Origin of the sequence: Streptomyces sp. NPDC048650, from assembly GCF_043199095.1 — a bacterium.
GTDB lineage: Bacteria > Actinomycetota > Actinomycetes > Streptomycetales > Streptomycetaceae > Streptomyces.
The window spans coordinates 739,959-782,319 of the sequence record NZ_JBICVM010000002.1 but is presented as its reverse complement, the minus strand read 5'-3'; the positions used below and the strand labels follow the sequence as shown (position 1 = coordinate 782,319).

Annotated in this window: 35 protein-coding genes and 1 rRNA gene (1 of these 36 running past the window's edge); 24 read left to right on the top strand and 12 right to left on the bottom strand. The window is 72.7% G+C overall.

Annotated features, from left to right (window positions below):
- From rrf to ACGFML_RS09320, 3 genes are all read left to right on the top strand, one after another.
- Positions 1-92: ribosomal RNA gene (gene rrf / locus ACGFML_RS09330) — 5S ribosomal RNA — on the top strand; the annotation flags it as partial.
- Positions 93-320: 228 nt separating this feature from the next.
- Complete coding sequence (locus ACGFML_RS09325) at positions 321-1,508, top strand: hypothetical protein (RefSeq protein ID WP_393541693.1); 1,188 nt, start codon at positions 321-323, stop codon at positions 1,506-1,508.
- Positions 1,445-2,218 carry a hypothetical protein gene (locus tag ACGFML_RS09320; protein ID WP_393541690.1) on the top strand — a complete coding sequence of 258 codons (774 nt, stop codon included), beginning with the start codon at positions 1,445-1,447 and terminating at the stop codon, positions 2,216-2,218. The genes ACGFML_RS09325 and ACGFML_RS09320 overlap by 64 nt, the downstream gene beginning before the upstream one ends.
- A gap of 66 nt (positions 2,219-2,284) precedes the next feature.
- Here ACGFML_RS09320 and ACGFML_RS09315 read toward each other — a convergent pair whose 3' ends face one another.
- The 5 genes from ACGFML_RS09315 to ACGFML_RS09295 form a co-directional block, all read right to left on the bottom strand.
- Entirely contained in the window at positions 2,285-4,096 is a 1,812-nt protein-coding gene (locus ACGFML_RS09315; protein WP_393541650.1) for an IucA/IucC family protein, read from the bottom strand.
- On the bottom strand, positions 4,096-4,662 hold the full coding sequence (locus ACGFML_RS09310; protein WP_393541648.1) for a GNAT family N-acetyltransferase: 567 nt from the start codon (positions 4,660-4,662) through the stop codon (positions 4,096-4,098). The genes ACGFML_RS09315 and ACGFML_RS09310 overlap by 1 nt, the downstream gene beginning before the upstream one ends.
- Complete coding sequence (locus tag ACGFML_RS09305) at positions 4,659-5,978, bottom strand: lysine N(6)-hydroxylase/L-ornithine N(5)-oxygenase family protein (RefSeq protein ID WP_393541646.1); 1,320 nt, start codon at positions 5,976-5,978, stop codon at positions 4,659-4,661. The genes ACGFML_RS09310 and ACGFML_RS09305 overlap by 4 nt, the downstream gene beginning before the upstream one ends.
- A 34-nt stretch (positions 5,979-6,012) precedes the next feature.
- The gene (locus ACGFML_RS09300) at positions 6,013-7,575 is read right to left on the bottom strand and encodes a pyridoxal phosphate-dependent decarboxylase family protein (RefSeq protein WP_393541645.1); all 1,563 of its coding nucleotides are present in this window, start codon (positions 7,573-7,575) and stop codon (positions 6,013-6,015) included.
- 139 nt (positions 7,576-7,714) lie between these two features.
- The gene (locus tag ACGFML_RS09295) at positions 7,715-8,980 is read right to left on the bottom strand and encodes a DUF1015 family protein (RefSeq protein WP_393541643.1); all 1,266 of its coding nucleotides are present in this window, start codon (positions 8,978-8,980) and stop codon (positions 7,715-7,717) included.
- A gap of 165 nt (positions 8,981-9,145) precedes the next feature.
- Between ACGFML_RS09295 and ACGFML_RS09290 the strand changes: the two genes are divergently transcribed.
- A complete protein-coding gene (locus ACGFML_RS09290) occupies positions 9,146-10,171 on the top strand; it encodes an HAD-IIA family hydrolase (protein WP_393541641.1) in 1,026 nt (341 codons plus the stop codon).
- An 85-nt stretch (positions 10,172-10,256) separates the two neighbouring features.
- Here ACGFML_RS09290 and ACGFML_RS09285 read toward each other — a convergent pair whose 3' ends face one another.
- Positions 10,257-11,150, bottom strand: coding sequence for a siderophore-interacting protein (locus tag ACGFML_RS09285; RefSeq protein ID WP_393541639.1), 894 nt, complete (start codon positions 11,148-11,150; stop codon positions 10,257-10,259).
- Positions 11,151-11,229: 79 nt separating this feature from the next.
- Entirely contained in the window at positions 11,230-12,258 is a 1,029-nt protein-coding gene (locus ACGFML_RS09280; protein ID WP_393541637.1) for an ABC transporter substrate-binding protein, read from the bottom strand.
- Positions 12,259-12,349: 91 nt separating this feature from the next.
- Here ACGFML_RS09280 and ACGFML_RS09275 point away from each other — a divergent pair, with 91 nt between their 5' ends.
- From ACGFML_RS09275 to ACGFML_RS09265, 3 genes are all read left to right on the top strand, one after another.
- The gene (locus ACGFML_RS09275; RefSeq protein ID WP_393541635.1) at positions 12,350-13,405 is read left to right on the top strand and encodes a FecCD family ABC transporter permease; all 1,056 of its coding nucleotides are present in this window, start codon (positions 12,350-12,352) and stop codon (positions 13,403-13,405) included.
- Positions 13,402-14,487, top strand: coding sequence for a FecCD family ABC transporter permease (locus tag ACGFML_RS09270; protein ID WP_393541634.1), 1,086 nt, complete (start codon positions 13,402-13,404; stop codon positions 14,485-14,487). The genes ACGFML_RS09275 and ACGFML_RS09270 overlap by 4 nt, the downstream gene beginning before the upstream one ends.
- Positions 14,488-14,623: 136 nt before the next feature.
- Positions 14,624-15,445, top strand: a complete 822-nt coding sequence (locus ACGFML_RS09265) for an ABC transporter ATP-binding protein (protein WP_393541632.1) — start codon at positions 14,624-14,626, stop codon at positions 15,443-15,445.
- On the opposite strand, the gene ACGFML_RS09260 is transcribed toward ACGFML_RS09265, so the two are convergent.
- On the bottom strand, positions 15,429-15,776 hold the full coding sequence (locus ACGFML_RS09260; RefSeq protein WP_393541630.1) for an SCP2 sterol-binding domain-containing protein: 348 nt from the start codon (positions 15,774-15,776) through the stop codon (positions 15,429-15,431). The two genes, ACGFML_RS09265 and ACGFML_RS09260, sit on opposite strands and share 17 nt — an antisense overlap.
- A 130-nt stretch (positions 15,777-15,906) precedes the next feature.
- On the opposite strand from ACGFML_RS09260, the gene ACGFML_RS09255 reads away from it, so the two are divergent.
- Genes ACGFML_RS09255 through ACGFML_RS09245 form a run of 3 tightly spaced genes read left to right on the top strand, consistent with a single transcriptional unit; the run spans position 15,907 to position 18,015 of the window.
- Positions 15,907-16,254: a hypothetical protein gene (locus ACGFML_RS09255; protein WP_393541628.1), complete on the top strand. Its 348-nt coding sequence runs from the start codon at positions 15,907-15,909 to the stop codon at positions 16,252-16,254.
- Positions 16,255-16,261: 7 nt separating this feature from the next.
- The gene (locus ACGFML_RS09250) at positions 16,262-17,077 is read left to right on the top strand and encodes a TlyA family RNA methyltransferase (RefSeq protein WP_393541627.1); all 816 of its coding nucleotides are present in this window, start codon (positions 16,262-16,264) and stop codon (positions 17,075-17,077) included.
- Entirely contained in the window at positions 17,074-18,015 is a 942-nt protein-coding gene (locus ACGFML_RS09245) for an NAD kinase (protein ID WP_393541625.1), read from the top strand. Before ACGFML_RS09250 ends, ACGFML_RS09245 begins: the two co-directional genes overlap by 4 nt.
- 30 nt (positions 18,016-18,045) lie before the next feature.
- Here the strand turns inward: ACGFML_RS09245 and ACGFML_RS09240 are convergent, their stop codons facing one another.
- Positions 18,046-19,563 (bottom strand): S41 family peptidase, encoded by a 1,518-nt coding sequence (locus ACGFML_RS09240; protein WP_393541623.1) that lies wholly within the window; start codon positions 19,561-19,563, stop codon positions 18,046-18,048.
- 174 nt (positions 19,564-19,737) lie between these two features.
- Here ACGFML_RS09240 and recN point away from each other — a divergent pair, with 174 nt between their 5' ends.
- The 4 genes from recN (at position 19,738) to ACGFML_RS09220 (ending at position 24,771) form a co-directional block, all read left to right on the top strand.
- Positions 19,738-21,465, top strand: a complete 1,728-nt coding sequence (gene recN / locus ACGFML_RS09235; protein WP_393541688.1) for a DNA repair protein RecN — start codon at positions 19,738-19,740, stop codon at positions 21,463-21,465.
- Positions 21,466-21,747: 282 nt separating this feature from the next.
- Complete coding sequence (locus ACGFML_RS09230; protein ID WP_393541621.1) at positions 21,748-22,536, top strand: hypothetical protein; 789 nt, start codon at positions 21,748-21,750, stop codon at positions 22,534-22,536.
- Positions 22,537-22,880: 344 nt separating this feature from the next.
- Positions 22,881-24,041 (top strand): glycosyltransferase family 4 protein, encoded by a 1,161-nt coding sequence (locus tag ACGFML_RS09225; RefSeq protein WP_393541620.1) that lies wholly within the window; start codon positions 22,881-22,883, stop codon positions 24,039-24,041.
- A gap of 67 nt (positions 24,042-24,108) precedes the next feature.
- Positions 24,109-24,771, top strand: a complete 663-nt coding sequence (locus ACGFML_RS09220; RefSeq protein ID WP_393541618.1) for a LysE family translocator — start codon at positions 24,109-24,111, stop codon at positions 24,769-24,771.
- A gap of 88 nt (positions 24,772-24,859) precedes the next feature.
- Here the strand turns inward: ACGFML_RS09220 and ACGFML_RS09215 are convergent, their stop codons facing one another.
- Positions 24,860-26,494: a PucR family transcriptional regulator gene (locus tag ACGFML_RS09215; protein WP_393541616.1), complete on the bottom strand. Its 1,635-nt coding sequence runs from the start codon at positions 26,492-26,494 to the stop codon at positions 24,860-24,862.
- A 104-nt stretch (positions 26,495-26,598) separates the two neighbouring features.
- Positions 26,599-27,660 (bottom strand): LacI family DNA-binding transcriptional regulator, encoded by a 1,062-nt coding sequence (locus tag ACGFML_RS09210; protein WP_393541615.1) that lies wholly within the window; start codon positions 27,658-27,660, stop codon positions 26,599-26,601.
- 149 nt (positions 27,661-27,809) lie between these two features.
- Between ACGFML_RS09210 and ACGFML_RS09205 the strand changes: the two genes are divergently transcribed.
- Genes ACGFML_RS09205 through ACGFML_RS09195 form a run of 3 tightly spaced genes read left to right on the top strand, consistent with a single transcriptional unit; the run spans position 27,810 to position 31,357 of the window.
- On the top strand, positions 27,810-28,790 hold the full coding sequence (locus ACGFML_RS09205; RefSeq protein WP_393541613.1) for a glycoside hydrolase family 16 protein: 981 nt from the start codon (positions 27,810-27,812) through the stop codon (positions 28,788-28,790).
- A complete protein-coding gene (locus tag ACGFML_RS09200) occupies positions 28,787-29,956 on the top strand; it encodes a beta-1,3-glucanase family protein (protein ID WP_393541611.1) in 1,170 nt (389 codons plus the stop codon). The genes ACGFML_RS09205 and ACGFML_RS09200 overlap by 4 nt, the downstream gene beginning before the upstream one ends.
- Before the next feature lie 39 nt (positions 29,957-29,995).
- Positions 29,996-31,357 (top strand): MFS transporter, encoded by a 1,362-nt coding sequence (locus ACGFML_RS09195; protein WP_393541609.1) that lies wholly within the window; start codon positions 29,996-29,998, stop codon positions 31,355-31,357.
- Between the two features lie 56 nt (positions 31,358-31,413).
- On the opposite strand, the gene ACGFML_RS09190 is transcribed toward ACGFML_RS09195, so the two are convergent.
- Positions 31,414-33,234, bottom strand: coding sequence for a glycoside hydrolase family 15 protein (locus tag ACGFML_RS09190; RefSeq protein ID WP_393541607.1), 1,821 nt, complete (start codon positions 33,232-33,234; stop codon positions 31,414-31,416).
- Positions 33,235-33,623: 389 nt separating this feature from the next.
- On the opposite strand from ACGFML_RS09190, the gene ACGFML_RS09185 reads away from it, so the two are divergent.
- The 7 genes from ACGFML_RS09185 to ACGFML_RS09155 form a co-directional block, all read left to right on the top strand.
- Complete coding sequence (locus ACGFML_RS09185) at positions 33,624-35,279, top strand: CTP synthase (RefSeq protein ID WP_393541605.1); 1,656 nt, start codon at positions 33,624-33,626, stop codon at positions 35,277-35,279.
- Positions 35,280-35,383: 104 nt separating this feature from the next.
- Entirely contained in the window at positions 35,384-36,010 is a 627-nt protein-coding gene (locus tag ACGFML_RS09180) for an NUDIX domain-containing protein (RefSeq protein ID WP_393541603.1), read from the top strand.
- 168 nt (positions 36,011-36,178) lie between these two features.
- Entirely contained in the window at positions 36,179-38,314 is a 2,136-nt protein-coding gene (locus ACGFML_RS09175; protein ID WP_393541601.1) for a tetratricopeptide repeat protein, read from the top strand.
- A gap of 168 nt (positions 38,315-38,482) precedes the next feature.
- Positions 38,483-39,598 (top strand): alanine dehydrogenase, encoded by a 1,116-nt coding sequence (ald, locus tag ACGFML_RS09170; RefSeq protein WP_393541686.1) that lies wholly within the window; start codon positions 38,483-38,485, stop codon positions 39,596-39,598.
- Positions 39,599-40,087: 489 nt separating this feature from the next.
- Entirely contained in the window at positions 40,088-41,104 is a 1,017-nt protein-coding gene (locus ACGFML_RS09165; RefSeq protein WP_393494890.1) for a ParA family protein, read from the top strand.
- A complete protein-coding gene (locus tag ACGFML_RS09160; RefSeq protein WP_393541599.1) occupies positions 41,089-41,688 on the top strand; it encodes a hypothetical protein in 600 nt (199 codons plus the stop codon). The genes ACGFML_RS09165 and ACGFML_RS09160 overlap by 16 nt, the downstream gene beginning before the upstream one ends.
- 134 nt (positions 41,689-41,822) lie before the next feature.
- Positions 41,823-42,361: the 5' portion of a segregation and condensation protein A gene (locus ACGFML_RS09155; RefSeq protein WP_393541597.1), read on the top strand. The gene runs 646 nt beyond the window's last position; only the first 539 of its 1,185 coding nucleotides appear in the window; the start codon lies at positions 41,823-41,825; its stop codon lies beyond the right edge, outside the window.

The window sequence follows — 42,361 nt, the reverse complement described above, 5'->3', positions numbered from 1 at the left end:
CGCCCGGTTACATTTCGAACCCGGAAGCTAAGCCTTTCAGCGCCGATGGTACTGCAGGGGGGACCCTGTGGGAGAGTAGGACGCCGCCGAACAATCTTTCAAGGACCCTTGGTCCCAGCGTTCAGCTGGGACCAAGGGTCCTTTTTGTTTTGCCGAAGCGCGCCGAAGTCGTCGGTGCGTGAGAATGAATGCAGTACCGAAGACAGGAGTCACGTCGATGTCCACCAACTCTTCCGACGATCGTTCGGAGCGTCGGCCGCAGCAGCGGCGCGACGGCGGTGACCGCGGTGGTTTCCGGCGTGATGACCGGGCGCCGCGTCGTGACAACGACCGCGGTGGCCGTCCGTCCGGGGGCGGTGGCGGCTCTGCTGGTCGCGACGACCGCGGTGGTGACCGTGGTGGGTTCCGGCGTGATGATCGTCCGTCCGGTGGCGATCGTGGTGGGTTCCGTCGGGACGATCGTGGTGGTGACCGGCGGGACGATCGCGGTGGTGACCGTGGTGGTTTCCGTCGGGACGACCGTCCGTCCGGTGGGGACCGTGGTGGGTTCCGTGGTGGTGACCGGCGTGATGACCGGCCGCGTGGGCCTCGTCGTGATGATGAGCGTGGTGGCGGTTTCCGTCGGGACGATCGTGGTGGCGAGCGGCGGGATGACCGCGGTGGTGACCGTGGTGGGTTCCGGCGTGATGATCGTCCGTCCGGTGGTGACCGTGGTGGGTTCCGTCGGGACGATCGTGGTGGTGACCGGCGCGATGACCGCGGTGGTGACCGTGGTGGTTTCCGTCGGGACGACCGTCCGTCCGGTGGGGACCGTGGTGGGTTCCGTGGTGGTGACCGGCGTGATGACCGGCCGCGTGGGCCTCGTCGTGATGATGAGCGTGGTGGCGGTTTCCGTCGGGACGATCGTGGTGGCGAGCGGCGGGATGACCGCGGTGGTGACCGTGGTGGGTTCCGCAGGGACGACCGCCCGTCCGGTGGCGACCGGGGCGGATACCGCGGTGGTGACCGGCGCGATGACCGCGGTGGTGACCGTGGTGGGTTCCGCAGGGATGACCGTCCGTCCGGTGGGGACCGTGGTGGATTCCGCAGGGATGACAGGCCGTCCGGCGGCGACCGTGGCGGGTTCCGTCGGGACGACCGTGGTGGCGAGCGGCGGGATGACCGCGGCGGCGACCGTGGTGGTTTCCGACGTGATGACCGTCCGTCCGGTGGCGGCGACCGTGGTGGGTACCGCGGTGGTGACCGACGTGATGACCGCGGTGGTGATCGCGGTGGTGACCGGGGCGGGTTCCGTCGGGATGACCGGGGGCCGCGTCGGGACGACCGTGGTGGGGACCGTGGTGGGTTCCGGCGGGACGATGAGCGGGGGCGCCGGCCGTACGGTGCGGGGCGCGGGCGGGACGACCGGCGTGATGAGCGTCCGGACCGTGAGCCGATCAAGCGGATCCCGATTCCGGACGACGTCACCGGTGACGAGATCGACAAGGATGTGCGGCAGGAGCTGCTGAGCCTGCCCAAGACGCTGGCCGAGGACGTCGCCAAGAACCTGGTGATGGTCGCGAAGCTGCTGGATGAGGACCCGGAGAAGGCGTACGGGTACTCGCGAGTGGCGCTGCGGCTGGCGTCCCGTGTGGCGGCGGTGCGCGAGGCCGCGGGCTTCGCGGCGTACGCGGTCGGCAAGTACAGCGAGGCGCTGGCGGAGTTCCGGGCGGCGCGGCGGATGACCGGCAGCGTGGAGCTGTGGCCCGTCATGGCGGACTGCGAGCGCGGGCTCGGTCGTCCGGAGAAGGCCATGGCGATGGCCGGTGAGCCCGAGGTGCAGCGGCTGGACCGGGCGGGTCAGGTCGAGATGCGGCTGGTCGCGGCGGGTGCCCGGCGGGACATGGGGCAGGCGGACGCGGCGGTCGTGACGCTGCAGAGCTCCGAGCTGGCGTCGACCGCGGTGCACCCGTGGACGGCCCGGCTGCGGTACGCGTACGCGGACGCGCTGCTGGAGGTCGGGCGCGAGGGCGAGGCGCGCGACTGGTTCGCCAAGGCGCTGGAGGCCGACCAGGCGGGCACGACGGACGCCTCGGACCGGCTGGCGGAGCTGGACGGTGTGCAGTTCACCGACGTGATGGAGGACGGCGACGAGCTCGATGACGCAGTTGACGGGTCCGTCGGCGATGTCGACGGTGCCGAGGGCGCCGAAGGTGAGGGGCGGCCCGAGCAGGGCTGAGTGGTGAAGCGGTAAGGACGAAGGGCGGGACCCCACCGGGGTCCCGCCCTTCGTCGTTCGGGGGTGTCAGGGGGCGTAGCGGGCGAGGGGGTTGCGGAGGGTGCCGATGAGCTGGAGGGCGCCGGCCGGGTCCTGGAGGTCGACCATCTGCTGGTTGTTGCGCAGCTGGAGGCGGTTGAGGCAGGAGAGCGCGAACTCGTCGGCGAACAGGTCGTACTGGGCGAACTTGTCGGCGAGGTGGGGGTGGGCTGCCTGGTAGTCGGTGACGCAGTCGGCGACCGTGCGCCAGAAGGACTCCTCGGGGAGGACGTCGCGGTCGGCGAGGATGCCGCTCAGGAAGCGGAAGAAGCAGTCGAAGACGTCGGTGAAGACGGAGAGGAGTTTCTTGTCCTCGGGGACGTCGGCGCGGATGCGTTCGACGTCGGGCGGCAGGACCGCGTCGGGGTCCATGACGGCGATCTCCTCGGCGATGTCCTTGAAGATCGTGCGGGTGACCACTCCGTCCTCGATGACCAGGATCGCGTTCTCGCCGTGCGGCATGAAGACCAGGTCGTAGGCGTAGAACGCGTGCAGGACGGGGGTGAGGTAGGTGTCGAGGTAGCGGCGGAGCCAGGTGGCCGGTTCGAGGCCGGACTCCTCGATGAGGGCGGCGGCGAGGGCGGCACCGTCGTCGTCGGTGTGGAGGAGGGAGGCCATGGTGGCGAGGCGCTGACCCGGCACGAGGCCGGCGACCGGGCTTTCCCGCCAGAGGGCGGCGAGCATTTTGAGGTACGGGGAGCCCTTGGCGGTGGCGGCCTCGTACTGGCGGTGGTGGTAGCCGATGGCCGCGCGCTCGCGGATGATTGAGAAGCGGGCGGACCGGAACGTGTCATCGGCGTCGATCAGGCGGGCCAGCCAGTCGTTGATGGCCGGGGTGGCCTCCATGTAGGAGGCGGAGAGGCCGCGCATGAAGCCCATGTTGAGGACGGACAGCGCCGTCTTCACGTAGTGCTTGGTGGGGGCGGTGGTGTTGAAGAACGTCCGGATCGACTGCTGGGCGAGGTAGTCGTCGTCGCCGGGGCCGAGGCAGACCAGGCGCTGCTGGGCGACTTCGGCGGCGAAGGTGACGGAGAGCTTGTTCCACCACTGCCAGGGGTGGGTGGGGAAGAAGTAGTAGTCGTCGGGGTCGAGGCCGAGCGCGGTGAGGGCGGTGGTGAAGCGGTTGCGGGTCTCCGCGGTCAGTTCGTCGCGGATGAGGGTGTCGTAGTCGAGGCCGCTGCCCGCGGTGAAGGTGGCGTGGTCGCGGTGGGCGGCGAGCCACAGCAGCCGCACGGGGTTCGCGGTCTCCGGGGCGTAGGCGTGGTACTCGTGGATGCCGAAGCCGAGCCGGCCGTTGTTGGCGACGAAGCAGGGGTGGCCCTCGGTCATGCCCGTCTCGATGTCCTGGAAGGCGGACTTGGCGAGCTCGGGGGCGGCGGCCCGGGCGGCGGCGAGTTTGTAGGCGGTGCCGGAGAGGGTGGAGCTGATCTCTTCGAGGTAGACCGGCAGGATGTCCTCGCCGAGGCCGAGCGTGTTGCGGAGTTCGATGAAGAACTCCACTGCGTCCAGGGGGAGCTCGGCCCGGTCGCGGTGGCGGGTGATGCTGTCGGGATCGACCTGCCAGTGATCGAGGGCCAGTCTGCGGGCGGCGTAGCGGTATTCGGTGGCGCCGTCGTCGCTGCGTACGACGTAGTGGCCGTCGCCCGGCAGGCGCTGGGGGGCGAGCAGCCGTTCATGGGCGAATTCGGCGAGGCCCTTGCGGATCAGGAGGCGGTTGGCGCGGGCCCAGAGGTCCGGGGTGAGGTGGGCGACGGCGTCCTGGGCGGTGAGGTGCGGGGTGCCGGGGGAGGGGGCGGTCATCAGAGGTCTCCTCGGGTGGCCAGGAACTGGTCGCGGGTGCAGGTGCTGAGGCAGGCGTCTTTGGAGGGCAGGGAGACGGTGCGGACGATCTCGAAGCCGACGGCCTTGTTGAGGGCGTGGACGGCGGTGTTGCGGGTGTCCGGTTCGACGACGATGCGGTGGGTCGCCGGGTCGGCGAAGAGCATCTCCATGACGGTGGTGATCACGGCGTGGGTGAAGCCGTGCAGGGGGGCGGCGGCGGGGGCCGTCAGGAAGTGCATGCCGACGTCGCCGGGTTCGGCGCTGTGGATGCCGACCAGTTCCCGGTGGGCGGGGTCGTAGCGTTCCATCAGGAAGGCCGGGGTGCCGTTGTGCAGGCCGAGGTAGGCGTCGTGGAAGGGGTCGGCGGCTATGCGGGCGAACTCCTTCTCGACCTCGGTGCGGTCGCACTCCTGCATCAGCCAGAAGACGGCTTTGGGGTGGGTGACCCAGCCGTGCAGCAGCTCGGCGTCGGCAGCCGGGTCGACCGGGCGCAGCGAGAACTCCCCGAGTGCGGCGTCGGTGCGGGCGAAGAGGGTGGTGCTCATGCGGGGATCTCCAGGGGGCGGTGCGGGCCGGCCGGAGCGGCGAACTCCTGGAAGGCGATGGCCTTTTCGACCGGGTAGTGCTCGCGGCCGAGCAGCTCGCGGATGATGCAGGAGTTGCGGTAGGCGGCCATGCCGAGGTCGGGGGTGACGAAGCCGTGGGTGTGCAGCTCGGCGTTCTGCACGAAGATGTCGTGGCCGGTGGTGTCGATGCTGTAGTTGCGGGCCACGTCGTAGCGGCCGGCGTGGTCCCAGGCGATGCGGTCGCGGACCGGGGTGAGGAAGTCGGGTACGCGGTAGCGGTAGCCGGTGGCGAGGATCAGGCCCTGGGTGTCGAGGGTGAAGTCCTGCTCCTGTTCCTCCTGGCGCAGACCGAGCGTGTAGGTGCCGCTCGGCTCGTCGTAACTCGCCTGTTCCAGTGCGGTGTTGGTGAGCATGCTGGTGCGGACGGGGCCAGCGAGGTTCTTCTGGTAGAGCAGATCGAAGATGTCGTTGATCAGTTCCGAGTCGATGCCCTTGTAGAGGTGCTTCTGGGTGGCGTTGAGGCGGTCGCGGGTGGCCGGGGGGAGGGCGTGGAAGTAGTCCACGTACTCCGGTGAGGTCATCTCCAGCGTGAGCTTGGTGTATTCGAGGGGGAAGAAGCGGGGGGAGCGGGTGGCCCAGGTCAGGTGGTAGCCGTGGCTGTCGATGTCCTGGAGGAGGTCGTAGTAGATCTCGGCCGCGCTCTGGCCGCTGCCGATCAGGGTGATGGAGTCCTTGGCCTGGAGGGCGGCCTTGGCCTCCAGGTAGTGGGCGTTGTGCAGCAGGTCGCCGCCCAGGCCCTGGCAGGCGTCGGGGATGTGCGGTGGGGTGCCGGTGCCCAGGACGAGCTTGCGGGCGCGGAAGGTGAGGCGTTCGCCGGTGGGCAGGTGCTCGGCCCGGACGACGTACAGCTCGTCGCCCTCGTCGTACGCGACGCTGGTGACCTGGTGGCCGAAGCGGACGGAGTCGAGTTTGCCGGCCGCCCAGCGGCAGTAGTCGTTGAACTCGGCGCGCAGCGGATAGAAGCTCTCGCGGATGTAGAAGGAGTACATCCGCCCCGATTCCTTGAGGTAGTTGAGGAAGGAGAACGGGGAGGTGGGGTCGGCGAGGGTGACCAGGTCGGCCATGAAGGGGACCTGGAGGTGGGTGCTGTCCAGCATCATGCCGGGGTGCCAGTCGAAGGCCGGCTTGTTGTCGAGGAACAGGCCGTCGAGTCCGTCGACCGGCTCGGTCAGGCAGGCCAGTCCGAGGTTGAAGGGGCCCAGGCCGATGGCGATGAAGTCATAAGGGGCGGACACGGCGTCTCCGATGGGGGTGGTCGGCTCGGGCGGGTCAGTGGGCGCTGAGGGCCGGTTCGGGCCGCTCGGCGAGGCAGCTGCCGGCGTGCTCGGCGATCAGGTCGAGGACGGTGGCGATGTCCTCGAGCGTGGTCTCCGGGTTGAGCAGGGTGAACTTGAGGTAGTGGCGGCCGTCGACGACGGTGCCCGCGACGACGGCGTCGCCGGAGGCGAACAGGGCCTCCCGCGCATGCAGGTTGACCCGGTCGCTCAGCTGCGGGTCCAGGTCGGCGCCGGGTACGTAGCGGAAGACGAGGGTGCTCAGCCGGGGTTCGACGACGACCTCGAAGCGGGGGTCGTCGTGGAGGAGCTTCCAGGCGTCCGCGGCGCGGTCGATGACCTCGTCGAAGAGCTCGCCGATGCCCGCCGCGCCCATGATGCGCAGGGTGAGCCAGAGTTTGAGGGCGTCGAAGCGGCGGGTGGTCTGGATCGACTTGTCGACCTGGTTGGGGATGCGTCGCTCGGCCATCCGGCGCGGGTTGAGGTAGTCCGCGTGGTACGTGACATGCCGGAGGGTGGCGCGGTCGCGGACCAGGACGGCGCTCGAACTGACCGGCTGGAAGAAGGACTTGTGGTAGTCGACGGTCACCGAGTCGGCGCGTTCGATGCCGGACAGCAGCTCGCGGCGGCGGGAGACCAGCAGGCCGCAGCCGTATGCCGCGTCGACGTGCATCCAGGCGCCGTGCCGGGCGCACAGGTCGGCGATCTCGGGAAGCGGGTCGATGGAGCCGAAGTCGGTGGTCCCGGCCGTGGCGACGACGGCCATCGGGATGAGGCCCTCCTGGTGGCAGCGGGCCAGTTGCGCGGCCAGGTCGGCGGTGCGCATCCGCTTGTCCTCGTCGGTGGGGACGGCGATGACGGCTTCCGCGCCCATGCCGAGCATGGTGGCGGCTTTGCGGATGCTGAAGTGGCTGCACTCGGAGGTGAGGATGCGCAGCCGCGGCAGGACGTCGGTGAGCCGGGCCTCGGCGGGGGCGTCGTCGCGGGTGAGTTCGCGGCGGCATGCCTCGTCGCGGGCGAGGAGCATGGCCTGGAGATTGGACTGGCTGCCGCCGCTGGTGAAGATGCCGTCGGCCCGCTCGCCGAGGCCGATGCGATCCGTGGTCCAGTCGACGAGCCGCCGTTCGATGAGGGTGCCGCCGGCGCTCTGGTCCCAGGTGTCCAGCGAGGAGTTGACCGCGGTGAGGACGGCCTCGCCGATCAGCGCGGGGATCACCACGGGGCAGTTGAGGTGCGCGAGGTAGCGCGGGTGGTGGAAGTAGACGGCGTCGCGGAGGTAGACCTCTTCGAGTTCGTCGAGTGCGGCGGCCGGGTCGTGCAGCGGCGCCTCGAGGTCGACGGAGGCCACGGTGGGCGCGAGGCCGTCGACGGAGATGCCGGTGAACGGGCGCTCGGTGGCGGCGATTTTGGCGCTGACGCGGGCGACGGATGCGGTGACGGCGTCGCGGTAGCGGGCGGCCGTGGCGCCGTTGAGCAGCTGGCTTCTGCTGTCGGCCGGCGCGGCGGGGGATATGCCGGCGGGCGACGGGTCCTCGGCGAAGGGCGCCAGGAGACTCATGAAGGTGTCCTCCCTGATACGGACTTGACCACGTCCTGCGCAGGGGTGGAGGACCCACCCGGGCGACGTAGTGAGGTAAGCCTAACCTAACTAGTCATCCGGGTGGCACGGGGTGGCTCAGGGGGCGCCGGTGGTGGGTTCAGTTCATCTCGTCGTCCAGCGTGCGCAGCACGAGACCGGTGGCCGGCTTGGGGCCGAAGGAGGTGGACTTGCGCGGCATGGTCACGCCGCACCGGGCGAGCTGACGGACCGTGTCCTCGGAGGTGGCACGCATCAGGACGGCCGTGCCGCCGTGCCGGGCGGCCTGCTCGACCGCGGCCTCGGCGTGATGCAGATAGCCGATGTCCGACGGATGATCGGGAATGCGCCAGACCGCGTCCAGGAGGACGGAGTGCAGAACGGTGGCATCCAGCCGTCGCCACACCTCCGGCCGGTCGGTGCGGATCGTGCGGTCGAGCAGGCCGGGATCGGGGCGGTCCAGGAGGTGGAACGAGTCCGGGCCACCGGCCAGGACGAAGGCGTTTCCGGGTGTCTCCTGCAGTGACTTCAGGGCGGCGGACAGCTCGCCCGGCAGCCGCCGGACGCGGAAGGCGCCGGCCACCTCCGCCAGCGCCGTCTCCGGCGGCAGATGCGGCAGGACACGGTGGATCGCCCGGACCTGGAGCGGATGACGTGCGGTGTCGACCAGCAGCACCAGGCCGAAGGCCCAGGGCGAGTCCGAAGTCGCGCCCGGCAACTGCTCGTACAGGCGCTGATACGTCGCCCAGCGGTGGTGGCCGTCCGCGATCAGGGCCTCCCGGCGGCCGAGGTCCTCGTCGATGGAGGCCAGGTCGGCGGGGTCGGTGACGGCCCACAGGCGATGCGCGAAGCCGTCCTCGGTGGTGGTGGCGAGCAGCGGGACGGACTGCACCGTCCGCTCGATCACGGCGGTGGCGCCGGTGGCCGTGCCGTGGCCGCGGTAGGAGAGCAGCAACGGCTCGAAATTGGCGGCCGCCGCCCGCATCAGCGCGGCCCGGTCCTCGACCACCTCCGGGATGACGTCCTCGTGCGGCAGCACCGGCCCGTCCAGGCGCAGCGCGCCGATCAGCCCGCGCTGCAGGACCTCGCCGCTGCGCTGCTCGTACACGTACAGCGCGGGCTCGGCGTCCGGCGTGAGGACGCCCTCGTCGCGCCAGCGGCGCAGGGTGTCGGCGGCCTGGCGGTGGCGGGTGGCGGGGTCCGCGGCGTGCGGAAGGATCAGCCGGACGATGTTGTAGGGATCCGCGGTCTCCAGTTCGCGCACACCGTCCGGTCGGACCACGACGTCGTACGGCGGGGAGGTGACAGCGGTCAGGCTGCTGACCCGGTCCGGGGCGTAGCGCAGTCCACGGAACGGGAGGAGGCGAAGGCCGTCGGTGGTGGTCATTGAAGAATGCTATGCCGATCGGGCGATGAGGGAAGATCGGGGTACAGCCCGTGGCTGGCTGGAAATATCGGTATCTGCGCGACGGGAGAACGGCCCCGGAGCGCGGTCGTGCGGGGCGGCGTCGGACACTTGGGTGGACGACGTGCGGAGCAGGGAGCGAGACGGATGAACGAGCAGGTTCGCAGGCAGCCCGACGGGTGCGAGAGCGCGCTGAGTGCGGCGTACGACACCGCACTGCTGGATCTGGACGGCGTCGTCTACGCCGGCGGGGAGGCCATCGAGCACGCCGTCGGGTCGCTGACCACGGCACGCGACGGCGGGATGCATCTGGCGTACGTCACCAACAACGCCGCCCGCACCCCGCAGGCGGTCGCCGATCAGCTCACCGGCTTCGGGCTGCCGACCGGCCCGGACGATGTGATCACCTCGGCGCAGGCGGTGGCACGGCTGATCTCCGAGCAGGTGCCGGCCGGCGCACGGGTGCTCGCCGTCGGGGGCGAGGGGCTGCGGGTGGCGCTGCGCGAGCGCGGCCTGACGCCGGTGGAGTCGGCGGACGACGAACCGGCGGCCGTGGTGCAGGGCTTCGAGCCGACGCTGGACTGGGCGCGGCTGGCGGAGGCGGCGTACGCGGTGCAGCGCGGGGTGCCGTGGTTCGCGTCCAACACCGACCTGACCATCCCCAAGGAGCGCGGGATCGCCCCCGGCAACGGCGCGTTGGTGGAGGTCGTGCGGATCGCCGCGGGCGGTACGCCGCAGGTGGCGGGCAAACCGCAACCGCCGATGCACCGCGAGACCGTCCTGCGGACCGGGGCGAAGCGGCCGCTGGTGATCGGCGACCGGCTCGACACGGACATCGAGGGTGCCCACAACGGCGAAGTGGACTCGCTGCTGGTGCTCACCGGCGTCACCACGGCGGCCGGTCTGCTGGCCGCGCCGCCGCCGCACCGGCCGACGTATGTGGACGCCGACCTGCGGGGGTTGCTGCGCCCGCAGCCCGCGGTGAGCGCGGCCGACGGCGGCTTCCGGTGCGGCGGCTGGCAGGCCCGCGCGGTCGGTGACGCGCTCGTCCTGGACGGCGAGGGGGAACCCCTGGACGGGCTGCGGGCGCTGTGCGCGGCGGCCTGGACGGCGGCGGGGGACGGCAGTTGTGCGCTGGACGCGGGGAAGGCGCTGGCGCGGATCGGAGGGTGAGGGGTGCGGCTCGGCCGGTGAGGGATGCGGGCCCCGGTCGTGCGGGGCCCGTTCCCTGCCGGCGGCCGGGGGCGGCAGGAGGGACTCAGTCCTCGTCGGAGGCGGCAGCCGCGCCCGCCGTCAGCTCCGCGATCAGGTCCTCCTCGGTGGCGCCGCGCCGCCAGTAGCCGGTGAACTTCACGGCCCTGCGGTCGATTCCGCGCTCGCGGACGAGATGCCGGCGGACCGCCTTGACGGTGCCCGCCTCGCCGGCGACCCAGGCGTACGGCGTGCCCTCGGGCAGCTCCGCGGCGCGCAGCGCTTCCAGCACCGGTTCGTGGTGTGCGGCGCGCGCCCCGTCCCTGACCAGCCAGGTGATGTCGGCGTCGGCGAAGGTGGGCAGCGGTTGCCGGTCGTCCTCGTGGGCGATCTCGATCCACACCTTGGCGTGGGTGCGGGGGGAGAGCCAGGACAGGATGCCGGCGATGGCGGGCAGCGCGGTCTCGTCGCCGGTGAGCAGGATCCAGTCGGTGCCGGGCGGCGGCCGGAAGTCGACCCCGCCGTTGTCCTCGACGGCCGGGGCGAGGACGGTCAGCCGGTCGCCGGGCCGGGCGTGGGCGGCCCAGCGGGACGCGGGGCCGCCGGCTGCGGTGTCCGCCGGGGAACCGGCGCCGTGCAGCGCGAAGTCGACGTCGAACTCGCGGGGTTCATGGCGCTGTTCGCGGATGGTGTACGAGCGCATCACCGGGCGTTCGGCCGGGTCCTGGGCCCGCCAGGTGGTGTACCAGCCGTCCCCGGTGTCGTGGAAGACCGGGCGCTCCTGGTGCGGCTGCGGAAGGAAGATCTTGAAGCGCTGATCGCGACCGCCGGAGGCCAGCTCGTCCAGCCGTTCGCCGCCGAAGGTGATCCGGACCACCGAGGTGCTCACCCGCCTGGCGCGGACGACGTGGACATCGAAGAAGCGGAAGGGCGCGGTGGCGGGTGCGGCGGTCGTGGTCATGGCGGGGGACCTTCCGTAGCGGTGCGGGGGGTGGGTGAGCCGCGGTGGCCGTGGACCGGTGAGCCACCGCGGCCGTATGTCAGCTGACCTTCTTGGCGCTCTCGATGGCCTTGGTGAGCGACTCGAGGAGCGGCGCCGCACCCGCGTACGAGAAGCGCGGCTCGCTCGACCAAGGGGCGATCTGGTCGGCCTTGACGGCGGGCAGCCTGCTCCAGGAGGGCTTGGCCGCCAGGTCCTTGGGCTGGAGGGTGGCGGTCCGGTTGTCCAGGAGCAGGACGTCGGCCTTGTACTTGTCGGCGTTCTCCCAGCTCAGGCTCTCGAAGTAACCGCCCTTGTCGAGGTGGTCGGGAACGATCAGGTCGACGCCGAGGGACTTGTAGTACATGAGGTCGGCGTTGATGCCGGGGTTGGAGGCGTAGAAGAGGTCGGGGCTGCCGGAGCAGGCGAGCACCTTGACCGGGTGCGCCTTCGCGGCCTTGCGCAGCGCCCCGGCGGCCTTCTCGAAGCGGGCCTTGGCGTCGGTGACCTTCTTCGCCCCGAGGTCGGCGCCGAGCGACTTCGCCAGCTCGGCGTAGCGCTCGATGATCTTGACGAGCGGAACCCGGGCGGAGGTGATGGCGACGGACTCGGCAAGCTTGGTGATCTTGTCCTTGCTGTCGTCCGGGACGAACCACAGCGCGCCCGGCTCGTACATGTTGGTGATCAGCAGGTCGGGTGCCAGGCTCGCGTACTTCTCGACGTTGAACTGGTTGTAGGCGTTGCCGATGATGGTGACCTTGCCGATGTCGAGGTCCCCGGCCTGCGGATCGGGCTTGCCGTTCTTGAGCTTGGTCGGGCCGAAGACGCCGACGATCCGGTCGTCGATCCCGAAGTCGTGCAGCGCGGCGGCGGTGCCGGTGAAGGCGACGATGCGCTGTGGGGTGCTCTTGAGGGAGACCTTCTTCCCGCGGTCGTCGGTGAAGGACCACGGGCCGCCCTCGGCGCCGCCGTTGGCGCCCTCCGAGCCCTTGCCGCCGCCGCAGGCGGCGAGCAGGGCGCCGATGCCGACGGCGCCGCCCGCGGCCAGGATGCCGCGGCGGGACGGAGGTACGCTTCGGGAGGTGCTCATGGCGGGTGGGCTTCTCTCTAAGAGGCAGGCAGGGCAGGGCCCCGGAGAAGGGGCCTGCAGGTGGATATGAGGGTAGGCTAACCTAACCACCGTGTTGGTCGACAGTCCCCCCGAAGCAACAACGGCCCCGGCTCCGCCCCCGGTGACGCCGCCGCGCCGACAGCTCACGCGCTCGGCGGGGCTGGTCGCCGCCTTGGCCGTGCTGGCCGTCATCACCGTCCTCGGCATCGTCGTCGGCGCCAAACAGATCCCCCTCGACCAGGTGTGGCACGGGGTGTTCCACTACTCCGGCACCGACACCGACGTCGTCATCCGCGATGTGCGCCTGCCCCGCACCCTCCTCGGCGTCATCGTCGGCGCCGCCCTGGGCCTGGCCGGCACGGTCATGCAGGCGCTGACCCGGAACCCCCTCGCGGACCCCGGAGTTCTGGGCATCAACGCCGGTGCCTCGGCCGCCGTCGTCTCCGCCATCAGCTTCTTCGGCATCACCTCCCTGACCGGCTATGTGTGGTTCGCCTTCCTCGGCGCCGCGGTGGTCTCCGTCGCCGTCTACGTGCTGGGCGGCACCCGCAGCGCCACACCGGTCCGCCTCGCTCTGGCCGGCACCGCCCTCACCGCCGTCCTGACCGGCTACCTCAACGCCGTCAACCTCATGGACACCGCGGCCCTGGACAAGATGCGCTTTTGGACGGTGGGTTCGCTGGCCACCGCCACCACGTCCACGGTCACCGCCATCGCCCCGTTCCTCGCGGTGGGCGCCGCCCTCGCGCTGCTGCTCGCCAGGCCGCTGAACGCCGTGGCGCTCGGCGACGACCAGGCGCGGGCCCTGGGCACCCGGCTCACCCGCACCCGCGTCATGGCGATGCTCGCGGTCACCCTGCTGTGCGGCGGGGCGACCGCGGTCTGCGGACCGATCGTCTACGTCGGCCTGATGGTCCCGCACGCCGTACGCGCCCTCACCGGCCCCGACATGCGCTGGATCCTGCCGTACTCCGCGGTGCTCTCGCCGGTTCTGCTGCTCAGCGCGGACATCCTCGGCCGGGTGGTGGCCCGGCCCGGCGAGCTGCAGGTCGGCATCGTCACGGCCGTCATCGGCGGTCCGGTCTTCATCTATCTCGTACGGCGTCGGAGGATGGCCCAGCTGTGAGCTCGACTGTGAAGCCCCAGGAGGGCACGACGCGTGAGGGGCGGGCCCGGCGGGCGGCCGCCGTCCGTACCGGGGGCGGGCTCTCGCTGCGCCTGGACGTACGGGCCGCGGTGGTCTGCCTGCTGCTCCTGGTCCTCGCCCTGGCCGCCGGCATCGCGCTGATCGGCTCCGGCGACTACCCCATGACGCCGGCCGAGGTGCTCGGCGCGCTCACCGGCGGCGGCAACCCCGGTCAGGCGTTCATCGTCCAGGACCTCCGGCTGCCGCGGGTCCTGGTGGGGCTGCTGGTCGGCGCCGCCTTCGGGATTGCCGGCGCCGTCTTCCAGACCGTCTCCCGCAACCCGCTCGGCAGTCCCGACGTGCTCGGCTTCGCCCAGGGCTCGTCCGTCGGCGCGCTGGTCGTCATCGTCTACTTCCAGGGCGGGGTCCTCGCGGTGGCCGCCGGGTCGGTCGTCGGCGGCGTGGCCACCGGCATCGCCATCTTCCTGCTCGCCTGGAAGCGCGGCATCCAGGGCTACCGTTTCGTGCTCGTCGGCATCGGTGCCGGCGCGATGCTCTACGCCGTCGTGCTCTACCTCCTGACGAAGGCGAACATCGTCGAGGCGACCCGGGCCACCATCTGGATGAACGGCTCCCTCAACGGCCGCGACTGGGACCAGGTCTGGCCGCTGGCCGCCGTCAGCGTCGTCCTCGTCCCGCTGGTGCTGTTCCACGGGCGCCCGCTGCGGATGCTGGAGATGGGCGACGACGCCGCCTATGCGCTCGGGGTACGCGTCGACCGGGTGCGCATCGTGACGCTGCTGGCCTCGGTCCTGCTCGTCGCCACCGCCACCGCCGCGGCCGGCCCCATCGCCTTCGTGGCTCTCACCGCACCTCAGCTCGCCCGCCGCCTCACCCGCTCGCCCGGCCCCAATCTGCTGCCCGCCGCCCTGATGGGCGCCGCGTTGCTGGTCGCCGCTGACTGGGTCTCGCAACGCCTGTTCGGCGCCGACCAGCTGCCGGTGGGGGTGCTGACCGGAATGCTCGGCGGCGGCTATCTGCTGTGGCTGCTGGCCACCGAGCGCAGGGCGGGGCGGATGTGAGCGGCGACCCGGCCGTGCCTCCGCCCCCTCCACGCCTCCGCCCCCTCCGTGCCCGCCCCTCCCTGCCCCCGCCCGCGAACGCGTCCGGCGGGTGCCGGGCGACCGCAGTGACCACGACAATCCCAGGAGTTTCGAAGTGAGCCGTCTCGCGGCCGAGAACGTCACCCTCGCCTACGACCAGCGGGTCATCGCCGAGAACCTCTCGGTCGCCATCCCCGACCACTCCTTCACGGTCATCGTCGGCCCCAACGCCTGCGGCAAGTCCACGCTGCTGCGCGCCCTGTCGCGGATGCTGAAGCCCAGCGCCGGCTCGGTGCTGCTGGACGGCTCGGCGATCTCCGCACTCCCGGCCAAGAAGGTCGCCCGCACGCTCGGCCTGCTGCCGCAGAGCTCCATCGCGCCGGACGGGATCACCGTCGCGGACCTGGTGGCGCGTGGCCGCTACCCGCATCAGGGCCTGCTGCGCCAGTGGTCGGCCGAGGACGAGCGGATCGTCCAGGAGTCGATGGCGGCCACCGGCGTCGGCGAACTGGCCGACCGCTACGTCGACGAGCTCTCCGGCGGCCAGCGCCAGCGCGTCTGGATCGCCATGGCACTGGCCCAGCAGACCCCGCTCCTCCTCCTGGACGAGCCGACGACCTACCTGGACATCCAGCACCAGATCGATGTCCTGGACCTGTGCGCCGAACTCCACGAGGAACAGGGACGCACCCTGGTCGCCGTCCTCCACGACCTCAACCACGCCGCCCGGTACGCCACCCACCTCATCGCGCTGAAGGACGGCGCGGTCGTCGCCGAGGGCGCACCGGCCGACATCGTCACCGCGGAGCTGGTGGAGCGGGTCTTCGGGCTCTCCTGCCAGGTCATCGACGATCCGGAGACGGGCACTCCGCTGGTCGTCCCGGCGGCGCGCAAGCCCCGTAGGCCGGCGGCCGCGGAGGCTACAGCAGCGTCCTGAGCCGCAGCAGGTCGCGCAGGCTCGCCTCCAGCTTGACGCGGCCGCTGCCCCAGGCCTTGGCGAAGTTGAGCCTGCCTGCCACCAGCGCCACCAGATCGTCCCCCGCCATGGACAGACGGATCTCGGCCTTGTGCGGCGGCGGTCCGGGGACGCTGGTGACGTCCTTGATCGTGCCGTTCGCCAGACGCCCCAGGAACGTCACGTCCAAGTCCGTGATGCGGCAGCTGAGCGAACGGTCGAGGGCGGCGGCACTGCGTACGTCGCCATCCGCCGTGGTCATGTTCTGGGCCAGCCGGTCGAGCGCGGCGCGGCACTGGTCGAGGGTTGCCATCGGGAGCGACGATACGCCAGGCCGCGGGCGGTTCGTTCGCCGTCGGCGGGCCGAGTTCGGCGACGCGCGGCGTCCCGTCGCGGGGCGGCGCCGGGGCGACGGGTGGGCGGGCCGAGGTAGCGTCGGGGACATGGAACAGCCGACGTCCGGCCCGGAGCCGGAGGCAGCCGTGGGGGAGACCGACGCGGAGCCCGGCACGAGCGGGGAACCGGAGCGCGCCGGGGCGGGGGAGACCGAGGGCGCCGACCGGTCCCGGACGCCCGCCGGGCCGCAGCCGCTCGGGGTCGAGGTCACGCCGACCGGCGATGCCGCCGTCGACGCCCGGCTGCGGCGTCTCGCCGACGCCGACCACCTCCCCGCGAGCGGCCACCTGGAGGTGTACGAGGATGTGCACCGTGGGCTGCGCGACGCGCTGGCCGCCCTCGACCAGCGCCCCGGGCCGCCCGCCCCCTCCCCGACGTACGACAACAGGAGCTGAACCACAGGTGGCTGGAGTGGCACGACGCCGACTCGACGCGGAGCTGGTGCGCCGCAAGCTGGCCCGCTCGCGCGAGCACGCGAGCCAGCTGATCGCCGCCGGACGGGTGACCGTCGGCGGAACCACCGCGACCAAGGCGGCCACCCAGGTGGAGACCAGCGCGGCCGTGGTCGTACGCGAGGACGCGGGCGACCCCGACTACGTCTCGCGCGGCGGTCACAAGCTGGCCGGCGCGCTCGCCGCCTTCGTCCCGCTCGGGCTGCGGGTCAAGGGCCGTCGGGCACTGGACGCCGGCGCCTCGACCGGCGGCTTCACCGACGTCCTGCTGCGCGCCGGGGCCGGACATGTGGTCGCCGTCGACGTCGGGTACGGCCAGCTCGCCTGGTCGCTGCAGAGCGACGACCGGGTCACTGTGAAGGACCGGACGAACGTCCGTGAGCTGACGCTCGAGGACATCGGCCCGGAACGCGTCGACCTCATCGTCGGCGACCTTTCCTTCATCCCCCTGGGGTTGGTGCTGCCCGCCCTCGTCGGCTGTGCGGCGCCGGATGCGGATCTGGTGCTGATGGTCAAGCCGCAGTTCGAGGTGGGCAAGGAGAGGCTGGGCAGCGGCGGGGTGGTGCGCAGCGCCGAGCTGCGGGCCGAGGCGGTGTGCGGGGTCGCCGGCCGGGCCGCCGCGCTGGGTCTCGGGGTATGTGGCGTGACTGCGAGCCCGCTGCCTGGACCTTCCGGGAATGTCGAGTACTTTCTGTGGCTGCGCGCCGGGGCACCAGCACTCGACCCGGCGGATGTCGACCGTGCAGTGGCGGAGGGGCCTCGTTGACCACACCCAGGGCAGTTGAAGACAGCGCAGCACACGAAGAGAACGGCGCCGGGCGGACGGTCTTCCTGCTCGCGCACACCGGTCGCCCCGCGGCCGTCCGCAGCGCCGAACGCGTCGTCCAGGGGCTGCTGCGCTGCGGCATCGGCGTGCGGGTTCTGGCGGAGGAGGCCGCCGACCTGCCGTTGCCGCCGGAGGTCGAACGTGTCGCCTCCGAGCAGTGCGCGGCCCAGGACTGCGAACTGCTGGTGGTGCTCGGCGGCGACGGGACGCTGCTGCGTGGCGCGGACTTCGCCCGGACGTCCGGGGTGCCGATGCTCGGCGTCAACCTCGGCCGGGTCGGCTTCCTGGCGGAGGCCGAACGCGACGACCTCGACAAGGTCGTCGACCGGGTCGTCACGCGCACCTACGAGGTCGAGGAGCGGATGACCCTGGACGTCCTCGTCCGCAACAACGGCAGCGTGGTGCACACCGATTGGGCGCTGAACGAGGCTTCCGTGGAGAAGGCCGCCCGGGAGCGGATGCTGGAGGTCGTCACCGAGGTCGACGGCCGGCCCGTCTCGCGCTTCGGCGGCGACGGCGTGGTCTGTGCGACTCCCACCGGTTCGACGGCGTACGCCTTCTCGGCGGGTGGTCCCGTGGTCTGGCCCGAGGTCGAAGCCCTGCTGATGGTCCCGATCAGCGCGCACGCCCTGTTCGCCAAGCCGCTGGTCACCTCCCCGCGTTCGGTGCTGGCGGTCGAGGTCCAGCCCGAGACCCCGCACGGGGTGCTGTGGTGCGACGGCCGCCGCAGCGTGGAACTCCCCGCGGGCGCCCGCGTGGAGGTCCGCCGCGGCGCCGTGCCCGTTCGCCTGGCGCGGCTGCATCACGCCTCCTTCACCGATCGTCTGGTGGCCAAGTTCGCGCTGCCGGTGGCCGGGTGGCGGGGTGCGCCGCACTGACGGGACCTCAGGCCGGCCCGCCGCCCGTCGCTAGCGGGCGCCGTCGAGCTGCCGCCCGGCCCCGGGCGCGTGCCGGCTCAGGAGCGCCCGGGCCCGGGTGAGCGCGGAGTCGCGGCGGGCGTCGAGCTCCTGGTCGGTGAAGACGGGGGTCCGGATGTCCGGGGGTATTCCGGGGCCGTCGAAGGTGCGCCCGGCGGGGGTCAGGAACTCCTCGTTGGGCAGGCCGAACGTCCAGCCGTTCGGGAGGGCGCGGCCCATGACGTCGGAGAAGACGCCCTGGGTGTTCTGCCCGATCCGGGTGGGGGCGGAGGGGCGGCCCATCAGAGCCTGGGTGAAGGTCTCGCCCGCGCTGATCGTCAGCGGTCCGGTGAGGACGGTGACCGGGCCGGTGTAGACGGGCCCCTGGTGCGGGCGGATCCGTATCGGCTGGGGCCGGGTGAACTTCGACGGGTCGGCGGGGTCGTTGCGCGCCCGCTTGGCGTAGGCCCGATACGGGCGGTCGGTGAGCCGGGAGGCGATCCGCAGGCCGAGCGGGTCCGCGCCGCCGCCGTTGTACCTGAGGTCGATGACGAGCCCGCGCAGCGACGCCGCCCCTTGCGTGCGGGCCTTGGTGAACGCGGAGTCCAAGGCGCGGTCGAGCTCGGCGACATCGCCGGCGTAGTCCCCCTTTTCGGTGTAGTCCGCGAACTGGGTGATCCGGAAATAGCCGAGGCGACCGGGGAGATCGGCGTAGGAGAGGCGGCCCTGCGCCCAGTGGCGCTGGGTGACATGGGGCCCGAGGTTCGCGGCGATCGCTTTGTCGATACGGGTGACGGTGGCGGGGGTGGGCAGGGTCGTACCGCGGCGGGTGCCGGCGAACCACCGGTGGGGGCCGGAGACCACCCGGGTGTGCGCGTCGTGCAGCGGCTCGATCATCGCCCGCAGCACCGCGAAGAGCTCGGCGTCGGTGGTCTTCGCCGTGATGCGGGGGCGATAGCGGTCGCGGACCGCGGCCCAGTCGGTCTTCTTCGCGCGGAAGAAGGGGTAATTCTCGGCGTATGTCTGCCAGAAGACGTCGAACACCGCCCTGGGGTCGCGCGGCGGGCGCTTCGTGCAGCGGTCCGGGAGGGTGCCGACGCGGTGCAGGGTGCGCCGCCCGACGTTGTCCTCGAAGGTCAGCGCCGCGCGGCGGGCGCCGGCCGGTGACACGGTGAGCGGTGCGGAATCGGGGACCGTGAAGCGGCTGCCGCCCCCGGCGTCGGGAGCGCCCGCACGGGTGCCCGTGACCGAGCCGGGCAGGCAGCTGACGGCGGTGGTCTCGTATGTCCGAAGGGTGCGGCCCTTGATGGTGACCAGAGTGCCGTAGCCGTCCATCCGCCAGCTCCCCTCCAGGGACCGGGCCGGCCGGGTGTCTCCCGCCCCGGCGTGGGCCCGGCCGTCCGCCCCCTCGGCCCGGGACGGCCCGCCGCAGCCGGTCGTGACGGCGACGGAAGCGAGGACGGTCAGGGCGGTCAGGAGCAGGGGCGCGGGGCCGCGGTGGCGGGTGCGACGGCGCTCGGCGCTGGTCATGAGGACACCTTTCGTTGTGTTCGTGACTCAGCGTGACGGACGGCCGCCCCCTCGCACCATGCGGAATTCCACCGCTTTCAGGTGGGGTTTTCCGCAGGGTGCCGGGCAGGGAACAGGGGAGGCCGTCGCGGGGCGACCCCCGGACCTCGTAAGGTCGTATCCGTGTTGGAGGAGATGCGGATCCGGTCCCTGGGTGTCATTGATGACGCCGTTGTCGAGCTGTCCCCGGGCTTCACGGCGGTGACCGGCGAGACGGGCGCGGGCAAGACCATGGTCGTCACCAGCCTCGGCCTGCTGCTCGGCGGGCGCGCCGACCCCGCCCTGGTGCGGATCGGCGCCAAGTCGGCGGTCGTCGAGGGCAGGGTCACCATCGGGGCCAAGTCGCCGGCGGCCGTCCGGGCGGAGGAGGCCGGCGCGGAGCTGGACGACGGTGCGCTGCTGATCAGCCGTACCCTCTCCGCCGAAGGCCGCTCGCGCGCACACCTGGGCGGCCGGTCCGTTCCCGTCGGCCTGCTGGCGGAGTTGGCGGACGACCTCGTCGCCGTACACGGCCAGACCGACCAGCAGGGCCTGCTGCGCCCGGCCCGGCAGCGCCAGGCCCTGGACCGATACGCCGGGGACGCGGTCGCCGTGCCGCTCGCCAAGTACACCGCCGCCCACCGCCGGCTGCGCGCCGTCGCCACCGAGCTGGACGAGCTGACGACCCTGGCCCGGGAGCGGTCCCAGGAAGCCGATCTGCTGCGCTTCGGTCTGGACGAGATCGCCGCCGCCGAGCCGCAGCCGGGTGAGGACACCGAACTCGCCGCAGAGGCCGAGCGGCTGGGTCACGCCGAGGCGCTGGCCTCCGCCGCCTCCGCCGCACACGCCGCACTGGCCGGCAACCCCGAGGACCCCGAGGGCGTGGACGGCACCACCATGGTCGCCGGCGCCCACCGCGCGCTGGACGCCGTACGCAGCCACGACCCGGAGCTGTCCGCGCTGGCCGACCGGCTCGGCGAGATCAACATCCTGATGGCGGACGTGGCGGGCGAGCTGGCCGGCTACGCGGACGGCCTGGACGCCGACCCGCTGCGGCTCGCCGCGGTCGAGGAGCGCCGCGCCGCCCTGAACCATCTGACCCGGAAGTACGGCCAGGACGTCGCGGGTGTGCTGGCCTGGTCCGAGGAGAGCGCCGCACGCCTCTCCGAGCTGGACGGCGACGACGACCGGATCGGCGAGCTGACCGTGGAACGGGACGCGCTCCGCGCCGAACTGGGCGACCTGGCGCAGATGTTGACCGACGCCCGGACGGCGTCGGCATTGCGTTTCGCCGACGCGGTGACGGCCGAGCTCGCCGAACTCGCCATGCCGCACGCCCGGGTGAGCGTGCAGATCCGGCAGACCGAGGTGGCCGAGGAGGCGGACGGCATCGAGGTCGGCGGCCGGGCGGTCGCCTACGGCCCGGCCGGCGCCGACGAGGTCGAACTCCTCCTCGCCCCGCACCCGGGCACCCCGCCCCGGCCGATCGCCAAGGGCGCGTCGGGCGGTGAGCTCTCCCGGGTGATGCTCGCCGTCGAGGTCGTCTTCGCCGGCTCCGACCCGGTGCCGACCTATCTCTTCGACGAGGTCGACGCGGGCGTCGGCGGCAAGGCGGCCGTCGAGGTCGGCCGGCGGCTGGCCAGGCTCGCGAAGTCGGCGCAGGTCGTGGTGGTCACCCACCTCCCGCAGGTCGCCGCGTTCGCGGACCGGCAGCTCCTGGTGGAGAAGACCCACGACGGGTCGGTCACCAGCAGCGGGGTCACGGCGCTGGAGGGCGAGGAGCGGGTCCGCGAACTCTCCCGGATGCTGGCCGGCCAGGAAGACTCGGAGACGGCCAGGGCGCACGCCGAGGAACTGCTGGAGACGGCCCGAACGGGGCGCTAGACGGCCTCGTCACCGGGCACGGCCTCGTCATCGGGCACGGCCCCGGCACCGGGCGCCGGCCGGCCCACCACGTGAACCGGCCCGCCCACGTGAACCGAACCGGCCCGCCCACGTGAACCGGCCCTTGTCAGCCCCTGTCGGGCTTTGCCGGCTCGTGTCGGCCCTTTTGTGACAGGCGGCATCATCCCAGGTCAGCGACCGGAGCCAAGCTCGGCCGGGTGGCTCCTGCCCCCTAGGGTGGCGGGAGTTGAGCCCGGCACCGTGCCGGGCGAGGGGAGCGGCATGCGGGCGACAGGCAGCAGGGCGGCCGGACGGATCTCGGCGCTGCTCGGCGCGGCGGGGGCCACCCGGGCCGCGTACGGAGCGCTGCGGAGCCGTCCGCCCGGTGGCGCCGTCCTGTGGGACCGGAAGAACTACGCGGGGCGGACCGTGCACCTGCACGCCGGGCTCGCCACCGCCGCCGGCACCGCGCTCGCCGCCGCCACCGCACCGGGGCTCTCCGCCCGCACCCGTGGCGCCGCGGCCCTCGCCGTCCTGGCCGCCGGGGGGTGCGGGGCGTACGACGACGTCTTCGGCGCCGGCGACACCCGGCGCGGATTCCGGGCGCACCTGTCGGCGCTGCGCCGAGGTGAGGTCACGAGCGGGGCGGTCAAGCTGTTCGGCATCGGCGTCGCCGGGCTCGCCGCGGGCGCCCTGATCGAGCGGCGCCCGGTCGACAAGCTGCTGGCGGGCGTGGTCATCGCGGGCTCGGCCCACCTGGTCAACCTCCTGGACGTCCGGCCGGGCCGGGCCGCCGGCGCCGTACTGGCCCTCGGCGCCCCGGGGCTGCTGCGCCGCGGGGAGGCCGGGACGCTGTCCGCCCCGCCGCTCGGCGCGGCCGCCGCGATCGTCCGCGACGACCTGGCGGAGCGCACGATGCTCGGGGACGCCGGGGCGCACGCGCTCGGTGCGGCCCTCGGGCTCGCGATCGTGGCGGGCAACGGCCGCGCGGGACTGGCCGCGCACGCCGCGGGGCTGGTGGCCGCCGCGGCGGTCGGCGACCGGGTCGGCCGGGCGGCCGCCGCGCTCTGAGGCGCGCCGGGGTGGTCCGCGTACGCCGGGATCCGCCCCATGGCGATGAGTTCCGGCCAGCTATTCGGCCGCCGGCAGGCGGGTCAGGTCCCGCTTTGTCGCCCATGTGGGTGATGCCGAGGCCCCGGGGGCGCGGCATCCCGCGACAACGGCGCCCGGACGGTGCCGAAGAGGTGGCGCGGGGCTGGCATCCTGGGCGCGGTGTGCGGCGCCGGGCGGGTTCGCCCCCTCCGGTCGGGGGACGTCTCCCGCGTCGCCGGCAGCGTGCCGCAGCGCCTTGTAGTACTCGGCCCGCACCACCGGTACGGTCCCTACCGTCCCCCCGACCCAGGAGTCCCGACCACGTGACCAGCACCCCGGCCTCGTCGCACGGGCAGTCGCCGCTGCGCACGGTCCAGGTGCTCGGGCACGGCAGCGCCGGCAGCGCGGCGCACGTCCGCTCGCTGGCCGAAGGGCTGGTCGCACGCGGTGTGCGGGTCACCGTCTGCGCCACCGCCGACACCGAGGAGACCTACCGCTTCACCGCCGCGGGCGCACGGTTCGTGCCGGTCGTCCCGCGGATGGATCCGGCGTCCGTGGCCGCGCTGCGCAGTGCCTGCTGGGACGCCGACCTGGTGCACGCCCACGGTCTGCGGGCCGGGCTGCGCGCCACGACGGCGCTGCGCGGGCTGCGCAGCCCGCGGGGCGCGCGCGTGCCCCTGGTCGTCACCTGGCACACCAAGGCGCACACCGAGGGCGCGCGGGCCGGGGTCGTGCATCTGATGGAGTGGCGGGTGGCCCGCGCCGCGGCCGTCGTCCTGGGGGCCTGTTCGGACCTGGTGGACCGGGCGCGCGAGAGGGGCGCGCGCGACGCCCGCCTCGCGCCGGTCGCAGTGCCGCGCCCGCGCCCCGGCCGCATCGTGTCCGAGCCCGAGGACCACGACCGGACGCGGCACAAGGAGCGGGCCGAACTGGGCGCCGTCGATCGGCCGTTGCTGCTCGCGGTCGGCCGCCTCGACCCGCACCAGGGCCACGACCTGCTGCTGGACGCGGCACACGCCTGGTGCTCGCTCGACCCGCAGCCGCTGCTGGCCATCGCGGGGGAGGGGGACCAGCGGGCCGCCCTCCAGCGCCGAATCGACGCCGAGCAACTGCCCGTCCAGCTGCTGGGCCGCCGCGACGACGTCCCCGAACTCCTCGCCGCCGCCGACCTGGTGGTGCTGCCCAGCCGCTGGGAAGCGCGCTCCCTGATCGCCCAGGAGGCGCTGCGCACCGGCGTCCCGCTGGTCGCCACCGACACCGGGGGCACCCGCGAACTGGTCGGTCCGGCCGCCGAACTCGTCCGCTACGGGGACGCCGCCGCCCTGGCCCGCGGAGTCCTCGGCCTCCTCACCGACCCGCTGCGCCGCGATGCGCTGGCCGAGGCGGGCCGCGTCCAGGCGGCCGGGTGGCCGAGTGAGGACGACACGGTGGCGCAGGTGCTGAGCGTCTACGACGAACTGACCCAGCCGCTGCACGGATCCTGACCCGGACACCCGGTGGCGGCACCGGATAGGGTCACCGGAACCGGACGTCGTACGACGGGAGATCGCCGTGACCGCTGCCGTACTGGGCTTTGCGCTCTTCGCCCTTCTGATGACGATGGCTCCCGGTCCGGACACCCTGCTGGTGCTGCGGAACTGCGTACGCGGCGGACGGCGGACGGGTGCCGCCACGGCCCTCGGCGCGGCGGTCGGATCCCTGGCGTGGGCGGTCGCCGCCGCGGTCGGGCTCGCGGCGGCGCTGCAGCGGTGGGATGCGGCGTTCACCTTCGTGCGGCTGGCCGGCGCGGCCTACCTGGTGGTGCTGGGCGGACAGGCCCTGTGGGCCCAGCGGCGCTCCCGCGCGGCGGCCGGGACCGGGGCCGCGCCCGTCGTGGCGGAGCCGGCCGAGCCTCCCGCGCGCCGGCTGGGGCCCGTACGGGCCTTCCGTCAGGGGCTGTTGAGCTGCCTGCTCAACCCCAAGGTCGGGATCTTCTTCGTCGCCGTGGTCCCGCAGTTCCTCCCCCGGGGGCACTCGATCCTGGGGGCGACCCTGCTCCTCGGCGCGGTGGACGCGGTCATCGCGGCGGTGTGGCTGCTGCTGGTCGTGGTCTGCGCGGGCAGCCTGCTGGAGCGGCTGCGGCGGCCGCGGGTGAATCGCAATCTGGAGCGTGCGACGGGCGGGGTGCTGGTGACGCTCGGCGTCGGCACCGCGGCGGAGACCGTAGCCGGATAGCCCGCCGGGGGCGCCGCCTCCGGGCCGGGCCGCCGCGGAGCCGCTGCCGGCGGCCGGGTGCCCGGCCGCCGTCGTGCGGCCCTGGGGGCTACGGCTTGTCCGTGTGGCGCCTGGCGCGCAGCGCGAGGCGCAGGCCCAGGACCGTCTGGGGGTCGTCCAGGTCGGTGCCCAGCAGCTGGCCGATACGGGCCAGGCGGTCGTACAGGGTCTGGCGGTTCACGTTCAGGTCCCGGGCGGTTTCGGCCTTGCGCCCGGCACTGGCCAGATAGGCCTCCAGAGTGGGCAGCAACGGCTGGCGGGCGGTGCGGTCGTGGCTGAGGAGCGGGCCGATGGCGCGGTCCACGAAGTCGGCGAGCACACCCTCTTCGCCGTGTTCGCGCATCCGCCACAGCAGCAGCTCGATGTCCAGGCGGCGGGCGTCGTGCCAGGGCTGTTCGGGCAGGCCCTGGGCCGCGGCCGCCGCTTCCGCCGCATGCCGCAGTCCAGGGCCGGCCGCCGACCAGTCGCCCGCCGTGCCGACCACGACCACCGGGCGGTGCGCGGCCGGGCGGTCCAGGCCCGCGCGGACGACCCCGGCGCGCAGCGCCTCGGCGATGCGGTCGGCGAGCGCGTCGCGGTCCTGGCCCGCACGCAGCGACACCAGCATCGGGACGCGGTTCTCGACGGGGCGCACGCCGAGGAGTACGGACACACCGGGGGCGGCGAGCTCCTCGCGCAGGGCCTGGGCGAGCAGGGCCCAGCTGCCCGGGGTGGGAAGGCCGGCGGGCAGCCGCATGACGACCGGGAGGACGGGTTCAGCGCCGGGGCGGAACCCCAGCAGGCGTGCCTGCCCCGGGGCCTCGGCCGCGGAGATCCGGCCCTCCGCCAGGTCGGCCAGGAAGTCGCCGCGCCCTCGGGCGGCCAGCACCTCCTCCTGACGGGACTGGAGCATGACGACCGCCAGGAGGTCAGCGGCGCGTTCGGCGGCGATGCGGTGGACGGGCGCGAGGGGGGCGTTGACGGGCAGCAGGACCAGGCGGGCGCGGACGGCGTCGGGGCCGTGACCGCCGCCGGGGATGTCGATGCGTACGCCGGTGTCGCGCAGGCCCTCCCAGGCCAGCAGCGGGTCGGCGTCGGCGGCGCCGTCGTCGTCGCCGGTGTCGGGGCCCGCAGCGTAGAGGGGGCTGCCGTCGGGGGCCTCCAGGCAGAGGGGGTTGCCGGTGAAGACGGCCAGCAGCCGGAGTACCTCGGGGGCGCCGCCGCCGCGAAGCAGGACGTCCGTGCAGCGCCGCAGGATCTCGTCGGCCCGGCGCAGCTGCGCGTAGTGACCGTTGACGATCTCGGTGTGGATGGCCTCGGTGACCGTGACGTACGGGACCTCGCGGTGCAGCTGGATCAGTGGCAGGCCGCAGTCCCGGGCGCTGTCGATCAGCGCCGAGGGCAGCGAGTCGAACCGCGAGCCGAGCTCCACGACGAGAGCGGCGATCTCGCGGTCCGCGAGCTTGCGGATGAAGGCACGCTGCTCGGAGGGCCGGGTGCCCAGCCCCAGGCCGGTGGTCAGCAGCAGCTCGCCGCCCTTGAGCAGCGAGGCGATGTGCGGCACCTCGCCCGCGTGCACCCAGCGCACCGGCCGGTCCAGCCGGTCCTCGCCGGCCAGCACCTCCGGCAGGCCGCGCCGCAGCGCGGGCAGCTCCAGTGCCCTGCGTACCGTGATCTCGGCTTCGATTTTTGCTTCCGGCCCCATGGCGACGAACGCTACCCGTAGTCCGCTGTCCGGAGGAGCGCGGTCCGCCCGGCGGCCCGGTCGGCCGGCGGCGGCCCGGCGGGCGGCGGGCGGACCGGCGGGGCTCAGCCCGACTCGCGCACCACCAGCCTCGCCTGAGTGATCACCGGCGCGAGCTCCCCGCGGTCCGTCCCCCGAACCCCCAGCCGCCGCAGCAGGAGCCGGGCCATCATGCCGCCCATCCCCTCCACGTCCTGGCGCACGGTGGTCAGCGGCGGATCCGCCCAGGCCGCGGGTTCGAGGTCGTCGTAGCCGACCACCGCCACATCGTCCGGCACCCGGCGTCCGCGGGCCCGCAGGGTGCGCAGCGCACCGTTCGCCATCAGGTCGGAGCAGGCGAAGACGGCGTCCAGGTCGGGCACGGCGTCGAGGAGTTCGGCCATCGCGCGTTCGCCACCGGCCGCGGTGAACCCGCCGTCCGCGACGAGCCGGGGGTCCGGCTCCGCGATGCCCAGGGCGTCGCGGTAGCCCGCCAGGCGGTCCAGCGCGGAGGTCTGGTCGAGCGGGCCGGTGATCACGGCGATCCGGCGGCGGCCGTGGCCCAGGAGGTGGTGTACGGCCCGGCGGGCACCACCGCGGTTGTCGGTGTCGACGTAGAGGAGGTGCGGGTCGCGGTCGGCGCCCGCCCAGCCGGGCCGGCCGCCGTAGACCGTGGGCAGTCCGGCGCGCTCCGCCATGGCGGGCAGGGGGTCGTCGTCGTGCAGCGAGAACATCAGCGCGCCGTCGACGTGTCCGGCCGTCAGATAGCGACCGATCCGGGCGTAGTCGTCGCGGTGCTCGACGAACAGCAGCAGGAGCTGGGTGTCGGCGGCGGACAGCTCACGGCTGATGCCGCGCAGCTGGCGGCCGAAGAACGGGTCGGTGAAGACCCGGGTCTCCGGCTCGGCGATGATCACCGCGACCGCGCCCGTGCGGCGGGTGACCAGGGAACGGGCCGCGCTGTTCGGTACGTATCCCAACTCCGCCACCGCCTGCCGGACGCGTTCTTGGACCGCGGCCCGTACGCCCGTACCGCCGTTGACCACACGGGAGACCGTCGCCCGCGAGACCCCGGCGTGCGCCGCGACGGCCTCCAGGGTCGGGCGGGGGCCGTGTGCGGGGCGGCGGCCAGTGGGTTCAGAGATCATCCGGCACCGTCCAACTCCTTTTTCCTCGCGATGACTTGACGGTATGCCGCCGAGTCGGCAGGGTTCCCTGTGGACGCGGCATGAGAGCGCTCTCACGCCGCATACCCCTCAGCGCTCCTCACTACCCCCCACTGTGCGAGGAGAATGTCATGAACATGAAATTCAGGAAAAGAGCGGTACGCGCGGCGCTCTTCGCCGCGAGCGCCGCACTCCTCGGCGCCTCCGCCCTCACCGTCCCGACGGCGTCGGCCGCCACGGCAGCCGCCCCCGACGCCTTCCAGGAGGTCTGGCGCGCCGACTTCGACGGCGCCGCCGGATCGCGGCCCCCCGCCGACGACTGGATCACCGACACCGGCACCGGCTACCCCGGAGGCCCGGCCAACTGGGGCACCGGGGAGCGGGAGACCTACACCGATCGCCCCGAGAACCTCCAGCTCGACGGTGCCGGCCACCTCAGGATCACGGCCCTGAAGAACGGCGCCGAATGGACCTCGGGCCGGATCGAGACCCAGCGCACCGACTTCGCGGCGCCGGCCGGCGGCAAGCTCCGCATCGAGGCGAGCATCCGGATGCCGGACGTCTCCGGTGACGCCGCACTCGGCTACTGGCCGGCGTTCTGGACGCTGGGCGACGCCTACCGGGGCAACTACCAGAACTGGCCGGGCATCGGCGAGTTCGACGTCATGGAGAACGTCAACGGCATCAACAAGGTCTGGGGCACGCTGCACTGCGGCGTCAACCCCGGCGGGCCGTGCAATGAGACCCAGGGCAAGGGAAACACCCGCGAGTGCCCCGGCAGCGCCTGCCAGGCCGGATTCCACACCTACGCGCTGGAGCTCGACCGCACCGACAGCGCCGCGGAATCGCTGAACTGGTACGTCGACGGAACGAAGTTCCACACCGTCACCGCCGCCGAGATGGACGCCGACACCTGGGCGAAGGCGACCCATCACGGCCACTTCCTGCTGCTGAACCTCGCGATGGGCGGTGCCTTCCCGGACGGCGTCGCGGGGGCGGCCACGCCCACCGACGCGACCCGGCCGGGCGGTTCGCTGCTCGTCGACCACGTCGCCGTCTCCGTCGCACAGCCCGCCCGGGCCCGTACCGCACGCCAAGGAGCCGCATCGTGATCTCCCGCCGCACCCTTCTCGGCTCTCTCGCCGCCGGCGCCGCCACCGCATCCGGCCTCGCCCTCGGCGGCCGGGCACTCGCCACCGGGGCCCCGACGGGCCGGGCCGCCGCGGGCCTGCCCCTGCACATCGTCAACTCCTCCGGGGAGTACGCCAATTCCTCGGTGTGGATCTACATCGTGGGCAACGACGGCACCCAGCAGGTGCGCGTCACCCCGGACGGCCGGCTCAAGCCCGTGGCGGTGTCCGACAACGGCTCGGACGGTTTCACCGACTACGCCATCCCCCTCGCCGCCTCCGGCACCACCACTCTCCAGCTGCCGCAGATGTCCGGCCGGATCTACACCGCGCTGGGCGGCAAGCTCAAGTTCAAGGCCGTCGAGGACGGCAACGGCAAGGCGGCGCTCGCCTACCCGGCCGGCTGGGTCGCGTCCGACCCCAACTACGACATCCTGCACGACTGCGCCGAGTTCACCTACAACTCCGGCGGGATGTACTGCAACACCACCATGGTCGACATGTTCAGCGTCCCGCTCGCGATCAAGCTGGCCGGGGCCAAGGAGCAGACCACCGGCACGCTCAAGGACGGCGCCCGCGCCAAGGTCTTCGCCGACGTCAAGGGAGCGGAGGGCTTCGACCGCCTGGTGGTCGGCGACAAGCGGATCATCGCGCCCGGTCACGGCCTGGACAGCGGGCTGTTCGGAAAGGACCACCTCGCACCCGCCATCGACGAGGCATGGTCGGCCTATGCGGCCAAGGACCTGTCCGTGACGACGAACGCCGGCACCTTCACCGGGCGGGTCAGCGGCGGCAAGCTCTCCTTCACCGGCCCCGGCTCGGTCTCCTTCGACAAGCCGTCCACCCGTGACGTCCTCTTCTGCGACGGCACCCTCGCCGCCCCCAACGACGGCACCCTCGGACCGGTCGCCGCGATCCTGGGCGCCGCCCTCAACCGCTCCACGCTCACCACCCACGCGTCCCAGCCGACCACCGACCCGGCCGACTTCTACCAGCAGCGGCTCACCAACCACTACGCCCGCGCCATGCACGCGGCGACCCAGGACGGCAAGGCGTACGGCTTCGCCTTCGACGACGTCGCCGGCTTCGCCTCGTACATCGAGGACGGCGCTCCGAAGGAGCTCACCCTCACCCTGACCCCGTTCTGACCCCTGTCGCGCGGGGCCGCACCTCCCTACGCTCTGCACATGTCAGGTACCGCACAAACCCGCAACGGCCCCGCCGACCGCGGTGATCCCGCCGGCCGCCGGGGTCCGGCCGGCGGACGCCCTCCGCACGGCGTACCCCAGCCCATACCCCAGGACCCGGACCGTGCCGCCGTACAGCGCCGCACCGTCCGGGTCCTGATGTCCGCCCAGGTCGTGGGCGGGATCGGGATGGGCTCGATGCTCTCCTCCGGCTCCCTGCTGGTCGGCCGGCTCACCGGATCCGAGGCCGCGGCGGGCCTCGCCACCACCTCCATCACCCTCGGCGCGGCGCTGCTCGGCATCCCGCTCGCCGCACTCTCCCGCTCCCGGGGCCGCCGCGCCGGACTCGGTACCGGCTGGCTGCTCGGCGCCGTGGGCTCGCTGCTCGTCCTGGCGGCGGCGCGGCTGGGCTGGTTCCCGCTGCTGCTCGCCGGGATGCTCCTCATCGGCTCCGCCACCGCCGCCAACCTCCAGGCCCGTTACGCGGCCGCCGACCTCGCCGAGGACGCCCACCGGGCCCGCGCCCTGTCCCTCGTCGTCTGGGCCACCACCCTCGGCAGCGTCCTCGGCCCCAACCTCAGCGGCCCCGGCGAGCCGGTCGCCCGCGCACTGGGCGAGCCGGAGGAAGCCGGCACGTTCGTCTTCTCCGTCGGCGCGTTCCTGATCGGCTGGACGCTGATTCAGCTGCTGCTCCGCCCGGATCCGCTGCTCCTCGCGGTCGCCACCGCCCCCACCACGGCAGCCCGGGCCGGCCACCCCGAGCCCGCCGCCCCCTTCGCCACCCGTGTCACCGCCGCCCTGCGGCATGTCCGCGCGGCCCCCGAGGCGCGGCTCGGCCTGGTCGCCGTCGTCCTCGGGCACGCCGTCATGGTGTCCGTGATGACCATGACGCCGATCCATCTCGCCCACGACGGCGCGGAGCTGAAAGTCGTCGGATTCGCCATCAGCCTGCACATCGCGGGGATGTTCGCGCTCTCGCCGCTCGTCGGCCGCCTCACCGACCGGATCGGCCGGGTCCGGGTCGTCCTCGTCGGACAGGTCGTCCTGCTCGCCGCCGCGGCCGTCGCCGGCACCGCGGGCGGCTCCCGGGGGGCCGTCGTCGCCGGCCTGTTCCTGCTCGGGCTCGGCTGGTCCTGCGCCACCGTCGCCGGTTCGACGCTGCTGACCGAATCGACCGCGGCCGCGCACCGCTCCGAGGTCCAGGGCCTGGCCGACACCCTGATGAATCTCGCCGGTGCGGGCGGCGGCGCGCTGGCCGGGGGGATCGTGGCCCTGATCGGCTACGGCGGGCTGAACGCCGCCGTCGTCCTGCTGATCGTGCCGGTCGCCGTCCTCGCCCTGGCCCCGCGCCGGGCGGACTGAGCTGCGGCTGCGGCCCGTGTGCCCGGGGTATGCACCCGGCAACACGGGCCGGTGCGCTACCCGCCCCCGTACGCGCCGCTGGCGGTCAGCCGCAGCGCCGTGTCGATCAGCGGGACGTGGCTGAAGGCCTGCGGGAAGTTGCCCACCTGGCGCTTGAGCTTCGCGTCCCACTCCTCGGCCAGCAGCCCCAGGTCGTTGCGGAGCGAGAGCAGCTTCTCGAAGAGCCTGCGGGCCTCGTCCACCCGGCCGATCATCGCCAGGTCGTCGGCGAGCCAGAACGAACAGGCCAGGAACGCGCCCTCCTCGCCCTCCAGGCCGTCCACGCCGAGATCGCCCTCCCCCGAGGTGGGGTAGCGCAGGATGAAGCCGTCCTCGGTGGCCAGCTCCCGCTGGATCGCCTCGATGGTGCCGATGACGCGCTTGTCGTCCGGCGGCAGGAAGCCCATCTGCGGGATCAGCAGCAGCGAGGCGTCCAGCTCCTGGGAGCCGTAGGACTGGGTGAAGGTGTTGCGCTCCTTGTCGTAACCCTTCTCGCACACGTCCCGGTGGATGGTCTCGCGCAGGTCCTTCCAGCGCTCCAGCGGGCCGTCCACGTCCCCGGACTCGATCAGCTTGACGGTGCGGTCGACGGCGACCCACGTCATGACCTTGGAGTGGACGAAGTGGCGGCGCGGTCCGCGGACCTCCCAGATGCCCTCGTCCGGCTCGTCCCAGTGCTTCTCCACCCACTGGATCAGCTTGAGCTGGAGGAGGGAGGCGTAGTCGTTGCGTGCCAGGCCCGTCATGTGCGCCAGGTGCAGCGCCTCGGTGACCTCGCCGTACACGTCCAGCTGCAGCTGGCCCGCGGCGCCGTTGCCGACCCGGACCGGCTGGGAGTTCTCGTATCCGGGAAGCCAGCCGAGTTCGTTCTCGCCCAGCTCCCGCTCGCCGGCGATGCCGTACATGATCTGGAGGTTCTCCGGATCGCCGGCCACCGCCCGCAGCAGCCACTCGCGCCAGGCCCGGGCCTCTTCCCGGTAGCCCGTGCGCAGCAGGGACGAGAGGGTGATCGCGGCGTCCCGCAGCCAGGTGAAGCGGTAGTCCCAGTTGCGGATGCCGCCGATGCACTCGGGCAGGGACGTGGTGGGCGCGGCGACGATGCCGCCGGTCGGCGCATACGTCAGCGCCTTGAGGGTGATCAGCGAGCGCACCACCGCATCGCGGTAGGGCCCGTGGTACGTGCAGTGCTCGACCCACTCGCGCCAGAACTCCTCGGTGGCCTCCAGCGACGCCTCAGGTTCCGCGGTGGCGGGCGGCTGGTGGTGCGAGGGCTGCCAGCTGATCGTGAAGGCGATCCGGTCACCGGGGCCGACCGTGAAGTCGGAGTAGGTCGTCAGGTCCTTGCCGTAGGTCTCCGCCTCGGTGTCCAGCCACACCGAATCCGGACCGGCGACCGCGACCGTGCGGTGGTCCACCTTGTGGACCCACGGCACGACCCATCCGTACGAGAACCGCATCCGCAGCTCCGAGCGCATCGGGACGCGGCCGCTGACACCTTCCACGATGCGGATCAGCTGCGGGGCGCCGTCCCGCGGCGGCATGAAGTCGATCACCCGCACCGTGCCGCGCGGGGTGTCCCACTCCGATTCCAGCACCAGGGAATCGCCCCGGTAGCGGCGGCGGTCGGCGTGCCGGGGCCCGGCACCGGGGCCGGGCCCGGCGGCCGGCCCCATCCGCCAGAAGCCGTGCTCCTCCGTGCCGAGCAGTCCCGCAAAGACCGCCGGCGAGTCGAAGCGCGGCAGACACAGCCAGTCGACCGTGCCGTCCCGGCACACCAGTGCGGCCGTCTGCATATCGCCGATGAGTGCGTAGTCCTCGATGCGCCCGGCCACGTGCATCTCCCGTCGAACTGTGGAGTGACGCCCCCCATGGGACGTGTGTGCTGTCCGTCCTGCCCATGAAACGTCGCCGAGCAGCGGGACCGGAAATCGGGCGGGGGTGGTGCCTTCCCGGGCGGCTCGTAAGCGAGTGTCCGAGCAGGATACGACGCAGATGAGCGATCCGCGCGACGCTCGCGAGGAGTGGGGTGGTCCGATCGGGTGGCGCGGGTCACGTGGACCGGCCCGTGCGTGGCCGGGCGCGACCATGCCCGGTCGCTGATAGCCTGGTACCCCGTGGACCGGTGGGCACGAGAACCCCCGAACCGCAGCGACGGCACCCCTGAAAACCCGGGACGGCGCCGCTTCGCACCTCTCCACCTCGCGACCACGGGAGCTCCCTCTTGGCCATGCCGCCCAAATCCACGACGACCAAGCACCTCTTCGTCACCGGGGGCGTCGCCTCCTCGCTGGGCAAGGGGCTCACCGCCTCCAGCCTGGGTGCGCTCCTGAAGGCGCGCGGCCTGCGGGTCACGATGCAGAAGCTCGACCCGTACCTGAACGTCGACCCGGGAACGATGAACCCGTTCCAGCACGGTGAGGTCTTCGTCACCAACGACGGTGCCGAGACCGACCTGGACATCGGCCACTACGAGCGCTTCCTGGACGTCGACCTCGACGGCTCCGCGAACGTCACCACCGGCCAGGTCTACAACACCGTGATCGCCAAGGAGCGGCGCGGCGAGTACCTCGGTGACACCGTGCAGGTCATCCCGCACATCACCAACGAGATCAAGCACCGCATCCGCCGGATGGCGACCGACGACGTCGATGTCGTGATCACCGAGGTCGGCGGCACGGTCGGCGACATCGAGTCGCTGCCGTTCCTGGAGACCGTCCGCCAGGTCCGCCACGAGGTCGGCCGGGACAACGTCTTCGTCGTGCACATCTCGCTGCTCCCCTACATCGGCCCGTCCGGTGAGCTCAAGACCAAGCCGACCCAGCACTCGGTCGCGGCGCTGCGCAACATCGGTATCCAGCCCGACGCGATCGTGCTGCGTGCCGACCGCGAGGTGCCCACCGCCATCAAGCGCAAGATCTCGCTGATGTGCGACGTGGACGAGGCCGCGGTGGTCGCCGCCATCGACGCCCCCTCCATCTACGACATCCCCAAGGTTCTGCACGCCGAGGGCCTGGACGCCTATGTCGTGCGCAAGCTGGACCTGCCGTTCCGCGACGTGGACTGGACGCAGTGGGCGGACCTGCTCGACCGCGTCCACAACCCCGACCACGAGGTCAAGGTCGCGCTGGTCGGCAAGTACATCGACCTGCCCGACGCCTACCTCTCGGTGACCGAGGCGCTGCGGGCCGGCGGCTTCGCGAACAAGACCCGGGTGAAGCTCAAGTGGGTCACCTCGGACGACTGCAAGACCCCGGCGGGCGCCGCGGAGCAGCTCGGCGACTGCGACGCGGTCTGCATCCCCGGTGGCTTCGGCGACCGCGGCGTGGACGGCAAGGTCGGCGCGATCACCTACGCCCGCGAGCAGAAGCTGCCGCTGCTCGGCCTGTGCCTGGGCCTGCAGTGCGTGGTCATCGAAGCGGCTCGCAACCTGGCCGGTATCAAGGGCGCGAACTCCACCGAGTTCGACCCGGGTGCCGCCGACCCGGTGATCTCGACGATGGCCGAGCAGCTGGACATCGTCGCAGGTGAGGGCGACATGGGCGGCACGATGCGGCTGGGCATGTACCCGGCCAAGCTCGCCGAGGGCTCGATCGTGCGCGAGGTGTACGACGACCAGCCCTACGTCGAGGAGCGCCACCGCCACCGCTACGAGGTCAACAACGCCTACCGCGGCGAGCTGGAGAAGAAGGCCGGCCTGCAGTTCTCCGGCACCTCCCCGGACAACAAGCTCGTCGAGTACGTCGAGTACCCCCGCGAGGTGCACCCCTACCTGGTCGCCACCCAGGCGCACCCGGAGCTGCGGTCCCGGCCGACCCGCCCGCACCCGCTCTTCGCCGGGCTGGTGAAGGCCGCGGTCGCGCGCAAGACGGGTGCCGTCGAGTAGCACCCGGCAGGACGGATACGGTTGCCGGGGTACGACCTCCTCACCCGAGGTCGTGCCCCGGTTTCTGCGTTGGCACAGGTCAGGTACACACAGGAGGACGCGCCATGGCGATCAAGGACACCCCCGAGGAGTGGACGGTCACCGCCACCACGACGCCGTTCACCGGGAACAAGACCAGCGTGCGCACCGACGAGGTGGTGATGCCGGACGGCTCGTCCGCCGCGCGGGACTACCAGGTGCACCCGGGCTCGGTGGCCGTGCTCGCCCTCGACGACGAGGGGCGGGTGCTGGTGCTGCGCCAGTACCGGCACCCGGTACGCCAGAAGCTGTGGGAGATCCCCGCCGGGCTGCTCGACATCCCCGGTGAGAACCCGCTGCACGCGGCACAGCGTGAGCTGTACGAGGAGGCGCACGTCAAGGCCGATGACTGGCGCGTGCTGACCGATGTCTACACCACGCCCGGCGGCTGCGACGAAGCCGTCCGGATCTTCCTCGCCCGCGGTCTGTCCGAGGCCGAGGGGGAGCGGTTCGAGGTCTCCGAGGAGGAGGCCGACATGGAGCTGGCGCGGGTGGCGCCGGACGAGCTGGTGCGCGGCGCCCTCGCCGGTGAGCTGCACAACAACTGCCTCGTGGTGGGCGCGCTCGCGCTGACCGCGGCCCAGGGCGGTGCGGGGCTGGACGCGCTGCGGCCGGCCGACGCGCCGTGGCCGGCCCGCCCGTTCGTCGCCTGACCGTCCTGACCGGCACTTTCCGAACCGGTCCGATGATCTGCTGTTCCGATCGAGTGACGCAACAGCCCCGCTCAACGCGGGTGGTGACGGATCGTGAACTACGCTCGGCAGCGTTCCCGTCGGCGATCGCGGCGGGATCGTACGCGCACGTGGACGGGAGCGTGGCCGGTGACGGATCAGGCGGTGGGCGGCGGGCAGCTCCCGCCGGAGGCGACCGGCCGGCCGGTCGGGGGTGCCACGGCCGCGTCGTCCCGGCGGGCATCGGGGCCCCGCCGGGACGACGCCACCGTCCCCGCGCCCGCGGCTCCGCCCGCCACCGCCCGCATCGCCGGTCGCCGCCGTGAACTCAAGGCCCTCCGCGCCGACATCGAACGCACCGGCCTGGACACCCTCACCGGCCGTCGGGGCACCCGCAGCCGCGTCCTGCTGATCGCCGGCCGCCCCGGCTCCGGCCGCACCGCGTTGGCCGAGGCCCTGCTGCGCGAGCTCGCCGCCGACTATCCCGACGGCGTGCTGCGCGCCACCCTCACCGGCCGGGACGGCGAACCCTGCGCCACCGACGCCATCGCCCGCGACCTGCTCACCGCGCTGGACACCGACGCCCCGCCCGGCGCCGCCGAGGACGAACTGGGCGAGCTGCTGCGCGGGGCGCTCGCGGGGCGCCGGGCGCTGCTCTTCCTGGACGACGCGCCGGGCGCCGAACAGGTCGAGCCGCTGCTCCCGGACGTGCCGGAATGCCTGGTCGTGGTGGTCTCCCAGGGGCCGCTGACCGGTATCCCCGACGTCCGGCCGTGCACCCTGGGCGGGCTGGACAGGGCGGCGGCGGTCGAGATCCTCGCCCGCTACGCCGGGCCGACCCGGATCACCGTCGACCCGAGCACCGCCGACGCCGTCGCCGAGCAGTGCGCCGGCCAGCCCGCCGCCCTGGTGCTGGCCGGCGGCTGGCTCGCCGCCCGGCCGAAGTCCTCGCTCTCCGATCTGCACCGGGCGCTGGCCGCCGTACCGCTGCCGGAAGGCGTCTCCACGGCGGCCCGGCCGCTGTTCCGCGCCTTCCAACTCGCCTACGACGCCCTGCCGAAGCCCGCGGCCCGGATGCTGCGGCTGACCGTCCTGGCCCCGGGCGGCCTGGTGGACGCGCACGACGCCGCCGCCCTGGCCGGCTGCTCGGTCGCCACGGCCGGACCCGCGCTCCAGGAATTCGCCGCGCTCGGCCTGCTGCGCCCGGTGGCCGGCCAGGACCCGGCGGACGCCGTCCCGGACGGCGCCGCGGGCCATCCGCAGTACCGGCTGCCCGGCTGCCTCGCCCCTCTCGTGCGCAACCTGCTGGAGGCGTACGAGCGCTCCTCCGACATCCAGCTGGCCCGTGCCCGGATGCTGCAGCGCACCGTACGGCTGCTGGTGTCGTGCTGGGCGATGAGCGAGGCACCCGGCTCGCCCGCGCGCCTGAAGGTCGCCGGGCTGCCGCGCTCGCTGCGCTTCCCCTCGCGCGCCGCCGCCGGGGACTGGCTGCGCGGCCACCGCGGCACCCTCCTGGACGCGGCGCGGATCGCCGTCGCCGACGGTGAACTCGACACCCTGGACCGGCGGTTGATGGCTGCGCTGACCCGTACGCTGCTCGCACACCAGGGCCCCGAGGCCGCTGCGCCGGACCTCTATGCGCTGCACGAGCTGGTCCTGGAGGTCGCCGAGCGCCGCCGGCTGCCGCGGGAGAAGGCCGCCGCGCTGCTCAACCTCGCGGATCTGGACGTCCACGCCGGCCGCACCGCGGCGGCGCTCACCCGCTACCGCGGCGCGCTGGAGGCGGCTCGCGCGGCGGGGGACGCGGCGGCCGTCGGCCGGGCCCTGGAGTCGCTCGGCGGTACGTACGGCGAGCTGGGCGACTGGCAGCGGGCCGCCGACTGGTACGGGCGGGCGCTGGAGCTGCGGCTCGCCCAAGGGGAACAGGCCGATGCGGCGCGGCTGCACGGCCGGATCGGCGGGGTGCACGCCCAGGCGGGCCGCTGGGGCGAGGCGCTCACGGCCTGGCGGGCCGCCGTGGGCACCTGCCGCAGGGCCGGCGACACGGCGGGTCAGGCGCGGGCGATGGGCGAGCTGGCCCGGGTGCAGGAGTGTGCGGGACTGCCGGAGGAGGCGCTGCGGATCTGTCGGGAGGCCCTCGAAACCGTCCGGAAAGCGGGCGACGGACAGCTGGAGGCGGTGCTCCAGCTACGGATTGCGGACACCCTCGAACGGCTCGGGGATCCAGCTGCGGCACGGCTCCACCGCGAGGCCGGAGAGCGACTCCTCGAAGATCACCCCGAGTAGCCTACGAAATCGGTGGTGGTGTCAGCGAGAATTATTGCTTTACAAGGCTAGACAAGAAGAGCTCCTTCAATAGACTGGGTGGGCCGCGTACGGCGCGGTCAGTTCCGTCATGCACCGCATGAGGGGATAATTCCTCCTGCAAGCTCTCTTTCAAGGACCGTGATCGACGTGAAGGTCGGCATCCCCCGCGAGGTCAAGAACAACGAGTTCCGCGTGGCCATCACGCCCGCCGGAGTCAACGAGCTCGTCCGCCACGGCCACCAGGTCGTCATCGAGAAGGACGCCGGTCTCGGCTCGTCCATCACGAACGAGGAGTACGTCGCCGCCGGCGCCGCCATCCTCGACACCGCCGACGAGGTCTGGGGCGCCGCCGACCTGCTGCTGAAGGTCAAGGAGCCGATCGCGGAGGAGTACCACCGCCTCCGCAAGGACCAGACGCTCTTCACTTACCTGCACCTGGCCGCCTCCAAGGAGTGCACGGACGCCCTGCTGGAGTCCCGCACCACCGCCATCGCCTACGAGACCGTCGAGACGGCCGGCCGCGCGCTGCCGCTGCTCGCCCCGATGTCCGAGGTCGCGGGCCGTATCGCCCCGCAGGTCGGCGCGTACCACCTGATGCGCCAGGCCGGCGGCCGCGGCGTGCTGCCCGGTGGCGTCCCGGGTGTCCAGGCGGGCAAGGCCGTCGTCATCGGCGGTGGCGTCTCCGGCTGGAACGCCGTGCAGATCGCCGTGGGCCTCGGCTTCCACGTCACCCTGCTCGACAAGGACATCAACAAGCTCCGCGAGGCCGACAAGATCTTCGGCACCAAGGTGCAGACGATCGTCTCCAACGCCTTCGAGCTGGAGAAGGCCGTCGTCGAGGCCGACCTCGTCGTCGGTGCGGTCCTGATCCCGGGCGCCAAGGCCCCGAAGCTGGTCACCAACGCGCTCGTCGCCAAGATGAAGCCCGGAAGTGTCCTTGTCGACATCGCGATCGACCAGGGCGGCTGCTTCGAGGACTCGCGTGCCACCACGCACGCCGAGCCGACCTTCCAGGTCCACAACTCGGTCTTCTACTGCGTCGCCAACATGCCCGGCGCGGTCCCGAACACCTCCACCTACGCGCTCACCAACGCCACGCTGCCCTACATCGTGGAGCTGGCGAACCGCGGCTGGGTCGAGGCGCTGCGCCGTGACCCGGCGCTGGCCAAGGGCCTGAACACCCACGACGGCAAGGTCGTCTACCCCGAGGTCGCCGAGGCGCACGGCCTCGAGTCGGTCGAGCTGCGGACGCTCCTCGGCTGAGGCGTCAATCGAGCGCGTCAACGCTGCACATCCGGCCGGGCCTTGTCGACAGGGCCCGGCCGGTCGTTTGTGCGACGCGCCGCGGGCACGCCGTCGGCTGACGAGCTCTCAACTCGCCGCGAACGTAACCCTTTAACCGATTCGCGCACCCACGAAACATCGGGCCGATGCCGCTTGTGGCCTTGACATCGAGGGGTTCCGTCACCGACACATCGTGCCGGGTCCGGTGGATTGTGTTGCTGCGAACGCCCGACACGCCATAGAGTCGCCAACCGTCGGCATAGTGCCACGCTGACCTATCGATAAAGTTTCCTGGTCACATCCAAGGAGGTAAGACGACTTGTGAATGAGTCGACATTTTCTCCCGGAGGTGGTCGGCCAGGAGCGGTTGCACGGGGCCAGGGTCCCTCGGGGCTCGAGGCTGTCGGCTCCGTCGCGGTCCACACCTTCGCAGCCCACCAGAGCATTTCCTCGACAGCCCACCAGAGTATGGACGGCCATCACGTGAACGCCATGGCCGGCGACCGGGGCAGTGGAGAACCCGCCCGTCTCGCCGACTACGACGACCTGCCCGAGGGGCACTTCTACGATCCGGACGCGGAGTACGAGCCGGACCCCGAGTACGCGGCGACGCTCGCGCCGGACGCGGCCCGCCAGCGCCGCGAGCGCGTCGGCCCGACCGGGCGCCCGCTCCCGTACTTCCCGATCCCGGGACCGCTCTCGGAGCACGGCCCCGCCAAGATCATCGCGATGTGCAACCAGAAGGGCGGGGTCGGCAAGACCACCTCGACCATCAACCTGGGTGCCGCGCTCGCCGAATACGGACGACGGGTGCTGCTCGTCGACTTCGACCCGCAGGGCGCCCTGTCCGTCGGTCTCGGCGTCAACCCGATGGAGCTCGACCTGACGGTCTACAACCTGCTCATGGAGCGGGGGATGTCGGCCGACGAGGTGCTCCTGAAGACCGCGGTTCCCAACATGGACCTGCTGCCCAGCAACATCGACCTGTCAGCGGCAGAGGTGCAGTTGGTCAGCGAGGTCGCGCGCGAGTCGACCCTGCAGCGCGCCCTGAAGCCGCTGCTGGCCGACTACGACTACATCGTCATCGACTGCCAGCCCTCGCTGGGCCTGCTCACCGTCAACGCCCTGACGGCGGCTCACAAGGTCATCGTGCCGCTGGAGTGCGAGTTCTTCGCGCTGCGCGGTGTCGCGCTGCTGACCGAGACGATCGAGAAGGTCCAGGAGCGGCTCAACCCCGAGCTGGAGCTCGACGGCATCCTGGCCACGATGTACGACTCCCGGACCGTGCACAGCCGTGAGGTCCTGGCGCGCGTCGTGGAGGCCTTCGACGATCACGTCTACCACACCGTCATCGGCCGTACGGTGCGCTTCCCGGAGACCACCGTCGCCGGCGAGCCCATCACGACGTACGCCTCCAACTCCGTCGGTGCCGCCGCCTATCGCCAGCTCGCCAGGGAGGTGCTCGCCCGGTGTCACGCCGAGTGAGTCTGCCCGGAGCCGACGAACTGTTCCGCACCACGGGGGGGATGGGGCTCCAGTCCTCCGCACCCCGTCGGCCGGCGAACGGCTCGCCGGCGGCCGGTGAGGCTCCCCGGGTGCCCGCACCGGCCGACCCGGCGGACGCGGCGGAGGCGCCCGCCGCCGTACGGCACGGCGACGCCCCGGCCGACGGCGACCCGGCCCCCGGCCGCACCCCGTCGCCCGCCACCCCGGCCGAGCACAGCGGCCGTGCGGCGGACGCGGAGCCCCCCAAGGGCCACCGGCCGCAGCCGGCCCAGGAGGCGGCCGCCGCGGTCGCTCAGAACGGCGCACAGGGCCGCCGGCGGGGTGCCGGGCGCGGCGCCAACCGCCGCCCCAGCGGCCGCGAACGGCACGACGAGAAGATCACCGTCTATGTCTCCGCCGAGGAGCTCATGGACCTCGAACACGCCCGCCTGGTGCTGCGCGGCGAACACGGCCTGGCCGTCGATCGCGGCCGCATCGTCCGCGAGGCGGTGGCCGTCGTCCTCGCCGATCTGGAGTCGCGCGGGGACGCCAGCATCCTGGTGCGGCGGCTGCGGGGCCGCTGACCGACGGCCCGGGCGGCCCGCTCGGGTCGCGCCCGGTTCGGCGCCGCCGCGAGATAGCCTGCCTCCTCGGTGGGGTGTCCCGCCCGTGACCAGCCCGCAGCCCCGGCGCGGGGACCGCAGCACCCTGGACCGCGATGCCGACGACCAACGACGACGCCCCCGCTCCCCGCGCCCGACGCCCCCTGGGGCGAGGCCCGGGGACGGGCCCGGCAGCCGCGGCGGACGAGCCGCCCGCGCCGCCGGACTCCGGGGACGGGTCGTCCGCCGCACCGCACCTCCCCGGCCCACCCGCCGCCCCCACCGTGACCTCCGAGCCGTCCGACGCCGCCGATCCCCCGGACATCGCCGATCCCCCGGACATGGCCGAGATTCCGGGCCTCGCCGCGCCGTCGGACGCCTTCGAGGCTCCGGACGCCACCGAGTCCCCGGACACCGGTGAGACCTCCGACACCTCCGGCACCATCGACACCTCCGGCACCTCAGATGCCTCCGGGGTCGACGACGGCAGGTTCACCGTCCGGCTGGACAACTTCGAGGGCCCCTTCGATCTGCTGTTGCAGCTGATCTCCCGGCACAAGATGGACGTGACCGAGGTCGCACTCTCGAAGGTCACCGACGAGTTCATGGCGCACATCCGGGCCATGGGGCCGGACTGGGACCTGGACCAGACCAC

Bases quoted from the DNA above. Each gene is read 5' to 3' on its own strand.
- ACGFML_RS09255 (WP_393541628.1), top strand. From the start codon at position 15,907: ATGGAACAGCCGACGTCCGGCCCGGAGCCGGAGGCAGCCGTGGGGGAG.
- ACGFML_RS09300 (WP_393541645.1), bottom strand. From the start codon at position 7,575: ATGAGTCTCCTGGCGCCCTTCGCCGAGGACCCGTCGCCCGCCGGCATA.
- recN (WP_393541688.1), top strand. From the start codon at position 19,738: ATGCGGATCCGGTCCCTGGGTGTCATTGATGACGCCGTTGTCGAGCTG.
- ACGFML_RS09185 (WP_393541605.1), top strand. From the start codon at position 33,624: ATGCCGCCCAAATCCACGACGACCAAGCACCTCTTCGTCACCGGGGGC.
- ACGFML_RS09285 (WP_393541639.1), bottom strand. From the start codon at position 11,150: ATGACCACGACCGCCGCACCCGCCACCGCGCCCTTCCGCTTCTTCGAT.
- ACGFML_RS09280 (WP_393541637.1), bottom strand. From the start codon at position 12,258: ATGAGCACCTCCCGAAGCGTACCTCCGTCCCGCCGCGGCATCCTGGCC.
- ACGFML_RS09180 (WP_393541603.1), top strand. From the start codon at position 35,384: ATGGCGATCAAGGACACCCCCGAGGAGTGGACGGTCACCGCCACCACG.
- ACGFML_RS09230 (WP_393541621.1), top strand. From the start codon at position 21,748: ATGCGGGCGACAGGCAGCAGGGCGGCCGGACGGATCTCGGCGCTGCTC.
- ACGFML_RS09210 (WP_393541615.1), bottom strand. From the start codon at position 27,660: ATGATCTCTGAACCCACTGGCCGCCGCCCCGCACACGGCCCCCGCCCG.
- ACGFML_RS09260 (WP_393541630.1), bottom strand. From the start codon at position 15,776: ATGGCAACCCTCGACCAGTGCCGCGCCGCGCTCGACCGGCTGGCCCAG.
- ACGFML_RS09295 (WP_393541643.1), bottom strand. From the start codon at position 8,980: ATGACCACCACCGACGGCCTTCGCCTCCTCCCGTTCCGTGGACTGCGC.
- ACGFML_RS09290 (WP_393541641.1), top strand. From the start codon at position 9,146: ATGAACGAGCAGGTTCGCAGGCAGCCCGACGGGTGCGAGAGCGCGCTG.
- ACGFML_RS09190 (WP_393541607.1), bottom strand. From the start codon at position 33,234: ATGCACGTGGCCGGGCGCATCGAGGACTACGCACTCATCGGCGATATG.
- ACGFML_RS09205 (WP_393541613.1), top strand. From the start codon at position 27,810: ATGAACATGAAATTCAGGAAAAGAGCGGTACGCGCGGCGCTCTTCGCC.
- ACGFML_RS09195 (WP_393541609.1), top strand. From the start codon at position 29,996: ATGTCAGGTACCGCACAAACCCGCAACGGCCCCGCCGACCGCGGTGAT.
- ACGFML_RS09215 (WP_393541616.1), bottom strand. From the start codon at position 26,494: ATGGGGCCGGAAGCAAAAATCGAAGCCGAGATCACGGTACGCAGGGCA.
- ACGFML_RS09310 (WP_393541648.1), bottom strand. From the start codon at position 4,662: ATGAGCACCACCCTCTTCGCCCGCACCGACGCCGCACTCGGGGAGTTC.
- ACGFML_RS09315 (WP_393541650.1), bottom strand. From the start codon at position 4,096: ATGACCGCCCCCTCCCCCGGCACCCCGCACCTCACCGCCCAGGACGCC.
- ACGFML_RS09240 (WP_393541623.1), bottom strand. From the start codon at position 19,563: ATGACCAGCGCCGAGCGCCGTCGCACCCGCCACCGCGGCCCCGCGCCC.
- ACGFML_RS09165 (WP_393494890.1), top strand. From the start codon at position 40,088: ATGGACGGCCATCACGTGAACGCCATGGCCGGCGACCGGGGCAGTGGA.